Raw genomic sequence first — 57,671 nt, forward strand, 5'->3', positions numbered from 1 at the left:
TGCTGTAGTTTCAGCAGAATTAGAACAGTATGAAAAAGCATTAGAGTATTATGATAAGACTCTCGTTATTTGTGATAAAATGGAGGATTCTTATGAAAACAAATTGTTTTCTAATATAAATATAGCTGCCTTGTATAGAAGAAAAGGGGACTATGTTACAGCAGAAAGACTTTATGAAAAACTATATAAAGAAGAATCTGTTTTAGACTATGACCCATCTTCTTATTCTATAATTTTATCAGGATTGGCATATGCAAAACTTAAAAATAATACAGCAAATAAATTAGAAATAAAAAAGCTTTTTAATGACGCTTTTCAAATAAGTAAAAAAGAAGATGATGATGTCGGACAGTTATCTATTAGTATGGATTTGGCGGAGTTCTATTTGCAAATAGAAAATCTAGATAGTGCTAGATATTATGTAAATAACGCATATAAAATAGGTAAAGAATTAGTAGCAAATGAAACCATTCTAGAATCTCTTTTACTAAAAGCGAAGATTGATACGGGAGAAAAGGCGCAAAAAAGTTTAAAAACATATATAAAACTTAGTGATAGTTTGCAAAAAGCAGAACGTTCTATAAGAAATAAATTTGCTAGAATAGACTATGAAACCGACCAAATAAAAGCAGAAAAAGAACAAGTTTCAAAAGAAAGATTCTTACTTTTATTAATATCTATTGGTTTGTTAGTTACACTTACTTTACTATACGTTATCATTACCCAGCGCGCAAAAAATAAAGAATTAAAGTTTGTGCAACAACAACAAGAAACCAATGAAGAGATTTATAACCTCATGCTTTCTCAACAAGATAAAATTGATGAAGCAAGAAGTACCGAAAAAAGAAGAATTTCGGAAGAACTTCATGATGGTATTTTAGGAAGACTTTTTGGAACTAGGTTGAGTTTAGATAGTTTGAATATGAGTACTACGGAAGAAGCTATTAAATCTAGAGAAAACTATATTGATGAATTACAGGCCATTGAACAAGAAATTAGAAAAGTATCTCATGAGTTAAATACCGATTTTGTTTCTGGATCTGGATTTAAAGACATTATTGAAACACTTTTAGAAACACAAACAAAAGCATACAAATTAGATTATACACTAACTAATGATGATGCTATACACTGGGATAATGTAACAAATAAAACTAAAATTCATATATATAGAATTTTACAAGAATCTCTTCAAAATATATACAAGCATGCTAATGCTTCCAAAGTAGAAATTAGCTTTACTATAAAAAATAATGTAATTTGTATCACGATAAGAGATGATGGAACTGGTTTTGAAGTAAGTAAATCCAAAAAAGGAATTGGTATTAAAAATATTACATCTAGAGTAAAAGAAATTCAAGGAAAATTAGATATTAAGTCACAAAAAAATGTAGGAACTAGTATTACCATTGCTATTCCTACCAAGTAAAAACGCCCTAACATAATGCACGAAAAAATTAGAATTCTAATGACAGATGATCACCCTATAATTATAGAAGGTTATCAAAACACATTATTAGCTACAAAAAAAGAAACCCAAGAATTACAAATAGATATTGCAAATACTTGCGATCAATCTATTACTTTAATGCAAAAATCCAGAGAAGAAGAGAATCCTTATACTGTTTTATTTATGGATATTAGTTTGCCACCATCGGCAGATGGGTCTATAACTTCTGGAGAAGATCTCTCTAAATACGCTAGAACTATTCTTCCAAATGCTAAAATTGTTATTCTTACCATGTTTAATGAACCATATAGAATACATAATATCATTAAAGAAATAAAGCCAGAAGGTTTTGTTATTAAAAGCGATTTAACTTCAAGAGAACTAGCAAGTGCATTTCAAGCTGTTATTAATAATCCCCCATTTTATAGTACAACAGTTACTAAATATCTTCAAACTACGCTAGACTCTGAAATTGAAATAGACGATATAGATAGAAAAATTTTATACCTTTTATCACAAGGAATTAAAACAAAAAGTTTAACCAAGCATTTAGGTATTTCTACAAGCTCGGTTGAAAAAAGAAAAAAAAATTTAAAAGAAGTGTTTTATATTACAGATAGTCAAGATGAGACTTTACTAATTGAAGCTAGAAAGAAAGGTTTTTTATAAAATTTGTAAGATTTACCTTTTGAAATGTTAATTTATAAACTTTTTGTATTTTTTTTTAACGCTTAAAAGCGTCTAAAATACTGATTAGTATGGTTTTACCGTAATTGTTTTACGGAAAAACCGTAAGCGAGTTTTATAGATTATACCTATCTTTATATTATCAACAACGCATAATTAGTTAATCCCCTCAGATAAAATTATGTTGATTATAGCATGTATTAAGCCTTGTGGTTTCATTTATTTGAAATTATAAGGCTTTTTCGATTTTTTAGTCTTAAAAATTAAAAATAGCCGTTTTGTATTCCCAAAAAGTTAGAATAAAAAAACCGAGATAAACTACAGCTACAATAAACTTTAAAAAGGTACCAGTTAAAAACCCTAAAAAGGAACCAAAAGCTGCTTTTACAGCAGTTTTAGAATCTGCTTTATTAATTAATTCACCAGTCAATGCGCCAATAAAAGGCCAAATAATAATTCCTAACAAACCAAAAACTGGAAAAAATATGGAAATTAATAGACCAACAGTAGTGCCTATCATACCCATTTTACTGCCACCAAATTTTTTGGTGCCAAGTACAGGTATTATATAATCTAGCGCAAAAACAATTAGTGCTACAATTAATGTAATAGCCAAAAACCAAGTATCATTTGGCACTGCTTTAGTAAGGTACAATAAAAATAAACCAATCCAACTCATTGGAGGTCCTGGAAGCACAGGTAGAAAACTACCAATGACGCCAATAATTATAAATAAGAAGCCCAAAAAGGCTAAAAAAATGTCCATGTATTTTTTATTATAAGACGCAATTTACTTCATAATGTTACAATTTATAACTAAAAAATTAGTTCAAACTAAATTTTTAGTTATATTTGTCATGTTAAACTAAGTTTTTAGTTGCATTAAATCAAAGAATAATGAAACAACTCACAAAAGCAGAAGAAGATATTATGCAAGTACTTTGGCAGCTTGAAAAAGCAAATGTTAAAGCTATAATTGAACAATTACCAAACCCCAAACCTGCATATAATACTGTATCTACAATAGTTAGAATTTTAGAAAGTAAAGGTTTTGTTGATTATGAAAAAAAAGGAAAAGGTCATATATACTTTCCATTAGTGCAACAACAAGATTACAGTAATCAATCTATAAATAAATTGGTAGATAATTATTTTCAAGGTTCGTTTAAGAGTATGGTTTCTTTTTTTATGAAAAAAAATGATATCAGTTTAAACGAATTAGAATCTGTTTTAAAGGAAATAAATAAAAAAGAGTAATATGCTACATTATATTATACAAACTATAGCATTTCAGTGTTTCTTTTTAATCGCTTACGATCTGTTTTTAAAAAAAGAAACCTTTTTTAATTGGAATAGGGTTTACCTCTTGGCAACTACCATAGTGTCCTTTATTATTCCTTTTATAAAAATTGATAGTTTTAAAAATGTAATACCACAAGAATTTATAATTACACTTCCAGAAATAATTTTAGGGAATCCAGAAACAATAATGCTAAATGATGTTGTAATAGATAATGGTCCTGTTGTTACAAATACAATATTTACATGGCAAATATTCCTTTATTTAGGTGTTTTTATAGCTTCTATCTTATTTGTTTATAAAATAATAAATGTGCTATTACTTATTCATAACAACCCAAAGGAGGTCTTTGGAAAGATCATACTAGTAAAGTTAAAAAAGAGTAGTTCTGCATTTTCATTTTTCAATTATATATTTCTAGGGGAACTTATAAAACCAGAAGATAAAGATGCTATTTTAAAACATGAAATGGCACATGTAAAACAAAAGCACTCCATCGATTTGCTTCTTTTTGAAATCCTCCGTATTGTTTTTTGGTTCAACCCATTCATTTATATTTATCAAAACAGAATAGCAGATCTACATGAGTATCTGGCAGATATAGAAGCCATAAAGCATCAAGATAAAACAAGTTATTATCACAATTTATTAGCTAAAGTTTTTCAAACAAAGCGAATATCATTCATCAATCCATTTTATAAACAATCATTAATCAAAAAACGAATCGTTATGTTAAACAAATCAAAATCAAAAAAAGTACAATTATTCAAGTATGCATTATTAGTACCAATTATGGCTGTAATGCTAACCTATTCTTCATGTTCTAACGAAACACAAGTACAAGAACCCGATCAAGAATTAGAAGCTATTGTTAATAAGTTTAGAAACCAACTACTAACAGAAAACAGCAATTTTTCAAAGCAAGATCGAATAGAGTTAGCAGAATATATTATAGATGCGTTTAAAGCAAACCTAGAAGATAATGGACAAACAAGTTCTGGTAGCTTTACAGCATCAAGTTTTAGTAGTGAAGAAGTTTCTTTCACAGCAATCGAACAAGTTCCTGTTTTTCCAGGTTGTGAAGATGCGGTAAATAATGAGGAAAGAAAAAAATGTATGGCAACAAAAGTTGGTGAATTTGTTGGTAAAAAATTTAATGTAGACTTAGCAGAAAGTTTAGGTTTAGCACCAGGTAAACACAGAATAAGTGTGCAGTTTAAAGTAAATGAAAATGGAAATATTATTGATGTTAAATCAAGAGCTCCACATGCAGCATTAGAAAAAGAAGCGATACGTATAGTAAATCTATTACCTAAAATGAAACCAGGAATGCATCTTGGTAAAGCGGTTACAGTACCTTACGGATTTCCAATACAGTTTCAAATTAAAGGATAAAACACTTTTAAAAGATTTTTGTTTCTTAAATTTAAAACCGAAGATTAATCTTCGGTTTTAAATTTTTAGGAGGTATTTCTAATGCTTCGCAAACAATTAGATGGATTGAGCGGCATTTAAACCTGTTTTTTTGCATTTAATTAGCAAATCTTAATAATTTGGAGTTTTTTATTTATAAGAAAACTTTTTTTATTTACTTAGCAATATGAAAAACAGTTTACTATTCTTATTTGGATTCTTTTTTTGCGTAACACCAATATTTTCACAGTCAGAAAAAGATTGTAAAAAAACATGTACTATAGATAAAGTTGTTTACGAAAAGGCTTATTTAGGTGTGCAGTTTGGAGGCCCTTGTGGTAGAGAAACAGAAAAAGGTGTTATTATTTTAAATGTATTAGAAAATACTGCTGCAGATGTAAACAAATTATTAATTGAAGATGTTGTCTTATCTATTAATAACATAGAAGTAAATAAAATGGCAGAAGCAAAAAAAATAATTGCTTCCCACAAACCTTTTGATACTCTAGAGTTTAAAGTTTTAAGCGAAGGTAGAACACTTACAAAAAACATTAAATTAGGGTATCGAAATTCTAAAAAAGTACAAGAAGAAGTTTGTTGTGATTCTTTTAATTTAGAAGAGAATATTGTTGTTTACCCCAATCCGGCATCTGTTAATTTAAACATAGAGTTTAAAACAGCAATCGAAGGAAATTATGATTTTGAAATCTTTAACTTAAATGGCGTACGTTTTTATGATGATAAAAACTACCATATAAAAAATCAGCTTATTAAAACTATTAATGTAGAAAAGCTAGAAGATGGTGTTTATGTTTTAAAAATAAAACAAGGCTCTAAAACGCATTCTAGTATGTTTGTGGTTAAGAAATAACAACATTCAATAATAAATTGTATTTTTCGGTTTTCTTTAATATATGCAAAGAATCCTGCTTTTTTTATTATTCTTAGTAGTTACTTCCTGTAACTATTTTAATGTGAAGAAAACATCTTCCGAAGCTATTCTTGAAGAAGAATTACAAACGTTTAATTGGAGGGATGTTGATGTTTACCCAACTTTTAAAACTTGTTCTACTTCTTCCAATCAAGAAAGTAAGAAAGTCTGTTTTCAAAATACGCTAACAGCAGCTATTTACAAGAATTTAACTTCACAAAAAATAGTCGTTACTCAAGACATTCAAGATACCATTTTAGTGCATTTTCAAATTTCTGAAACTGGAGAACTGCATCTTATGGATGCAAAAATCGATTCTATAACTTTAGTTGAAATACCAAATATTGAAGATTTATTATATGAGAGCTTAGATTTTTTACCAGAAATATATCCAGCAATTAAACGTGGTCAACAAGTAAAAACACAGTTTACTTTGCCAATTCAAATTCAGGTAGATTAGTTTTTTTTAAATTCTACCTTCTTGTCTGTAGTTGCCGAGTACTAATACCGAATAGCTAATTTTTTCATTAGTCTCAAAATCTCGACATACAACCAGACTAAAGATACTAAAAGACCCCAAGTAGCAAGCCATTCTTTACTTTTAGGCGCTTTGTTTTTTTGTCGTTCAATATATTGAAAATCTAAAAGCAGCGTTAATGATGCAACAAAAGCAGCAATCACATTAAATGCAATTGCAATTAATGAAGTTCCCCAAATAAAAGATTGAATTCCAAAAAAGCTTAAAACCCACGAAATAATATACACTAAAAAGATACTTGATGCAGCAGTAATAATAATACTTTTTAGTTTTTGAGTAACTGTAATAATTCTAGTTTGATATAGAAAAAGTATCGTGAAAAAAGTTATAATAGTAACACCAATTGCTTGGTAAGGCATATTAGGAAATTTAGCATGTGCAAAACTACTTATTCCACCTAGAAAACAACCTTTAGCTATAGCGTATAAAGGCACAAGAAAAGGTGCCCAACCGTGTTTGTAAGAGATAGTGATACTTATAATTATAGATGCAATAATTCCGCCATAAAGAAACCATTCGATATCCCAGCCCGAACTATATAGTTTCCAAATAAATACCGTTATTGCAGCAATAATTGCAATACAAAAAAGCGATTTCATAAATATACCAGAAACTGTCATTTTTGCTGAGGAAGATTTTCTGTCGTTCCAAAAGAAATTTGTAAAAGCAGGATTCGATGTTTTATCTAAACGCATATGGTTTCATTTATCATGGTAAATCTACAAAATATATACGGTACAAATCTTATTTTTTAAAGGCTCTACCTTTCCATTTGTAATTAGAAAAAACCGAAACAAAAACGACGTAAACACTAAAAAAAGGATACAGAAAACAACTAAAAATAAAAGAAGGTAAAAAGGTTTTTTGTTTATAAAAACGAAGTGTTTTAAAGAGTAATAAAAAGTCGATACTGCATTTTATTAAAAATAAATACAATAATACTTTAACATTAAATATGCCTGTTATACATAAAGTTAATAGACAAATAAGGGAGGCATTCATTAGTAAAACCAAGAGACCAACAACTTTTGCAAAGTTATTTTTATAGCTAGCAGATTTAGAAGCCCAACGTACACGTTGAGATACCAAATCTTTAAAGTTTTTAACAGCTTCTGTGGTTACAATTACATGTTCCGATTTTAAATAATGCACTTTTTTTGCATCCTGTTTTAATGCTTTTTCAAGAAGGAAAATATCGTCGCCACTTGCAATATTGGTATTGCCATGAAATCCTTGAACCGTTTTAAAAAAATCTTTTCTATATCCTAAATTTGCGCCGTTACATAAAAAAGGTTTCTGTATTCCAAAACCACCAATAGTTGCACCTTGAAGGCTTAAAAAATCTAGTAATTGAAAGCGGTCTAGAAAAGTTTTTGCCTTGCTATACGTAACTGGAGCTACTATAAAATCGGCGTCCCTTTTTTGAATAAAAGCATCAAAGGTATCTAGCCAAAACTTTGGTAAAATACAATCGGCATCTGTAGTAATTATCCAATCGTATTTTGCAATTTGTATTGCAGATGTTATGGCGTCTTTTTTTGGCGAATCACTTTCCCGTAAATTATTAATAATTTTTATAGGATTTCTAGTGAATTTATCTTTACGTAAATTGGTGTCGAGTACCTTTTCAATAATAGTTACCGAATTATCTTCCGATGCATCATTAACCAAAATAATTTCATACAAATGTTTTGGGTATTGTAAAGCTTCCAACGATTTTAAAAGTGAAGGCAAATTTTCAGCTTCATTCCTAAACGGAATAACCACAGAAAAGCTAGTCTTAGCTTCCAAGTCTTCCATGGCAAAGCGCTTTACTTTGTCAAAACCAAAGGCCAAAATTCCTATTAAAAATATGTAAACGAGTGTGATGCCAATAAAAAGTAAAAGGATCATGTGGTTTTGTTTTTTGGAAGTTTAAAGGTAAGCACATAAAAGCTCCCAAGTATGCTTGGTAATACGAAATTTAAAATCCACATAAGCAGTACAATACTTAATATGGTAAATTCGTTTACGCCAACAGTTGTGAAAATATAAACAGCGACACTTCCTTTAATGAGGATGTCAAAAATAAATATTGACGGAATTACAGAAGCGATTAAATACATACTTGTTATAGCAACCATAGCATGAAAATAGGATGTTTCAACACCAAAAACACGAAGTAAAAAGTAAAATTGAAACGAAAAAACTAAGTATCTTAAAAGTGACAATATAAAACTATAGACTATTGTTTTTAATGCTAGGTTTTTAATGAAATTTATAACTTTTTCAATAGCGAACCCTTTTATTTTAAAGCGTTTTTGTTTTACTCCAATAATAGTAAAGCCAAAAGCTATAACAATAATAATGAGAAATCTAGATATTCTTAAAAGGTTAAGCTCTATTTGGTATTCTGTTACAAAAAAGTACAAGCCAAAAGCACCAAAAAGCACAGTGATGGTCATTTGTGTTAAGTTGCCAATAAGATTTAAAAGCACAATTCGTTTTCTATATAGAGAAGTAAAATATAAAGCTTTTGCTCCATAATCACCAATTCTATTTGGTGTAAAGATGGATGCTGTTAAAGCACCTAAGCTTTGTTTTAAGGCTTCATAAAAAGATGTTTTTTTTATAGAGTTCACTAAGATTTGCCATTTTACACTTTCTAAAATCCAATTTAAAATGCTTAAAAACAGTAAAATTAAGATGGTTTTTAATGAAAAAATGTTGTTTTTGTTTAAAAAAGAAACAAATTCACTAAAATCTAAATTGTTGTTTGTCGTTAGTTTGTTGTAAATAAAATAAAAAGCACCAATTACAATACTTAATTTAATAAGTACAAAAAAGAATTGTTTAGTTTTGTATGGTAGTGCCTTATACATTTTGTGCTAAAATGCACAAATTAACACAATATTGCTTTATGATAATACCAAATAAAACATTTAAGACCTTCATATTCGTATTGCTTTTAAGTTTCTTTTGCTTTTCGGGTTTTTCACAAAGTGAAACCAGCACTTGGAAAGCACAATTTGCAGTAGGAATTAATAGCCCTAGCCAAACCGCATTTGTTTCGACTTTCGAAGCAAAACCTATAAATTTTCCAACAGTACACATTGGTTTGCAACGTATGTTTAGTAGAAATTTGGGGGCTAAATTAGATTTTGGTTATAATCGATTATCTAATGCTAGTAACTCTCCCGATTTTAAAGTTAATTATTCTAGAATAAATGCACAAGTGGTTTACGACCTAGGAAGTTTAATTCGTTTGCCTCAAAATTATGCTATAATGGCGCATGCAGGACCAGGGTTTACTTTTGTAAAACCTTTAGCAGAGTATACCAATAACAAAGAATCTTTTCTTAATGCCATGGCTGGTTTAGAGTTTCATTATGGAATTTCACAAGGATTGTCTGTTTTCTTAGACACATCATACATTTATGCATTTAGTGGCGATTATGATAATGTCGTTGACGGATTTGGAACTTTTAACGGAAACCTCTTAACTGCAACAGTTGGTATTTCTATTTCATTAAGTGGTTGTTATTATTGTGAATAATGAGTGAAGATAGAATTATTTTAGGAATTGATCCAGGAACTACAATTATGGGTTTCGGCCTTATAAGAGTCAGAAATAAAAAAATGGAATTCTTGCAGTTAAATGAATTAGATTTAAAAAAATACAAAGACCATTATCTAAAACTGAAACTTATTTTTGAACGTACCATCGAGCTAATAGATACTCACCATCCAGACGAAATAGCTATCGAAGCACCTTTTTTTGGTAAGAATGTACAAAGTATGCTTAAGCTTGGTAGAGCACAAGGGGTTGCAATGGCAGCTGGACTTTCGCGAGAAATACCTATTACAGAGTACTTGCCAAAAAAGATAAAAATGGCAGTAACAGGAAATGGTAATGCGAGTAAAGAACAAGTAGCTAAAATGTTGCAAAGTATGTTGGGATTAAAAACTTTACCTAAAAACTTAGATGCAACAGATGGATTGGCAGCAGCGGTTTGCCATTTTTATAATTCAGGGAAAATTACTGTCGGTAAAAGTTATTCTGGCTGGGACAGTTTTGTAAAACAGAATGAAGATCGAATTAAGTAGCCAGTAATCGTTACAAGTATAGTATTGTAAATTAACCATAAACTGTTACAAGCGTTAGATTAATTTGTTTTTATTTCTAGAATGCTAATTAAATATAATAACTGCTACTAAATACTAAAATGAGCGGCATCTACATTCACATACCATTTTGCAAGCAAGCATGTCATTATTGCGACTTTCATTTTTCTACTTCTATGAAGAAGAAAGACGAACTCATTCAAACACTAATTACAGAGTTACAGCTTCGTAAAAATGAACTAGAAAATCAAGTAGTAGAAACTATTTATTTTGGAGGAGGAACACCGTCATTACTTACCAATGAGGAACTTCTTTTATTAATAACATCTATTTATAAAAATTTTAAGGTTTCCAAAGATCCAGAAATAACATTAGAAGCAAATCCAGACGATTTAACCAAAGAAAGAATTATCCAACTCTCTAAAACACCAATCAATAGATTGAGTATTGGTGTACAATCTTTTTTTCAAGATGACTTAATAAGCATGAATAGAGCACATAATGCAGAAGAAGCAGAAAAGTGTTTAAAATATGCAACGCAATATTACGATAATATTACAATTGACTTGATTTATGGAATTCCAAATATGTCAATAGATAAGTGGCAAAAAAACTTAAATAAAGCATTTCAGTTTGGAATAAATCACATTTCAAGCTACGCTTTAACGGTAGAACCTAAAACAGCATTAGCTACTTTTATTAAAAAAGGGAATTATCCACCAATGGATGAAGACTTAGCATTACAGCATTTTAATTGTTTGGTGGCAGAAACTCAAAAGCAAGGTTTTATACATTATGAAATTTCTAATTTTGGGAAACCTAACTATTTTTCAAAACACAATACAAGTTATTGGGAAGGAAAAAAATACTTAGGTATTGGTCCTTCGGCACATTCATTTCACCAAACACAACGTAGTTGGAATGTTTCAAATAATAGCAAATACATAGAAGCAATTCAAAATAATATGCTTCCAAATACCATAGAGGAATTAAGTGTTTCAGACCGATACAACGAATACGTTATGACCAGATTACGAACCATTTGGGGCGTTTCTTTACAAAAGGTAGAAAACGATTTTGGAACAGAATATAAAAAGCATTTGTTGCAAACTTCACAAAAATATATTGCCGAAGGATTAGTAAATATTACAAGCGATCCTTCCGAGCTTGTCGAAGAATCTTTCCTAAAAACAACTCAAAAAGGTAAATTTTTAGTCGATGGAATTGCTTCCGAACTCTTTATGATTTAGTATATTTGGGTATGATAGCAACTATAGAAACCAATTCAAAAAAATATAAGATAGATTTTTCGAAACCATTAGACATTTCTATTCCACTAATAGCATCTAAAAACAATGTAAATGCTTGGTATTTAGATGAACCAACTATAGAGCCAGTTCAAGATAATGGTTGGATAGCAAGTGTAAAAGAAGGTGCAAGTATTAATTTTAATAATATATGTTTTAATCCACATGCACATGGTACACATACCGAATGTGTTGGTCATATTGTAGAAAAAGTACACTCTGTAAATACGAATTTAAAAAAGTTTTTCTTTTTAGCCGAAGTAATAACCGTTGCTCCTGAAAAACTTGGAGAGGATTTTGTAATTTCAAAAAAACAAATCCAATTTGCCTTGGGAAACAAAAAAAGAAAAGCTGTAGTAATACGAACTTTATCTAATACTAAAGAGAAGTTGTCTGCACAATATTCGCATACTAATCCACCTTATTTGTTAGAAGATGCTGCAATATATTTAAGAGAAAAAGGAGTAGAACATTTACTTATAGATTTACCAAGTATAGATAAGGAAAAAGATGATGGTAAGCTTTTAGCACATAATGCTTTTTGGAATACAAAAGGAAAATTAAGATTAAAAGCAACCATAACAGAGCTTATTTTTGTGCCAAATAATGTAACCGATGGCACCTATTTTTTAAATTTACAAATAGCACCTTTTGAAAATGATGCTTCACCAAGTAAACCAATTTTGTATGCACTTTTAAACGAGTGATTTTTGGTACATAAATTGCTTGTTAAAGAATAAAACCAATTAAATTAATGGAAGCCTTTTTAGGAATTATTATAGGAATATTAGCAAGTTTAGGAGTTGTTACTTATTTTAAATCATTTAAAAATAAACAACTGGTAAACTCACAATCTCTACTGTTGTTAGATAAAGTAAAAACCGTATGTAAATTTATTACTGTTGAAGGTGATTTTGCAGAAATTTACCACTATGAAGATGTAAAAGAACGTTTCTTAAAGATGGTCAATAGTAGAAAAAAAGCATTAGTGGTTATTAATGCCAAAGCATATGTTGGTTACGATTTAAGTAAAATACAACTAGAAGCAGATAACGAAAATAAGAAAATTATTTTAGCGCATTTTCCGCAACCAGAAGTCCTGTCTGTAGAAACCAATTTAAATTATTACGATAAAAAAGATGGTTACTTTAATAAATTTGAAGCTTCCGATTTAACCGAATTAAACCAAGAAGCCAAACAACATATTTTAGATAAAGTCCCAGAAAGTGGTTTAATGCTAGCGGCAAAAAAAGAAGCATTACAAACCATTTCTTTAATGGAAAGTATTGTTGAAACCATTGGTTGGAAACTAGACTATTCTGCTTTAAAATTAGAAGAAAGTCCAGTAAAGAAAATTGAAGAATAAGCATGCATATAGAACAGCTTCGTGAATATTGTTTGCGTAAAAAAGGAGTTACAGAACATTTTCCTTTCGATGAAACAACATTAGTGTTTAAAGTACTAGATAAAATGTTTGTCTTAACTTCATTAAAAGGTTGGGAAGCAGGAACTCCATCTGTAAATTTAAAGTGTGATCCCGATTATGCGCAAGAACTTCGTGCAGAATACCAAAGTATAGAACCAGGTTACCACATGAGCAAAAAACACTGGAATACCATACAATTACACCAAAACGAACTGCAAACTCCATTTGTAATCCAACTCGTGGATCACTCCTATGATATGGTAGTTAAAGGGTTATCTAAAAAACTTCGCGATTCCTTAATATAATGCATGAATAAGATTACGATTTTTTGTGTTCAACAATTTATACCGCATTTCATCGAACATTTTAGGTGTAACTAATAATAAATTACATATTTACATCGATTAATAGCGCTTAACATTTTATAATTTAATTAAAAAAAGATGGCACTAGAAATCACAAATTCACTAAATACGTTTAAAGTTACAGGAGTACTTGATAAAAAAAGCGTAAAAAAATTTCAAATTTATTTCAAAAATATTTTTAATACTACTAATGAGTTAGTTATTAATATCAACGAACTTAAGAGTATTGATCGAGAAGGTGTTTCTGCCTTCGAGGATATCTACAAACAATCTTTAAAAGCTCATAAGCCTTTTTTTATTACAGGTGTAGGAAGCAAAGAAATATTCGATCATGTTACAACTATAGATGCAGCCTAATTAATAATGCATAGTCGATTATAGCACCAATTCTATTATTAAATAAAAAAGCCATGAAACTTATTATTACAAATACCAACAATATATATAAGGTAAAAGGAAACCTTATAAAAATGAATATCCCAATTTTTAAAAGTGAATTAAAAGACGTTTTTAACCATAAAGACGATGTTATATTAAACTTGCAAGGGGTAACTAATATTGATAATCAAGGCGTAGTTGCCATTGCGCAATTACACAACGAAGCACTTTCAAAAAACAAAAAACTATCTATTATTGGTTTTGGTAAGGATAAATTATCTAATACTTTAATCTCTAATAAAGTCGCATAAGCCTCTTCTATTATTCAACAAGAGATAGTATACATCTTCTTGTTGTACTGTTATAATAAATGTACATTTGTTTTTTAAAATATACTTATGAGTTTAGAAAGAGAATTGAGTAAAAGAGCAGATGGTAAGTGTGAATTATGTAAAAACGAAGAACATTTACAATTATATACTTTAGCGCCAAAAAAAGACCAAAGCATAAAAGACACATTAACTATTTGTAAAATTTGCGAAGGTCAAATAGAAAACCCAGACACAACAGATCCAAATCATTGGCGTTGTTTAAACGATAGTATGTGGAGCGAACACCAAGCAGTACAAGTTGCAGCATGGCGAATGTTATCGCGTTTACGAAAAGAAGGTTGGCCACAAGATTTGTTAGATATGATGTATCTTGAGGAAGATGTTTTAGAGTTTGCAAAAGCAACAGGAGAAGGTGAAGACGAAGAAGGAAAACTAATACACAGAGATGTAAACGGTGTAATTCTTGAAACAGGAGATTCTGTTGTTTTAATAAAAGATCTTAAAGTAAAAGGATCTAGTATGGTTGCAAAACAGGGTACAGCAGTTAGGAATATTCGTTTAGATCGCGAAAACGAAACTTATATTGAAGGTAAAGTTGGCCCAACTCAAATCGTTATTATTACAGAATATGTAAAGAAAATTTAGTATATATATAATGGCGTTACCTAAAGGTCAGGCTATCCACTTTATCTTTTTTACTTGTTCTCGATATATTTTGTTCATGCTTCACAAAACTCGATAACTAACGAAAAAAAGGATGTCGTTTCTATCCTTAACGCAACTTTATTCTAAAAAATACACATGTTAGAAATAAGACCAACTTGCGAACATTGTAACAAAGCATTACCTCATAATGCCGAAGATGCAATGATTTGTACTTTTGAGTGTACGTATTGTAAAGCATGTGCAGAAGAGGTTTTTAAAAAAATATGTCCTAATTGTGGTGGCAATTTTTCACCAAGACCAATTAGACCAGAAAGTCTATTAGACAAACACCCGATTTCTACAACTATAGTTTATAAACCCAAAGATGTGAAAGCGCATTATAAAAAACACAAGCTATAAAATCTTTGTTTGCTTTGTATAAAAAGCTTCTTGTTGTTTTTTCATTAGTTCGCGAGCCATTTTCTTTTTGTACGTGTATAATTCTTCCTCTTCTGTAATGTCCTTATATACTTTATCGTTTATAGCATTATCTGCTTGAAGCATCATTTTTTCTTGACTTACTTGTTGTGTTGTCCAGGTTCTAATCTTATGTTCTTGATTTTCAAATTTAAAATCGTATTCTCCTTTTGGAGAAAGTAGTTTAGCGATAATTGGAGAAGTTTCAATAGCTAAAAATAGTAGAAATATAAATAAACTTGGTAGCCAAGGCAATGTGTTTAAGGCATTTACTCTAGCCATTAAACCATCAAAACCATCAATAATTGGTTGTGTAGTCGCGACTTGTGTTTCGTAATCTGTTTTTAGCTGCGTTATTTGTGCTTCAGAAGTTGCAATTTTCTCTTTGTTTGTGGTTTTTAATTCTTGTAATTCTGCCAAAGCAGCATCGTGTTTGTCACGTTTTTCTTTATACACAGGACCTTTCCCCAAAAGTTTGGTTCCTGCAGTTCCTTCGGCTTCGTTAATAAAAACAGCATATAATGCATTTACTTCGATTTCTTTGGTGTCTATTTCGCTTTGTAAAGCTGTAATGTTATTTTCTAAAGTTGCTATTTCTGGAGTAAATTGTAAAGCAATTTGATCTTGGTTAGCTAGTGTTAATTCGTTTTTTTGTTCTAAAAGTACTTGGTTGATTTCCTTTTCAAAAATCTTTAATTCTAAAGGTTTAGAAATTACTATTGCTATAATAATTGCTAGTAGAATTCTTGGGGAAGCTTGAATAAATTCATCCATAAAACGGTCTCTTTTTTTTATGGTAGACACAATAAAACGATCTAAATTAAAAATAAGTAAACCCCAAATTAAACCAAAAAATAGCGCAGAATATATAGAGTCGAAAACTGTAAATAGCGCATAACTAGAAGCTATAAAAGCCATAACTGCAGTAAAAAAAACGGTTGCTCCAATTCCTGCATATTTGTTTTGCTCTCCATTCGAGCAATCTTTTATAATATTGGTATCTGCTCCAGAGCAGATAATAAAGAAATGTTTTAACATGATGTGATTGATTTTGATTGATGACTAGGTTATTAGAACGCTAAAAGGTGCTTTTTGTTACAGTTTGAGTTTAAAAAAAAGACCCTACATGTTTTTAAAACATATAAGGCCTAGTTATAAGAAATACGTTAAGAACGCTCTTAAGTATCTAAGTAAGCTAGAACCAAGCAATAAAAAAACACAGTGTTAGCAACTGTGTTTTTTATAGGGTATTATCTAAATTTTGTTTTCCAACAATTGTCATTATATCTACGGTATCTTCATTTATTTTATAGAAGATACTATCAGATCCACACATACACACAACGTCTATATCCTTTCTAGAAAATCAACCGATTCAAATGAAAAAGGTCTTTGAGCAATTATCCCAAAATACTCAAAAAAGAGTCAAAGTATTTATCCGCTTGAGTAATTCCAATTTTTTTAACTCCGTAATGATGAATTCTGATTAAGTCCTCTTTTGCAGTATTACTTATTCTAAACTCAGCCATTGATTAAGTCCTTGGATTGTTTAAGAATTTGGGCTTTACTATCCGAAGTAAATCCGCTATTTTCAGCTCTTACGAGTTTAGCCTTAATCCAATCAATTTGAACTTGTTGGCTTTTAGCTTGTCTATTTAAATCGTTGACTAATTCACTTTTACTTGAGTATTCTTTATTGTTAACTTGATTTTTAAGCCATTCATCATTTGGTTTTGTAAATGAGATACTTTGTCTAGCCATAATATTTTATTTTGATGAAAATTACACCAAACACGAATCGCACACAGATTTTAATGAATATTGTTGGCAACTAATTAATAAGTTCTCCTTTTTCGTTTACTTTTTTCCCATATCTATTAAAGTATGTTGTTTTCTCGTTTTTAACAGTATAGAAATAAGTGGTGCCATGTATATCGACATAGCCATTTCTGTCTTTTTTAGGATTTGATTTTACGTCTTGTAATGTTTCTATTTTAGTAATTACTTTTCCGTTAGCATCTGTAATAACAGGTTGTGTTGTAATGTTTACCATTGGTTTTTGTAAACCTTTTGTTTGTGTAGAGATGCTTAAGTCGGTGTCCTTTTTCAATATCGCAATAGCTTCGTCGGAAGTAATTTTTTTTCCTTCAAAATAAAAATTGGCATCTTTTTTTGCCATTTCTATAGCATGATCTAGAGGGGGTTTTGGAGGTGGAGGTGGTGGAATCATGCTTTCAGAAACGTGACCATTTTTAACCTCGTATTTCTGATTGTACTCTTCATGAATTCTCTCGTATTCTGCTCTTTCTTCTTCTGTTGCATTACCAGGAATTGGAGGTGGAGGTGGAGGTGGAGGAGAAACCATTCTTTCAGAAACGTGACCATTTTTAATCTCGTATTTCCGATTGTACTCTTCATAAATTTTCTCGTATTCCGCTCTTTCTTCTTCCGTTGCATCACCTGGAATTGGAGGTGGTGGAGGTGGAATGTTACTTACTTCTCCTTTTTTTACTTTAGGTACTGGAGGTGGAGAAGGAAAGTTTGGAAAAGGTTCAGCTTCTGTCTTTTGCTTTTCAGTCATTAAACTATATATATATTCTAATTTTTCAACGTCTTTACGTTCGATAAATCTTTTGCCTTCTGGTTGATTGTTGTATTTTTTTGCAAGTTTGTTGTATTCTGCAAGTTGTTTAGGTGTTGCTTTATCTTGCTTTTGGGTTGAAGGATGTCTAGGTGTGATATTTAGTTTTAAATACCCAGAAGCTCTTAACTGTTCTTTTACATCGGTAAAAAATCCCATTTCAATATTATCTTCTAATTTAATTTCAACGAGAACTAAATTTTGCTTTTCATTAAAAGTTAAATGATTATGGAACTCATTAAGCATGTTTTGTAAATTCTCAATAGATGTAACTCTGTCATTTACAGAAATTTTTAAGTCTTTAGTAATTCGTATTTCTAAGTTTTCTGAATTATTAATTGCCTCGTTGGATATTTGTGATTTTGTTTCCGCTTCTTTCTCTATCTGTTTTTTTGTGCTAAAGCTGAAAATTAAGATTGCTAATAATGGCAGTAGTAATAAACTACGAAGCCAAAAGGTTTGTTTGGATGTTTGTGTTTTCATAACTGTAAATCGTTTTTTGATGGATGAATAATTGATAGCGTGTTCTAAGGTTAATGTTTGCTGGTTTGATGAGAACGATAGCAATATTTTTTGATAATTAGTGCTTTCTATGCCTTTGTTAATAACTGCTTGGTCTGCTAAAAATTCATGGTTTAGTTTGATGTCTTTCTTTATTAAATAGACCAAAGGGTGAAACCAAAATAGTATTTGTAAGACCTCTATAAACAGTATGTCTAAACTGTGTTTTTGTTTGGCGTGTGTTTGCTCATGAAGTAAAACTTCTTTTGGTATTTCGTTATTTTCAAATTTGGTTTTATTAAAAAAAATGTAACTAAAAAAGGTATGTGGTATTATTAAATCTTTCAATAAAACACGTGTAAAATTGTTTGTTTTTTGCTTCGGATTTCTCCTTATTTTTAAGGCTATTTGCGATAAGTTGTACACAAATCGTATTAAAAATAATAAAACTCCTAATCCGTAAATGCTCCATAACACTATTGGTAAATAGTTTGTTGGCTCTTTTAGGATTGGGTTTTGGCTTTCAGAAAAACCTGTTACTTCTGAAATATTGGTTAATGCATTTTGAGGTTCTATATATTCTACAAAAGTTATAAAAGGAATGGTAATTGAAACCAATACAACACCTAATAGGTAAATACGCTTAAATTGATGGTTACTTGTTCTTTCTAAAAATACTTTATAGAAAGCAATAAAAGCAAGCAAACATATACTGGATTTTAATAGTACGATTTCCATGACTATTTGTTTTTTATTTCTTGATCTATAATGCTTCTTAAATCTTCTAATTCTTTTTTAGATAGATTGGTTTCTTTAGTGAAAAACGATGCGAATTGCGAACTGCTATCGTTAAAAAAGTTCTTTATTAATCCGTTTACATGTTTAGAGAAATAGTCTTTTTTCTTTACTAGCGGAAAATATTCTCGTGAATTTCCAAAAAGAGTATAATCAATAAACCCTTTATCTGTCATACGTTTTAATAGTGTTGCAACTGTGGTGTTTGCTGGTTTAGGATCTGGATAAGCTTCTAGCAAATCTTTCATAAAAGCTTTCTCAAGCTTCCAGAGGTAATTCATTAAATCCTCTTCTGTTTTTGATAATTGCATCTCTACATGTTTAGAATGTTCTCTACAAATGTAGAGAATATAATTTGATTCTACAAGTGTAGAGTCGAAATAATAATTATTGCATTACCTTTACACGTGAAATTATTGCAATTTATTCTATGAAAAAGGCATACTTTATTCTTGTTTGTTTATTGTGTTTTAGCTCTTTTGTATATGGTCAAACAATTACAGAGGTAATTAATCAAATGGATTTAGATTCTTTACAACTCACTTTAAGGGAGTTTTCTGGAGAACAAACCACCATAGTAAATGGTAATGAAGTTACTATATCTAGCAGAGTACAATCGAACAATGAACTTGCTGCAGATTATCTATTTCAAAAATTAGATAAGTTAGATCATTTAAATGTTGTTAATCAGTTTATAAATGGAGAAGCAGGAAGGAGAAATATTATAGCAACACAACTAGGAAAAACAAATCCAGATAACATTTATATTATTTGTGCACATTACGATTCGGTTGCTGCTTATTGTGCCGATGATAATGCATCTGGAACTGCAACAGTATTAGAAATTGCAAGAATATTATCGACACAATGTTTAGATAATACGATTGTTTATGCACTTTGGGATGAAGAAGAAATAGGTCTTGTAGGAGCAGGATATTACGCAAATCAAGCTGCCGCTAACAACGACAATATTCTAGGCGTTTTAAATATTGATATGATGGGATATGATGGAAATAATGACAATAATTTTGATATAGATGTTAGAGATGTTGCTAACTCTTTAGAAATGAAAGATGATCTTATTTCTATTTTAAATACTCCAGAATATGGTTTCTCTTTACAAGTTAATGTTGTAAATCCAGGAACTTCAGCAAGTGATCATTCTAGATTTTGGAACCAAGGTTATTCTGCTGTTTTAGTTGGTGAATCATGGGAAACCGATGATGAAACACCATATTATCATAGTTCAGGTGACACGTATAATACCTTAAATTTCCCGTATTATCATGCGTTGTCTAAGTTAATTATGGGGTACATGGTAACTAAAGCAGGATTAGTAAATGTAACTAATTCGGTAAGCCAAAGTGGAAATGTATTAACTGCTTTACAAAATGGCGCTTCTTATCAATGGATAAATATAGACACAGGTACTGCTATTTTAGGAGAAACAAACCAAAGTTTTACACCAGTAATGAATGGAAGTTATGCCGTAGAAATTACTTTGGGTTCTTGTATAGAAACAAGTAATTCTTTTGATTTTAATTCTTTAAGTTTAGAGACATTTAAGAATACGGAAATTGCATTTTATCCTAATCCCGTTAAGACGAATCTAGTTATTGAAAACATTGGTTCTTTTGAAGGATTAGAAATTGAATTATATGATATTAATGGAAAACTAATACTGCAAGAAAGTGCTATTAAAATTAAAACAACGCTAAACCTAAGTGCATTATCTAATGGTGTTTATTTCTTGAAAATAAAAACAAATAATAAGTTGCAGCTTTCTAAAATAATAAAAGATTAAACACGTTTTTTTTGTTTTGAACGAGCACTTTCTATAATAACAGTAGTAATAATTAAAGTGCCACCAATGTAGGTGTTAAGTGTAGGTGTTTCGTTTAAAAACAAGAAGGCTAGAAGTATTCCGAAAACAGGTTGTATACTACTAATTATACTTGCTGTACTTACGCTAAAATATTTTAAAGTTTTAATAAATAAGGTGTGTCCTATTGCTGTAGTTACTAGAGCTAGTAAAATAACATAAGGATATTCTGTTTTTATATTATCAGTGTCCATAAAAAATAAGATTGGCGACATAATAATTGTTAATATGAGTAATTGATACAACATTAAAACGGTGCCATTATATTTAGAAATATGTTGCTTTAATATTAGTATTCTAATTGCATAGCAAAAAGCAGAAAGTAGACCAAATAAAATACCTTTAACCTGCGTGTTTTGTAAATTAAAATTTGGTGCTAGAAAATAAATCCCTAATAACACGAGTATTCCTAAAGCGATATGTACTGGGTCGAATTTTACTTTAATAAATAAAGGTTCTAATAGAGCAATAAGTATAGGGAATGTGTAAAGGGAAAGCATTCCTAGAGCTACATTAGATAATTTGAGGGCATAAAAATAGGTGATCCAATGTGCACCCATAAAAAAAGCGCTTATAAAAAAAGGCAATGTGTCTTTTTTAGAGTTTATATGAAGGTTTAGCTTTTTGTATTTACAATAAGCAAAAAGGATAACTAGTGCTAATGCACTACGCCACCAAACTAGTATTTCGCTAGGCATATCGATGTATTTGCCTAAAACACCAGAAGTACTTATAAGAAAAGTTGCAAAGGTGAGCTCTAATAAATGATTTATGTGATTGTTTTTCATATAAATGTTTAATTGGCTCGTGTTAGCGATTGTAATGGCATCCTTTTTTTGCTACCATATATGGTAAAAAAAGATATAATGAAAAGCGCGACCACCTTTTACTTACTTAAAAGTAAAAGGTGGTAACACCCAAATATTACTTGTATAATTCTGTGAAATATTTGTAAAAAAGAGGAATTGTTTCAATGCCTTTAAAATAATTCCAAACACCAAAATGTTCGTTTGGCGAGTGAATTGCGTCGCTATCTAAACCAAATCCCATTAAAATAGTCTTGCTTTTTAATTCTTTTTCAAAAAGGGAAACAATAGGAATACTTCCTCCACTACGTTGTGGTATAGGCGTTTTTCCAAAAGTATCTGCATAGGCTTTACTTGCAGCTTTGTAGCCAATGCTGTCTATTGGTGTCACGTAGCCTTGACCACCATGATGTGGTGTTACTTTTACTTTAACGCCTTTAGGAGCAATGCTTTCAAAGTGATTTTTAAAGAGTTGGGTGATTTCTTCCCAATCTTGATTAGGTACTAAACGCATCGATATTTTAGCAAATGCCTGGCTTGCAATTACTGTTTTTGCGCCTTCGCCAGTGTAACCTCCCCAAATTCCGTTTACGTCTAGGGTTGGTCTTATGGAGTTTCTTTCGTTGGTAGTGTAGCCATCTTCGCCATATACAGCATCAATATCTAAAGCTTTTTTATAGTTTTCTAAAGAGAATGGTGCTTTTGCCATTTCTGCTCTTTCTTCTTTACTGAGTTCTTCAACCTTATCGTAAAAACCAGGAATAGTAATGTGATTGTTTTTATCGTGTAAGGAAGCAATCATTTTAGTTAATATGTTTATTGGGTTTGCAACTGCACCACCATATAAACCAGAGTGTAAGTCTCTATTAGGTCCTGTAACTTCAACTTCTACATAGCTTAACCCACGTAATCCGGTAGTTATAGAAGGAACCTCTTTTGCAATCATTCCTGTATCGGAAATTAAAATAACGTCGTTACTTAATTTTTCGTGGTTTTCTTTTACAAAATCGGCTAAACTTGCACTACCAACTTCTTCTTCTCCTTCAATCATGAATTTTACGTTGCAAGGTAATTGGTTGGTTTGCGTCATAAGCTCCATGGCTTTAACGTGCATATACATTTGTCCTTTGTCATCGCAAGCACCACGAGCAAAGATAGCACCTTCAGGATGTAGTTCTGTTTTTTTAATCACAGGTTCAAATGGAGGAGAATCCCATAGGTTAATTGGGTCTGGTGGTTGCACATCATAATGGCCATAAACTAGAACTGTAGGCAGGTTTTTGTCCATAATTTTTTCGCCAAATACGATAGGATATCCTTTGGTTTGACAAATTTCTACGTTTTCACAACCTGCTTTTTCAAGACTTGATTTAATTTCGTCGGCTGTTTTAAGTACGTCTTTTTTATAAGCGGAATCAGCACTAATAGACGGTATTTTAAGCAGTTCTATTAATTCGTTTAGAAATCTATCTTTATTTTGATCGATATATTTTTTAATATTTTGCATAATAAATTAACGGTTTTTGTAAAAGTACAAAAAGGGAGATAATTTTCTTTATTTAGATGTTATGAATATTCAAAGTATTGTTTATATTTGCAATCCGAAATTATCGGAAAAGTTGCAGGCGTGGTGGAATTGGTAGACACGCTAGACTTAGGATCTAGTGCCGCGAGGTGTGAGAGTTCGAGTCTCTCCGCCTGTACAAATAAAAAGCTTCTCTAAACAGAGAGGCTTTTTTTATATAATTTGCTGTTTGGTTTTTTCTTTTTGAAAAAGCTATACTGTTATAAAAAGAAATAAAAGAAGTATTTTTACTAACTAAAATTGGACAGTATTAGTTAAAAAGAATTTTTTAAGTATTAAAACCTAAGTAAAATGCAAACAAACAGAACAACATTAGCTTCTATTGCTCAAGCTTTAGAGATTTCGGTTTCTACAGTATCTAAAGCACTTTCCGATAGTCCAGAAATTGGTGTTCAAACAAAAAAGAGAGTTTTAGAATACGCAAAAGCAAATAATTATACTCCAAATAGTTTTGCATCTAGTTTTAGAAAAGGAACGACAAGTACGATAGGTTTAATTATACCAAATATTTTAAATCCGTTTTATGCAAAGGTTTTAGTTGGAGTAGAAACGTATTTAGATGATAATGGATATAAACTAATTACATCGATCTCTAATGATCTAATAGAAAAGGAAACCAAAAATATATCGGTTATGTCCAGTGGTTTTGTTGATGGATTAATTATTTGTATTTCTAAAGAAGCGGAACAAAAAAAGAAATACCAACATATTAAAACATTGTTAGATAATGGAACATCTATAGTTATGTTTGATAGGATATGTGATGAGTTGGAATGTGATAAAGTAATAACTGATGATTTTCAAGCTGCTTTTGATGCAACAGAATTTCTTATAAAAAATAGAGGTTGTAAGCATATAGTTATCACTTCAAAAATGAATAATCTACATCATTTAAATTTAAGACAAAAAGGATTTGAAGCTGCAATAGAAAAACATAAGTCCATTGTAAAATGTACGGTTATTACCGATGAAAGATCTAAAGGGTTGAAGCAGAAGCTAAAAGAATTATTAAAAAAAGATACTAGTGTTGATGGGGTTTTTGGTTTAAATGAAAAAAGTGTTTTACATGCTATTCTGTTAACTAATAAGTTGCAAAAAGAGGACAGTAATATATCTATAGCTGGGTTTTGTAATGAAATGCAATTAAAATATGATGCATCTCTTATTGTAATAAATCAAAACGCTAAAGAGATTGGTAAAGAGGCTGCCAAGTTATTATTGGAAAGAATTAAAAGTAAAGATAAAACAAGTTTTCGTACAAAAACAATTGCAGTAAACCTATAGACTTTAGTTCTTTAATAAAAAAAGCGCAATCCAGAAAACTGGTTGCGCTTTTATGTTAGAATATAAAATTAAATTTTATTTAGGGATTAAAATTTAATTAGTTTAGTGGTGCTTATTTGTTCTAACATGTTTTTAACTTTAACTAGATACATGCCTTTTGATATTTCGGATATATTAAAAGATGCGTTTTTAGAAAAATCGCCTTTGTATTCTTTTACTAGTTTTCCTGAAATATCAAATATTTGAACATCTGTAACCTCTTTATTTAATTTAAATGAATTTTTTGTTGGGTTTGGGTGTAGCTTTAAATCGGAAACATTTTCCAAGTCATCAATACTTAAAGTAGAAGCATGGTTACCAAAAATTCTAAATTGTCCTGCTGGTATATTAATGGTTGCAACAGTTGATTCAATTGTAGTGTTACCAGTTTCATCCATTAAATCGTACCAAGTTCCACTAGAAGGGAAGCTAGTATTAACAGTTTGGGCAACTACATCAAAGTTTGCTAAAACAATAACGTTTCTTAATTGTGTAGTTGGAATAGAAGTATCAAAAATATCAATACGTGGCGTTAAATTTCCTGAAGTAATTGTATAATCACCTTCAAAAACCGGCTCATTTATTTTTAATGCATTTATTCTAGACCAATCGTTGTACACTTGACTTCTAATAGGATCCGTATCCCAGTTGTTTACCCATTGTGGTTGAGGTTTTGTGTCTAATTTACAATCTGGATCATTCACGGTTCCATTATTACAAGTGAATATGGAGTTTTCCATAGCTAACTCCCCAAAATGCCAAATCATTTTAGGGCCAGGAATGGTTAAACTTACAGCACCTAAAGCAGACATTCTTGAGATTGCAGTATTTAAATCTGTTACATCGTGCGAAGTATTAGAAGCATTACCATATTGTACGTTTTTGTACATTAAGCGTTCTTCGTCATGACTCTCTGCATAACCAACTAATCTAGGAGCATTAAAGCCTCTACTAACATGGCCCATTCCGTCAAAGTTATTATCAGAGTTATAACCCATTGTTAATTGGTTATAAGGATTTGTTAATTTCCCCCAAAGCATAATACCTTTTGATACGCTTTCATTAAGTCTGTAGTTCGCCCACTCTGTTTCTTCTTGTGCGCTTCCTCCAAAACCTAAATGTTCAAAAATAACATAATGTGTTTCATCTAAAGACCAAGAGTAATCTGCATACTCTTTTAAAATAGCAACACGATCTGCTTGATAAGCATTGGTATTCGTTTCACTTCCTTCGGCATTTTGAGTAAATCCTTTAGTTAAATCCCAACGGAAACCATCAATTTTAAATTCTTCGATCCAATGTTTAACCACTCGTTCTACATAATATTGTGTTAGAGTAGATTGGTGATTAAAATCGGAACCAACACTATAACTATGTTGTGCTACTTGATTAAAATATGGGTTTTCGCTACTTGGTTCTCCCCAACCATCGCCATCTGCATCCTCCATCCACATTCTATTCATTGGGTTTCTACCAAATGCATGATTTAGTGCTACATCCAAAATTACAGCGATACCATTTTGGTGACATAAGTCTATAAACTCTTTAAGTTTATTTTCTGTACCATAAAATTTATCTAACGCCATGTGAAAAGAAGTGTTGTATCCCCAGCTTTCATTTCCTTCGTACTCCATGATAGGCATCAACTCAATTGCGTTTACATTTAAGTTTTTAAAATAATCTATTTTGTCAATTAGGTCTTGATAATTCATGTCTTCATCAAAATCTCTAATTAATACTTCGTAGATTACTAAATCTTCTTTTTTAGGTTTTTCAAAATCTGTAACTACCCAAGGATAATCTACTTGCCCAGTCTGTAAAACTGTTACTTCCCGTTCTTGTCCAGATGGATAAACAGGTAAATTTGGATACGTTGTTGAAGAAATCCAAGGATCATCAAAAGGGGATAATACTAAGGTTGAAAACGGGTCTGCGGTTTTTACCATTGCAGGGGAATTAGTAATAGGAGTTTGGTCTACTACCCAATATTGATACGTTTCAATCTGGTTACTTGTTAAACCTGTAATTTCTAACCAGAATTTATCGGAAGCAGTATCTTTTTTCATGGCATAATTAGCATCAGGATTCCAGTTATTAAAGCTTCCTGCTACGTATACAAAATCTTTGTTAGGAGCTTCTAAAACAAGTGTTGCTGAAGTATTACTTGTGTAATTTATTCCATTTTCTAAACCACTTGGTAGTGTTTGACTTTGGGTGTTATTTACTAATATGTTAAAATATTTAGATACGGAAGCACTGCCTTGTGTTACAATTAGTTCACAATTAAGGTTCTCCGTAATACCAGATATAAAATAACTGTAAAATGAAGTAGTTGTTGTATTTATGGTAGCTCCATTTGCTTTTAATTCGTATGACGCATTCCCATTAGTGTTTTGTGCTAGAATTTGTGTGCCAGCTCCTGAATTTACAGCTATAGTGCTATTGCTATCACTAGGGTTTATCATAGTAACTTGAAAAGAACCGACAGCTATTTGTAAATCTGTAGTTTGTTGTGTGCCATCCGCACTTCTAAGTACAATATTAATAGCAGTTACTGTTCCAGCACCAGTATAGTTATAGAAATTTCTAATTGTTGAAGTTAAGTCTAGTTTATATATGTTTCCAGAAACTAGAGTTAAAGCAGGTTGTGTTGTATTATTTCCCCAACTACCAATAACGTTTTGCCAATCTGAACTATCGTCTATAGTTACTCCTGTGTGTGCATAGATGGTTCCAGAATAAGATTCTAAACCTGTTCCTGTTTTATCAAAAAGTATAGTGGCGGCATCTGTTTCTTCGGGATTGTTCCCTCCTTGCCAGGATATTTGTGCATAAGTGTTAAATACACCTAGCAGCATTATTAAATAAATTATTTTTTTCATTTTTTCAAAAAATTAAAAGTTGCAATAAAATGACGTTGTTTTTTATTAAGAAAAAAGCCTATTTATATTTTACATTAAATAGGCTTTTGTTTTCTTAATATTGACTAATTCTACAAAAGAATTTAATGGTATTAATTTAACTCTATTGTGTAGGTTTGATTAAACAAGTCCATGGTAATTTTATAGCTTCCTGCAGTTACCACTATATTATCTCCTCCAGAATCTAGAGTACCATCGACTCCAGTATCTCCATAATTTACACCCCAATCATTATTAAGTCTAAATTTTAGTTCTCCATCTAGTAATGTTACGTACGTTATATAAATATCATTTCCAGCAGGATAAAGTGGCCAATCTGTACCATCCCAGCCATTTGGTGTTGAGCTACCTACTAACCCCCAAATGTCTTCGCTTGAAGCATCGGTCATGGTATAAGTAAGTGTGTTTAAATTCATGGTTATATAATAGGTTCCAGCAGTTACTGCAATATTATCTCCTCCACCTTCTAAGGTACCATCGACTCCTGTATCTCCATAATTAACAGCCCAATCATTGTTCTCTCTAAATTTGATTTCACCGTCTAATAAATATACATATGCAGCAAAAACATTATCATTTTCTGTTTTGTAAAAAGGCACATCTGGACCATCCCAAGAATTAGGAGTTGCACTTCCAACAATTCCCCAAGGAGAACTAATGTCTGATAAAGCAGGGTATGGTGTTACTGTTAAATTAACTGCTTCAGAGAAAATACTATTTATAGAACTTAGAACAACTTCCACTTTTATCTGAACTTGAGATTCTTCGTTAGGAGGTAATTCTAGAGCTGTTAAAAGGGTATTTAATTGTTGCGCAGTAAATGTTTTTAAAGACATACTTGCCGTTGCACTTTGTGGAGAAGTAAAATCACCATCTACTGTGTCGATTAATATTTTGTAAGCTTCTGGTGCAGCATCAAAACCATAATCTGGTTCTGTCCAAGTTATAGTAAGTGCATCTTGGTCTGCATTAGCTTCGGTTAAAATGACAGTATTATCAGAAAGTGATATTTCAGGGATTCCGTTACTGTTTAATTCTGTTAATTCATTATCATCACAACTTACAAATAGTGTAGTAATAAATAAGGAAAGAATTGATTTATATATTATGTTTTTCATTTTAATAGTTATTAATACCCTTCATTTTGAGAAAGGTTTGGGTTAACTGTTATAATACTTGTAGGTAAAGGAAATAAGTTTCTATAGCTAGAAACAGAAGTTCCTGAAGGGTCGTTTCCTTTAAATGGCCATACATAAGTGTCTGTTGTAAAGTAATCGTAACGAATTAAATCGGTACGTCTTTGTCCTTCCCAGTATAACTCTTTAGATCTTTCATCTAATAAATAATCTAATGTAATATCGCTACTCGAAATGTTTGCGTTTGTTCCGCCTGTAGCTCTTTCTAATAATTCATTTATTTTATTTGAGGCTAAGTTTAAATCACCACCACCACCTCTAAGCGAAGCTTCGGCATAGTTAAAATAAATTTCAGCTAGACGAATTAAAGGTAAATCGGTGTCTACAAAATCGCCTGCAGAATCTGCACCTTGATTTCCATTACTATCTATGTTTTTAAATTTTGTTACTGCATATCCTTCTGTAAATTCTGAAATATCTGTTATTTCTAAATTTTGACCATCTGCATAAAACATAGCGCGTTGATCACTAGTAGGAGTAAATGAAGTAATAGAGTATGTTAAAGCATCTAAGTCTAAAGTGATTAAATAAGTTCCTGCAGTAACTGCAATATTTTCGCCACCAGATTCTAAAGAACCATCTGCTCCATTATCCCCATAATTATTTCCCCAATCTTCGTTAAATCTAAATTTTAAGAAACCATCTGTTAACTCTGCATATAGAGCAAATTGATTCGTGCCAGTTTGGTACATTTCTGTATCTGGGCCACCCCAACCATTAGGTGTTCCATCTCCAACAATTCCCCAGTCGGATTGCGTACCTAAAGCGGTATTTAAGTCTGCAAGACTTAATACTGGAAACTTTTCTACTAAATTTTTAGTAGTTCTAAGACCTCCCCAGCCTCCATTAACACCAAATTCTGTTGCATCCATAGATCCTCCTATTGCTGCATGTACTAAAAAAGTAGATCCACCATATGTTTGTGATCTTAAACCATCAAAGTTTAATGTAAAAATAAATTCGTTTTGTGCTCCGTTAGTATCATTATCAGCAAGGAATAATTCATCATAAGCTGTTCCGTTTCCATTAGCATCATTGGTGTTTATTCTATACGAAGAATTAATCACGTTGTTAGAATAAGTAACACAATCTGTGTAACGTGCAGTTCCTGTCCAAACTTCAGCATTTAAATAAAGTTTAGATAATAATGCCCAAGCAGCAACTTGGTCTACTCTACCGTATTCATTAGAACCACTAGTTTTTAAGTTGTCTTGTATTTCTAATAATTCGGTTTCTACAAAATCAAATAATTCTGCTCTTGATGCTTGTAAAGGTAAATCTGTAGTTACTTCTGTTACTAAAGGTACATTTCCATATAAATCTATTAAGTTGTAGTAAGCGAATGCTCTTAAAAAGCGTGCTTCTGCAATAAAAGAAGTTACTTCTTCATCAGATAATACACTAGCATTGGCAATAAATGAATTACAAAAAGAAACTTCTTGTGCTAGTCTATAATACATCGCTTCTGTAAAGTCATTACTTCCAGACCAATATTGTCCATGTAGATCTTGTAATCCTGCATCTCCCCAACCAACAACAGCATGATCTGTAGTTAATTCATTAAGGTTAAAAAGCATTCTTGAGTATTGAGAAAATCCTTCATCAATATCTGAAATATCTGCTTGACCAGCAGGTCCATCTTGACCTGTAAGCGCTAAACTAGCGTAAAGTTTAGCTAATGCTCCTTTAGCTTCAGTAGCATTTGCAAATACATCCTCTTCTGTAAAACTGTCTGGATCCGTCGGTGACTGATCTAATTCGTCGTGACACCCTACAAATAATGTAGATAGTATGGTTACGAAGAATATTTGTTTAATTAAATTTTTCATTTTTCTTTTTTATTAAAAATCAATGTTTACACCCATTACAAAAGATCTTGGTCTTGGGTAAAAATTATTATCTATACCTAAATTTATTTCAGGATCTAAACCGTCGTAATCTGTTATTGTAAAAACGTTTTGCACAGATCCATATAATCTTAAAGTGGTATTTTTTATTTTGTTTAAAGTATAACCAAGTGTTATATTATCTAATTTAAAGAAAGACGCTTCTTCTACAAAATGATCACTTAAAGCAGTGTCTCCATCTATTATAGTAAAACCAGTATTATAATAATCGGAGTGTATGTTAGATAATATGTTGTTATTTGTAGCATTCGCTAAAACCCCTCTGTTAGCAGCTACATCATTGTACATGTAGTTTCCAAGACTAGCTCTAGATTGTATAGATAAATCCCAGTTTTTGTAGCTTACATTGGTGTTTAATCCCATTAAAATATCTCCAAAAGGATCTTCTTTAATATACCTATCTTCATCATTAATCACGTCATCTCCATTTCTATCAACAAATACACCTTCTAATGGCGTTCCATTTTCGTCATATACTTGTTCATATACGTAAAAACTGTTAGCAGTTTCACCTACTCTTTGCACCTGAACTTTATTTCCTACTCCTGTAGTGATGTCTCCAGTTAGTTGGTCTACAGAAAGTTTCGTGATTTCATTATCATTTAAAGATATGTTGTAGTTAATAGACCACTCAAAATCATCTGTTCTAAAAGGTATTACATTTAAATTAAATTCTAAACCTTTATTTACCATATTACCAATGTTGGCATCTATTCGGTTACCAAAATTGGTAAAAGGATCTACTAAAGAACTAGCAATTAGATCTTCTGTTTCTTTTCTATATGCATTAATAGAACCAGAAATACGTCTATTAACAAAAGCATAATCTAAACCTAAGTTAAAGGTTTTACCTACTTCCCAACGTAAGTCTTTATTGATAGGTTCTGGTCTGTAGGTTTGGTAGAAAGTACTTCCAAATTGATAATTAGCAGTATCTGTACTTCCTAAATATCTCGTTAAGAAACCGTAATCTCCTAAACCATTTATATTTCCAATCTCACCATAACCAACACGAAGTTTTAATTCGTTAAAAAATGAATTTTCCATGAAATCTTCTTTATGAATACTCCAAGCTACAGCTGCAGAAGGAAAGTACCCCCACTGATCATCTGGGTTTAATTTAGAAGAAGCATCTGCTCTTAACGAAGCAGTTACATAGTATTTTCCATCATAATCGTAATTTAATCTTCCAAAGTACGATAATAATACATTTTTAGATGGGTCTTCAAATTCGAATTGTACACCATCTTCTTCGTTTTCGCTATCGTAACTGTAATTGTCATATTCAAAAGATTGGAAAACATGTCCTGCAGCAACAGTTAAATTATGTATTTCTTTAAAAGATTTATTGTACGTTAAGTAAGCATCTAAAAGTTTATTAAATGAATTTTGAATATAACTTGTTCTAGCTCCATTAAAAGTTGCGTCGGAAGTTGGAATAAACTCTGAAGTTATTTTTCTACCATGACTATTAGAAGTATCATATCCTAAATTAACAGTAGCTGTTAAGTCTTCGAAACCATGAATCTTATAGTCAAATTTTGCATTTCCAACAAAACGTCTAACTTCAGATGTATCGTCTACTAAGTTTAATAATGCAACAGGATTTGTTGGAGCTAAGTTATTTTGATTACCAGTACCATTATCTAACCATGCAAAGTAACCTGCATATTGAGAACTTGAATCATAAATAGATTGAGTAGGGTCGAAACCAATAGCACTTCCAATAGCATCTCTATTAGCAAAAGTGTTTTCGGTATAAACTGCCCTAGCATTTAACTGTACTTTTAAATGGTCATCTAATAAAGAAGGAGTTAAACTAATCGATCCAGTTGTACGTTGGATGTTATCTCCTTTTAGTATACCATCATGATCCGAATGCCCAATTGAAGCTCTCATTGGAATTCCAAAAGCGCTTCCTAATGCATTAAAGTTATAGTCTTGACCGAATGCGGTTGTGTAAATTTCATCTTGCCAATCCGTATTCGCGTTTCCTAGTAACCCAATTTGAGTTGGACTTCCTATCTCATTAATTAACCCGTTAAATTCTGAAGCAGAAAGAACATCAATGTCATCAACAGGATTATATACCGTTGTTTGGGCACTAAAATTATATTTAAAGTCTCTGTCTTTTCCTTTTTTTGTGGTAATAAGTATCACACCATTAGCTGCTCTAGAACCATAAATAGCTGCAGATGATGCATCCTTTAAAACTACAAAAGTTTCAATATCATTTGGGTTAATAAAGTTTAATGGGTTTCTAGATCCACCAACACCAGAGTTGTCTATTGGCACACCATCTATAACATATAAAGGTTCTGAAGTTAAAGATAAAGATCCTATTCCACGAATAGTAATGTTTTGTCCATCACCAGGAGCTCCACTTCCAGAAGTTACATTTACACCTGCTACTTTACCACTAATAAGGGATTGCGCAGATACAATAGGGCCTTTGTTAAAGTCATCACTTGTTACTAAATCTGTAGTACCAGTTAAGTCTTCTTTTTTTACAGTACCATAACCAATAACTACAACTTCATCTAAACTTGAAGTATCTTCAATTAAGTTAATATTTATGGTTTGTTGTCCGTTATAAACAATCTCTTGCGAAATAAACCCAATGTAAGAAAATACTAAAACGTCTCCGTTATTAACATTAACTTCATATAATCCATCAAAATCTGTTGCAGTTCCTTTAGATGTGTTTTTTATAATCACATTCACACTAGGAAGTGGTAAAGAGGAAGATTGTTCAGTTACTGTTCCTTTTACTGTGTTTTGTGCTACCATGCACAAAGGGAAAATTAGTAGAAAAAACAATAAACTATTTAGTTTTGTTTTCATAAAATATTTTAATTAGTTATTAATTTAATTGTTATATTTTCACTTCTCGATGTTAAAACTATGTAAATTTTATGTAAAGATTTAACATCGAAAAAAGAAAAGACTAGCGCAAACGTTTTCGTGTTGAAAACTTTTTAAAATATGAGGGTTTTGTATAAAAAACAAGTAAAAATTATTACATTGGTAATTAAATATTCCCTTTTTTGAGCAATTAATAAATTCTATGAAACGAAAAGTCACCTTAAAACAGATAGCAAGAGAATTAGATGTATCTATTTCGACAGTATCTAAAGCATTAAGAAATAGCATTGAAATTAGTGAAGATACACGTCAAAAAGTGCAAGCATTTGCAAAATTATATAATTACAGACCTAATAATATAGCACTTAGTTTAAAGAATAGAAAAACTAAAACTATTGGTATAATTATTCCAGAAATTGTGCATCATTTTTTCTCCAAGGTGATTAGTGGTATTGAAGCAGTAGCTAATAAAAGAGGTTATAATGTAATTGTAGGTTTGTCTAACGAGTCTTTTGCTAAAGAGGTTATTAATATGGAAATGTTAGCCAATGGTAGTATTGATGGCTTTATATTATCTATAGCCAAAGAAACGCAACAACAGCAAGATTATCATCATTTTACAGAAACCATTAATCAAGGTATGCCAATTGTAATGTTTGATCGTGTGGTTAACGATATAAAATGTGATAAAGTGATAGTAGATGATGCCGAAGGTGCAAAGCTTGCAGTAAATAAGCTAATTCAATGTGGTTGTAAAAACATAGCGATTGTTACTACTAAGGATTATGTAAGTGTAGGAAAATTAAGAACACAAGGCTATTTAGAAGCACTAGAAGACCATAAAATGAGTCCAGAATCTAGTTTAATATTAAAAGTACATGATCAATTATTATCCGAAGACCACCTAGATTCTTTAGAAATAGAAATAGAAAATTTATTTAAAAACAATAAAAATATCGATGGTGTTTTTGCTGTAAATGAGTTGTATGCCATTACTGCAATGAAAGTAGCAAGAAAGTTAGGTTTTAAAATACCAGAGGATATACAAATTGTAGGTTTTACAGATGGAGTATTGTCTAAACACGCTGTGCCAGCTTTAACAACCGTAAGTCAGCATGGTAAAAAAATAGGCGAAAAAGCCGCCGAATTATTGATTAATAATTTAGAAAGAGAAGATGAAGAAGATGTCTATGAAACGGTAGTAATTGAAACAGAATTAATAGAAAGAAAATCTACCAAATAAAAAAAGAATACAAAATATTTAAAAACTTTTATATCTTTACACCCAAATCAAAACTTATATTTTCATTTCTCACCAATAAGTTTTGATAAGTAAATAGCTTATCAGAATAGTATTCATTTTAAAATATACTATTAATGAAAAAGCGCGCATTAGGTTTTTGGGAAATCTGGAACATGAGTTTCGGTTTTTTAGGAATTCAATTCGGATTTGCACTACAAGGAGGCTTTATGTCTCGAATTTTTCAAACATTAGGAGCAGAAAAAGATGCCATTCCATTATTATGGATTGCAGCACCTCTAACCGGTTTATTAGTACAACCAATTATTGGGTATCTAAGTGATAGAACTTGGAGTGCCAAATGGGGAAGACGAAGACCTTATTTTTTAATAGGAGCTATTTTAAGTTCTATTGCATTGTTTTTCGTACCACATTCTCCAGCACTATGGGTAGCAGCAGGGTTTTTATGGATTCTCGATGCATCCATAAATATTTCTATGGAGCCATTTCGAGCCTTAGTTGCTGATAAACTTCCAGAATCACAACGTTCTTACGGATTTGTTATGCAAACCCTTATTATAGGAATTGGTACTTGGGTTGCTAGTAACTTGCCTTGGCTTGTTTCTCAATTAGGAGTTAGTAATGAAGCTGCTTCAGGTGTGGTCCCAATGTCTGTAAAAGTAGCCTTTGCTATAGGAGCTTTTGTGTTTTTAGTAAGTATTTTATATACCGTTTTTACTACTACCGAGTATCCTCCAGAAGACATGGAAGAATTCGAAAAAGAAAAAGCGAAGAAAAATCAATTCATTCCAGATATTTTAAATAATATTGGAAACATGCCACTAACCATGAAAAAGTTAGGTGTGATTCAATTCTTTTCTTGGTTTGCATTTTTTACGATGTGGAGTATGGCAAATCCAGCACTTACCGAGCATGTATTTAATACGCCAGCTCCAGTTGAAAGTGCATATAACATGGCAAATGCTGTTCAAGCTGAAGCTTTTAAAGTCGCAAATACAGCATTTCAAGAATCTTCAAACGCTGTAGGTTCTGCTATGGGAGTCTATGGATTGTCTTCCATGGCCTTCGCACTTTTATTAACCTTTTATACTTCCAAAAAACGCATAAACCGAAAGCTAGTACATTTAGGCTCTTTAATATTAGGAGGTTTAGGTTTCTTATTAATGAGCTACACTTCACCAGAAAATTTAAAATGGTGTTTTGTATTAATTGGCTTTGCTTGGGGAAGTATTCTTTCTATGCCTTATGCTATGTTATCTAGTTCGGTAGATCCAAAGAAAATGGGTGTTATTATGGGAATCTTTAACATGTTTATTGTTATCCCACAAATTATTGCAGCCTTAGGCGGAATTAATTTTGTTTCCGGATTATTAGGAGAAGAGGCAATTAATGCCATGACGGTTGCAGGAATAAGTCTAATAATTGCAGGGCTTTGCAACTTGTTAATCACAAATAAAAATGCAATTACATATCAAGCAGAAGAAATTTAAAAATGAATAAAAAAGGATTTATATTCGATTTAGACGGTGTTATTGTAGATACCGCAAAATATCACTTTTTAGCATGGAAAGAGCTAGCTAAAAGTATAGATATAGATTTTACACACGAACAAAATGAACAACTTAAAGGAGTTAGTCGTGTAAAATCATTAGAAAAAATATTAGCATGGGGAAATAAAACTATTTCTGAAACCCAATTCAAAGCTTTAATGTTGAAGAAAAATGAAGAATATTTAAGCTATATCGCTAAAATGGACGACAAAGAAATTCTACCAGATGTTCCAAAAATTTTAAATTATTTAATACAAAAAGAACAACCAATTTCGTTAGGCTCTGCCAGTAAAAATGCAAGGCCAATTTTAGAAAAAGTGAATTTACTTTCAAAGTTTAATGCTATTGTAGATGGAAATGATGTTAGCAACGCAAAACCAGACCCTGAAGTGTTTTTAATTGCTGCAAAACATTTAAATATAAAACCAGAAAACTGTATCGTATTCGAAGATTCTGTAGCAGGTGTACAAGCTGCAAATACAGCAAATATGATATCCATTGGTATTGGGAAAAAAGAAGTATTGCATGAAGCAGATTATATTTTTTCAGATTTCACCGAAATTGAAAATAGCTTCATCCAAGAATTAATAAATAGATAAAATAATAGAAAGGAGAATTGCAATTTCTGTTTTCATCCTTTCCATAAAAAATAAATAATCAAGAAGTAAAGAAGTAGTCAAAAAGTAAGTGGTCTATATTCTTGATTCTTGATTCTCAAACAAAATAAAATGAATCAAGATTATATACAACCAGACAATTGGTCTATAATTGAAGAAGGTTTTGATGCAGATCGCGTTAAATCATCTGAAAGTTTATTCAGCATAGGTAATGGAGCTATGGGACAACGTGCTAATTTTGAAGAGCATTATTCAGGTCCAACCTTTCAAGGAAGCTACATTGCAGGTGTTTATTATCCGGACAAAACCAGAGTTGGTTGGTGGAAAAATGGCTATCCAGAGTATTTTGCAAAAGTTTTAAATGCACCAAATTGGATTGGTATTCATGTCGAAATTAATGGCGAACAACTAGATTTAAATACTTGTGTTTCAGTTTCTAATTTTAAAAGAGAGCTTAACATGAAAGAAGGTTGGTTATCTAGATCGTTTACTGCAATCCTTCAAAATAAATTAGAAGTAGAAGTAAAAGTGCTTCGTTTTTTAAGTTTAGATTTAGACGAAATTGGAGCGATTAATTACCAAGTAACACCTTTAAACGGAGAAGCTACCATTAGATTTCAACCGTATTTAGATGCCGGAATTACTAATGAAGATACCAATTGGGACGACCAATTTTGGGATACTTTAAACGTAAGTACAGAAAACGAGCAAGCGTTTATTGAAGCAAAAACTATGAAAACGGCTTTCCATACCTGTACATTTATGCAGTCTTCGGTTTTTGTAAATAATACAAAACAAGAGCAGGTTCCAGAAATAGATAAACAAGAAAATTCTATAGCACTCACATATGTCGTTTCTGTAAATACAGACCAAACTGCTAGCATTCAAAAATTTGGTGGTTATACAGTAGATAGAAATCACAATAAAAATCAATTAGTGATAGCTGCTAAAAAAGCTCTAGATACTGCTTCCAATTTAGGATTCAGTGCCCTTTTAAATAATCAAAAAGAAGCTTGGTCTAAAATCTGGGAAATGTCAGATATTACCATCGATGGTGATGTAAAAGCACAACAAGGTATTCGTTTTAATATTTTTCAATTAAACCAAACCTATTTAGGAAAAGACTCGACTTTAAATATTGGTCCAAAAGGATTTACTGGAGAAAAATATGGAGGAAGTACCTATTGGGATACCGAAGCATATTGCATCCCTTTTTATATGGCAACTAAAGACCAGAAAGTTGCAAGAAGTTTGTTAGAATACCGTTATAACCATTTAGAAAAAGCGATAGAAAATGCTCAAAAATTAGGCTTCAAAAATGGAGCGGCATTATATCCAATGGTAACCATGAATGGGGAAGAATGCCATAACGAATGGGAAATTACTTTCGAAGAAATTCATAGAAATGGAGCCATAGCTTTCGCTATTTTTAACTACTATCGCTACACAGGAGATTACAGTTATATTCCAGAAATGGGGTTAGAAGTCCTTATCGGAATTGCTAGATTTTGGCAACAACGTGCCACTTTTTCTACAGATAAAAACAAGTATGTTATTTTAGGTGTTACTGGTCCTAACGAATATGAAAACAACATCAATAATAATTTTTACACCAACTATTTAGCTAAATGGTGCATTGATTACGCATTAGAAAATATCGAGAAAGTAAAAGAAGGTCATCACGACGATTATTTACGTATTTCTGGTAAAACAAAAATTACAGATCAGGAGCTTCATGCTTGGAAAAAAGTAGCAGATAATATGTTTTTTCCATATTCGGAAAAACATCAAGTGTACTTACAACAAGATGGTTTTTTAGATAAAGAATTAATTACTGTAGCAGATTTACCAAAAGCCGATAGACCAATAAACCAAAAGTGGAGTTGGGATCGTATTTTGCGTTCGCCTTACATCAAACAAGCAGATACCTTACAAGGATTGTACTTTTTTGAAGATCAATTTTCTACCGAAGAATTAAAACGTCATTTCGATTTTTACGAACCATTTACTGTGCATGAAAGTTCACTTTCACCTTGTGTGCATAGTATTCAAGCAGCTAAATTAGATCAAATGGACCAAGCGTATACATTTTATTTGCGTACTTCTCGTTTGGATTTAGATGACTATAATAAAGAAGTTGAAGAAGGTCTACATATTACAAGTATGGCTGGAACCTGGATGAGTATTGTGGAAGGTTTTGGTGGTATGCGTGTTAAAAAGGATATGCTACATTTTGAACCTCGTATTCCTAAAGAATGGGAAGCGTATTCATTTAAAGTAAACTTTAGAGATCAAATTTTAAAAGTAAATGTATCGCAAGCAGAAACTACTTTCGAGTTAGAAGGAAATACAGATTTAAACATTCTTGTAAATGATAATCCAATAACTGTTTCACCAAATAATTTGGTAAAAATTTAAATTAAGCACACTAATTAGAATGAAAAAATTAATACACATATCATTAATCGTTTTAATTAGTGTTAGTTTTTCTTGTAAAAAGGAAACCAAAAAAGCAATACCTTCTGAAGTTGTAACCGAAGTTATAAACGATATCGAACGCATCGAACCACCACATTGGTGGACAGGTTTTAATAATACACAAGTACAATTATTGGTGAAGCATGCTAATATTTCGGAAGCAACACCTAGTATAAATTATGCAGGAGTTTCTATTGAAAAAGTGCATAAAGCAGATAGTCCTAATTATCTGTTTTTAGATCTACATATTTCAGAAAGTGCTAAAGCAGGACAATTCAATATTCATTTTAAATTTAATGAAGAAAAAGACCTTGTTCAAACCTACGAAGTAAAAGCGCGTGTAAAAGAGGCTTCCGATTATCAAGGTTTTGATAGTACAGATGCTATTTATCTAATCACTCCAGATCGTTTTGCAAATGGTGATACTTCTAATGATATAAACGAAAGTTTAAAGGAAAAAACCATCAACAGAGAAGATGATTATGCGCGTCATGGTGGTGATTTACAAGGTGTTATTCAGCATTTAGATTATATAGAAGATATGGGGTTTACTCAAATTTGGTCGTGTCCTTTATTGACTAACGACATGTCAAGGTCGTCGTATCATGGTTACGCCATGACCGATTTTTACCAAGTAGATCCACGTTACGGAAGCTTAGAAGAATACCAAGAATTAGCTGCAAAAGCGAAAGAAAAAGGTATCGGTTTAATTATGGATCAAGTGGCTAATCATTGCGGAAGTGCACACTGGTGGATGCAAGATTTACCATTTAAAGATTGGGTGAACCAACAAGATAGTTTTGAGAATAACAAACCATTAAATAATTCTAATCACAGACGTACGAGTAACCAAGATTCGTATGCTTCTAAACGCGATAAAAAAGAAATGGCAGAAGGTTGGTTTGTACCAACAATGCCAGATTTAAATCAGCGTAATCCGTTTATGGCTAATTATATTATACAAAATAGTATTTGGTGGGTGGAAACATTAAACCTTAGCGGAATTCGTCAAGATACCTATCCGTATCCTGATAAAACATTTATGTCTAATTGGGCAGGAGCCATCATGAATGAGTATCCTAACTTCAGTATTGTTGGTGAAGAATGGAGTACCAATCCGTTGTTAATTGCCTATTGGCAAGAAGGACATGACAATAAAGATGGTTACGATTCTAATTTAAGATCGACCATGGATTTTGCCATGCAAAAAAATACGGTGGATGCTTTAAATGAAGACGAACAATGGGATACAGGATTGGTGAAAATATACGAAGGTTTAGCTAACGATTTTGCCTATGCATCACCAAAAGACATTATGATTTTTCCAGACAATCATGATATGAGTCGCATTTTTACACAATTAAAAGGTGATGTACCTAATACCAAAATGGCCCTAAGTTATCTATTAACCTTACCTAGAATTCCGCAATTGTATTACGGAACAGAAATCTTAATGAACGATTTTGAAAAACCTGGTGACCATGGTTTAATCCGTACCGATTTCCCAGGAGGTTGGCAAGGAGATACTGTTAATGCATTTTCAGGTGAAGGTTTAACAGATGCACAAAAAGACATGCAGCTATTCCTTAAAAATGTATTGAATTACAGAAAATCAAGTGATGCCATCCATAATGGAAAAACCATTCATTTTGCACCTTTTATGGGAACGTATTTCTTATTTAGAGTTATTGAAGGCGAAACTGTTGTACATATTATTAATAAAAATAATGAACCAATTAGTTTAGATTTAAAACGTTTTGAAGAAGTTGGTTTACAAGGTAAAACATTAAAAAATATAGTAACGAATGAAACTTTTGTTTGGGAAGATGAAATTATCTTAAACGAAAGAGGAAGTTTGTTGCTAACCACAAAAATATAATTATTTGTCATTCCGCACTGGATACGTAATATACTTTTAAAGATTAAACATGAGAAATTTATTATACATACTATTCTTTTTATTATTTCAAGTCACCTATTCTCAGGTAACCATCATTGTTGAAGCACTTCCAAAAGACACTCCACAAGATGCTTCTATATTTGTTTCAGGAGATTTTGAAGGTTGGTCTGGCGGACACAAAGACTACCAATTACAATTTGTAAATGGTCAGCACCAAATAACACTTCCTAAAACAGAACAACGCATTTTATTCAAGTTTACCTTAGGGAATTGGGAGACTTCAGAAAGTACCAATACAGGTGAAACTATAGATAATCGTATTCATAAATTTGAAAAACCAAACGATACAATACATGTGAAAATAGCTGGTTGGAGCCATATGTTTGATAATAAAGATGTCTCTACTGCTTCAAAAAATGTTTCCATTATTTCTGAAACATTTCATATACCACAACTTAACAGAAAACGTCGTGTTTGGGTGTATTTACCACCAGATTATCAGACTTCAAAGCAAGATTATCCTGTGGTTTATATGCATGATGGTCAAAATATTTTTGATGCTAGTACTTCGGGTTATGGCGAATGGAATGTAGACGAAACCCTAGACAAACTATTTAAAGAGAACTTAAAACTTATCGTTGTTGGTGTCGATAATGGCGAATCTAAACGTTTAGATGAATATTCTCCATGGACCAATGCTAAATATGGAGGTGGCGAAGGTGACGCATACGTCAATTTTATTGTCAATACATTAAAACCCTACATAGATACTAATTATAACACCAAAAAAGATAGAAACAATACAGCCATTTTTGGTAGTTCTATGGGAGGTTTGATTTCGCATTATGCAGCTTTAAAACATCCAACAGTTTTTGGTAAAGTTGGTGTGTATTCTCCTGCATTTTGGTTTGCTCCAGAAGTGCATCCTTTTACAAAATCTCATGCTAATATCAAGGATACTAAAATGTACTTTTTAGCTGGAGGAAAAGAAGGTGAAAACGCAGGTTATAACGAGATTAGCCAAACCGTTACAGATATGAATAGTATCATTTCTATACTAGAAAACAACGGGTTTCCTAAAAAAAACATACAGTCTAAAGTCGTCCCTGAAGGTAAACATAACGAAGCACTTTGGAGTACTAATTTTGCTGAAGCCATTACGTGGTTGTTTGCAGATGCTATTCAGAAAAGAGAATTTAAATCCGTTACATTTAAAGACAATCAGCTAAATGTTCAGGTTTCAGATGGAAGCTATTCCATGCATTTTTACCATCCTGAAATTATCGAAACTACATTTTTACCAACGGGTGAAACAGCGCTTCATAAAAAGTCGCATGCAGTTATTTTAAACAATACTTTTTCTAAAGTTTCTTTTAATGAAACAGAAAATGAAATTACTTTTCAATCTGAAAAATTAACAGTAAAAATCACCAAGTCTCCTTTTCATATTTCGTATTGGAAAGATGGAAAAGAAGTGACTTCTGTAAAAAATAGTTTTCAAAAAACAGACAATTTTGAAACCATCAGTTTTAATCTAAAACCTGAGGAAGTATTGTATGGTGCAGGAGCAAGAGCTTTAGGTATGAACCGAAGAGGCAATCGTTTAGAATTGTACAATAAAGCACATTATGGTTATGAAGACCGAAGTGAGTTAATGAACTATACCATGCCTATTGTGGTGTCTTCCAAAAAGTATTTAATTCATTTTGACAATGCACCAATTGGCTTTTTAGATTTAGATAGTAAAGCAGATAACACACTAACATACGAAACCATTTCTGGAAGAAAAACCTATCAAATTGTAGTTGGTGATTCTTGGTTAGATGTAACGAAGAACTACACCAAACTAACTGGTACACAACCCATGCCACCACGTTGGGCTTTAGGTAATTTTTCTAGCCGATTTGGTTATCATTCGCAAGAAGAAGTAACTGCTACAGTAGAAAAATTTAGAGAAGAGAATATTCCATTAGATGCTATTATTATCGATATTTTTTGGTTCGGACAAACCATTCAAGGTACTATGGGAAACCTTGCTTTTGATCGTGATTCTTTTCCAAACCCAAAACAAATGCTAAAAGGTTTAAAAGATAATAATGTTAAAACCGTTTTAGTAACAGAACCGTTTGTATTAACCACATCAAACCGTTGGGACGAAGCGGTAAAAGCAGATGTTTTGGCTAAAGATTCATTAGGGAATCCGTTTACTTACGATTTCTATTTTGGTAACACAGGATTGATAGATATTTTCAATCCAAAAGGAAAACAATGGTTTCAAAATATTTATAAAGACTTAGCCGATTTAGGGGTTTCAGGAGTTTGGGGAGATTTAGGAGAACCAGAAGTACATCCTAAAAATCTAATACACGCCACAGGAACAGCAGATGAGGTACATAATATTTATGGTCACCATTGGGCGGAATTAGTACAAGATATGTACATCCAAAATTTTCCAAATACAAGACCATTTATTTTAATGCGTGCAGGAAGTTCTGGATCGCAAAGATTTGGTATGATACCTTGGTCTGGGGATGTCAACAGAACTTGGGGAGGATTACAATCTCAACCAGAAATTGCATTACAAATGGGAATGCAAGGATTAGCTTATATGCATAGTGATTTAGGTGGTTTTGCTGGTAATAATTTAGATGATGAGTTGTATGCTCGATGGTTACAGTATGGTGTGTTTCAACCTATTTACAGACCACATGCACAAGAAGAAGTGCCTGCAGAACCTGTTTTTAGAAGCGATAAAGCAAAAGCCTTAGCTAAAGAGTCTATCGAATTACGTTACCAATTACTCCCTTATAATTACAATTTGGTATTTGAAAATAACCAAACTGGTGCGCCTTTAATGCGAGCCTTGTTTTTTGAAGAAGAAGACAATGTGAAGTTGCAAACTATGGCTTCAACATACCTTTGGGGAAATGACTTTTTAATCACGCCTATTGTGAATGCTAAGCAAACAGAAGCTGAGGTGTACTTTCCTGAAAACAGTAATTGGTTTGATTTTTATACCAATAAAAAAGTAGAAGGCGGACAATCACTTCCTGTAAAAACGCAAGAAAATTACATTCCAACCTATGTTCGTGGTGGCGCATTTATTCCAACGGCTAAAGCCATGCAAAGCACTGCAGAATATAATGGAAACACCTTCGAATTGCATTATTATTACGATGCTTCTATAGCTAAAAGTGAACGTAAAATGTATAATGACGATGGTAAAACAAAAAACGCTTTTGAAAACGGTCAATATGAGATTTTAGAGTTTGAAGCAGAAACCACTTCAAAGCTTTTAGAATTGCAGTTTGAAGCAGAAACAGGTGCTAAATACGTTACAACTACTAAAAATATAGATGTAGTAATTCACCATTTTCCTAAAGCACCAAAACGTATAAAATGCAATGGTAAGAAATTAGATTTCCATTACGATGCAAACTCAAAAACGTTGCGTTTTAATCTAAAGTGGAACACTTCAAGTAGCCATAAAACACAAATAACATACTAAGTATAACATGAAAAATAACATACTTTTAATTGCATTAACTTTGCTCGCTTTTAGTTGTAAAACCGAAAAAAAAGTAAATCAAGATATCGCTGAAGATCAGAAAAAAGAAGCGGCTAGAACCCCTTTTGTTTGGGATGCTGCAAACATCTATTTTTTATTGACAGATCGTTTTAATAATGGAGACAAAACCAATGATGTAAACTATGGAAGAACCCAAGAAACTGCTGTTTTACGAGGTTTTGAAGGTGGCGATTTAAAAGGGATTATCCAAAAAATTGAAGAAGGTTATTTTACAAACTTAGGAATCAATGCCATTTGGATGTCGCCAATCGTGGAGCAAATTCATGGTGGAACAGACGAAGGAACTGGTGTAACCTATGGTTTTCATGGGTATTGGACAAAAGATTGGACCAACATTGATGCTAATTTAGGAACCAAAGCGGATTTAAAAAAATTGGTTGATGCAGCACATAAAAAAGGTATTCGCATCTTGTTAGATGCTGTAATAAATCACACTGGTCCAGTTACAGAGCAAGATCCTGTTTGGCCAAGCGATTGGGTAAGAACAGGCCCACAATGTAGTTACGATAATTACGAAAACACCGTAACGTGTACTTTGGTAAAAAACCTTCCAGACATTAAAACCGAAAGTAACGAAGCTGTAGAATTACCACCACAATTGGTGGAAAAATGGAAAGCAGAAGGTCGTTATGACGAAGAGGTTGCAGAATTAGATGCCTTTTTTAAAGCTACAGGTTATCCGCGTGCTCCTCGTTTTTATATCATGAAATGGTTAAGCGATTACATTACAGATTTTGGTATTGATGGTTACCGAGTAGATACCGTAAAACATACCGAAGCTTTTGTTTGGCAAGAGTTTAAAGCTGTTAGTGATAACGCTTTCGCGGAATTTAAGCAGCAAAACCCAAACAAAGTTCTAGACGATAATGCGTTTTACTTGGTTGGAGAAGTATATAATTACGGAATTTCAGCAGGAACAGCTTTCGATTTTGGAGATAAAAAAGTCAACTATTTTGATGCTGCTTTTAATAGTCTAATCAATTTTGAATTTAAATGGAATGCTGCACAGCAAACCTATGAAGAACAATTCAAAAAATACGATAGTCTTTTGCATACCAACCTTAAAGATTATGGTGTATTAAACTATTTAACGTCTCATGACGACGGACAGCCTTTCGATAAAAATAGAGAGAAAACCTACGAAACTGCTACGCGATTATTGTTATCTCCTGGAGCTTCACAAGTATATTATGGAGATGAATCTGCAAGAGATTTAACCATAGATGGAACCGTTGGGGACGCTACTTTAAGAAGTTTCATGAATTGGGAAGAACTTTCTCAAAAACAAGATGTACTAAGCCATTGGCAAAAATTGGGTCAGTTTAGACGCAATCATCCTTCTATTGGAGCAGGAAAGCATACTAGGATTAGCAATGCACCTTACTTTTTTAGTAGAAGCTATACTAAAGGGTATTTTAAAGATGACGTCATTGTTGGTATCGATATTCCTAAAGGAAAACACACCATTAACGTGTCTTCTGTTTTTAACGATGGAGATACAGTGAAAGATTTTTATTCCGGAAAAACAGTAGAAGTAGTAAACGGAAACATCAAAATAGAAGTAGAGTCAAATATTTTATTATTAGAAGAATTAAACTAAATATACGCATGAAAAAAATAATCTTATCCTTAGTGTTTCTTAGCATTTTAGCATGTAAAGAAGAGAAGAAACAAGTAGAAGTTGCAACAGCTTCAGAAGAAAAAATAAGCATAGAACCTATTTCGGCTTCCGACTTAGAAACGGCTGTCATTTATGAAGCGAATATTAGACAATATTCCCCAGAAGGAACTTTTGAGCAATTTACAAAAGACATTCCGCAGTTAAAACAATTAGGTGTAAAAGTGATTTGGTTAATGCCAGTGTTTCCTATTTCAGAAACCAAAAGAAAAGCAACAGGAGGAGAGGACAGTAAGTTTGCAACCGATTTTCCAGAAGCAGAACAAGATAAATATTTAGGAAGTTACTATGCGGTTTCCGATTTTACTAAAATTAATCCAGAATTTGGGACTATTGAAAATTTTAGAGATTTAGTAAATACTGCTCATGACAATGGGATTTATGTCATTTTAGACTGGGTGCCAAATCATACAGGTTGGGATCATACCTGGTTAAAAAGCAATCCGGAGTATTATACACAAAACGAGAAAGGAGCGGTTGTACATCCTGAAGATACCGATTGGACAGATGTTGCCGATTTAAATTACGATAATCAAGAAATGCGTAAAGAAATGATTGCAGATATGAGCTATTGGTTAACAGATGAAGGTGTTGATGGTTTTAGATGTGACGTAGCAGGATCGGTACCAACTAATTTTTGGGAACAAGCTATTCCAGAATTACGTGCTAAAAAAGATATTTTTATGCTAGCAGAAGCTTGGGAACCAGAATTATTGAAAGACGGTTTGTTTGATATGGCGTATGGTTGGGATGGACACCATGTTATGAATCATATCGCTAAAGGGGAAGAAAATGCAACCGCTTTTTCAGATTATATGAAGAAGAGAAATGAAACCTACCTAGCAGATGATATATTAATGAATTTTGTAACCAATCACGATGAAAACTCTTGGAATGGCACCATTAAGGAACGTATGGGAAATGCTTCTGAAACAATGACTGCTTTAAGTTATGTAATGCCTGGAATGCCATTAATTTATTCTGGTCAAGAATATGATTTAGACCACAGGTTATTGTTTTTTGAAAAAGATAGTTTCCCGCATACGAAAGGAAATACATGGAAGTTGTTAGAAAAACTGGGGAAACTTAAAAGTACAAGTACTGCACTAAATGGAGGTAAAAATGCTGCTTCTTATGAAAAAATAGCTGTTCCGAATAAAAATATTTTAGCATTTAAAAGAAGTAAAAACGGAAGTACCGTTATTTATTTAGCAAACCTTTCTAATCAAGAATTAAAAGTAAGTCTACCTATAAAAGGAAAGTATTTAGATTATATGACAAATTCAGCCATTGAAATCGATGAAGAAGTTATGCCATTAGGAGCTTGGGAGTATAAAATATTAATAAATTAAAATGTAAAATGATGAAGAATATTTTGTTTTTATATTGTTTTTTCTTTTTAAATATTACTGTTTTTGCTCAAGTAGGAGTTGGTACTATAGATCCTAAAAGCACTTTAGATATTAATGGAAACCTTTCTGTAAAACACCTTACTTTAACGGGTAGCGGGACAGCTACAGATATTAATGATGGTGTTTATTTGTCTGTAGATCCGCAAGCTACAGATCAGGAATTTAGGCTTCCAAATCCCATTAGTTTTCCAGGGAGAGTTTATGTTATTAGAAATATTAATAATGTAAATACTGCACAGTTAACAACTACTTCAGGTTTATTATTTCCTAAAGGATCCACAATTGGAAGTTCGCAAGTTTATATGTACGAAAATAATTTAAGAACTATAATAGTAATTAGTGATGGTTTTAATTGGACGTATATCGATTAATTATTTAAATATAAAACCCAGAAAAGTCTCTTTTGAATACTAATTCGAAGAGACTTTTTTTTTTGTTTAAAAACTTGATTTTGTTGGGCTAGGACATACAACTAAAATGTAGAGAAAAAATAATTGAACTGTTAAGGATATTAGATTTAAAACGACTAAAATATATATTTGTATTTTTATACTATAAATTTAATAATCATGGAAGTGTTTAACCAGTCCGAATCACCAATGTGTTTGCAGATTAGCTTTAATAAGTTATTAGAGCATTATGAGGAGTTAGTTACTAATTCTGATGCGTTTATTTCTAGAAAAGCACAACGAGTTTTAAAAACAGCGGCTCCTTACCCTATACTTCGTGAAGGATTTACTGATATTAAATTACTAGAAAAATACAAAAATGAAATTCAAATCATATTACAAGATTCTTTTAGTGCAGTTTTAACAAAAAATGAAATTAAAACGGCTTCTATACCTTTTGAAGATGTAGTTTTTAATTCCTCGGAACGCTTTAAATCTATTATTAAAACAGCAGGAGAAAATTTTGATTTGAAAATACAAAATATGCCTGAAGATGATAGGTATATTATTTATTGTACAATTATTTTAAACTTTTATTATGGATATTCGTTAGACTTTAAAAGACCTTTTTATTACGAAATACCAGACGAAAAAGGAATTATCCGATATTATAAAATATTATATAATGCCGATTTTGTAGAGATTATTCCTAATGAAAATGCACCAAAAATAACACAGGAAGATTATAATGAGTTATTAGATAATTTTGAAAATATAGATTTATGGAAAGCAAAGTTTCCTCCAAATAGTTATTCTTTTAAAGGTTTTGTGATTTCTAATATGTTTGATGTTACCAATGATCAATCTATTTCCAATATTAAATCTAAATTAATAGGAGAGAACAAGCGAAAAGATGAAACTTTTATGGAAGGATTTCATGAAATTTTTCGCTCGTTATTAGGTTTAAAAGATATACGGGTAGGTTTTTCAATTTATAATAAAGAGGACCAAACTTTTGAACGTGTGTACGGAGCAGGAATGAGTAGTTTTTTATTACATGATTTAGATACTTCTATATGCTCTGATGCTTTATGTAATTGGACATATAATAGACTTTTAAATGAAAAAAAGTTTTTTTCCGTTTCCGATGTAAACCTAATGTTTGAAAAAACAGAAGGGAAGATTCCACATATAAATATTCTTCATAAACAAGGAATACAGAGTGCTATTTTTGCACCTATTGCTACAGATGATGAGGTTATGGGGATTCTTGAAATCGTTTCAGAAAAACCAAAAGTACTTAACAGCATTAATGCAAATAAGCTTACAGATATTATGCCTTTTATCGTCTCTGCTGTCGAACGTTCTAAAAATGAAGAAGAGAATTTAATTGAAGCTGTTATACAACAAGAATGTACTTCTATTCATTCCAGTGTAAATTGGCGATTTATAAAAGAAGCTAGAAATTTTATTAATGCCCAATTAAAAGGGGAAGAACCAAACTTTAATAAAATAGTTTTTGATAATGTGTATCCGCTTTATGGGCAAATTGATATTAAAGGATCTTCGGAAGCTAGAAATTGGGCAACACAACAAGATTTAATATTACAATTAAAAAATGTAGAAGCTATTTTAAAAAGTGCTTCCGAGATAGAGAAACTTCCTATTTATGATCAGTTTATATTTCAAATAAGAGAATATTTAACCGATTTAAAAGAACATTTTCAAGTAGATAGTGAACAACATATTGCTTCTTTTTTTAGTCAAGATATAGAGCCTGTTTTAGAGCATTTGGTTTCTGTAAAAGCATTAAAATCTAAAGTCGAGAACTATTATAAAACGATTGATAGTACTGTGAAAGTAGTTTATAAGCACAGAAAACAGTATGACGATACCGTGTCTAAAATAAATAAAAGCATGGCCTCGCTTTTAGATAAAAAGCAGGTGAAAGCACAAAAAATGTACCCACATTATTTTGAGCGTTTTAAAACAGATGGTGTAGAACATAACATGTATATTGGCGAGTCTATAACTAAAGAGGATAGCTTTAATCCTATTTATTTATATAATTTAAGATTATGGCAAGTACAGGTTATGTGCGAAATGGAAAATGCATATTACCAAATGCGAAATAAATTTCCTGTACAATTAGATGTGGCTTCCATGATACTTGTTTTTAACCAGCCTTTATCTATAAGTTTTAGAATGGACGAAAAGCAATTTGACGTAGATGGTACTTATAATGCCAGATATGAAATTGTAAAAAAACGTGTAGATAAAGCCTATATTAAAGGAACAGAAGAACGTATTACCCAAAAAGGAAAAATAACGATTGTGTATTCGCAAAAACAAGATGAAGTAGAGTACTTGCGTTATATTAAATTTTTACAAGCCAAGCATTATTTAGATACTGATGTAGAGATTTTGGAGTTGCAAGATTTACAAGCTGTAACAGGTTTAAAAGCTATACGAGTGAGTGTGTTATATCATAAAAATAAAACCGATAAGGCTTTTTTTACCTATGATGATTTAATGAAAGAAATTAAAGCTTAAATGCCAGAATATTGAAAAGCTATTGCAAAAGCAATAACACTACAAATGATGCCAACCATGAAGACCGTATAGGTGACACGAAGTATTTTGTATTTCCTATTTAATACTAAGCCTAAAAAGTATAAATCTTTTTTCATTGCAGAATATAAATAGTCTTTGTCTTTCATCATTTCTCCCATTGCCCATTCAAACTCGTCTAATTTCATTTTATGAAAATTACCAAAAAATAAAAGATTTACTTTTTTGTTCGCTACATCTTCTTTAGTAAATTCTCCTCGCGTTACATTTGGTCTTGTAGCTATAACAGACAATATCATCGATGTTACAGTGAACAATACAAAAACTACAGTAGGGTAAATAAGGTAGGTGTTAGATGGGTTGTCTAATTTAGGTAAAAGATTAGCCATTACTAAAGATACAATAATAGCATTCACCGATAATAAAATATTCGCTTTGGTATCTGCAATATCACTTAGTGTAATATGGTTTTTAAGTGTTACTCTAAACATGGTTTCTATACCGCGTTCTGGAATTTCAATTTTATTTTTCTTGAATTTTAATTCTTCTTTTTTCTGCTTTAATTTGGCTTTGTTTAATTGTAGCTTGCTTTGATCTTTAAGTAGTTTCGCGAGATTTTTACTTTTTCCTTTTTCCCATAGAGAAACTGCTAAGTCACTATTAAATTTGTGGTCTTTGGTGAGAAACGTAATGTTTTCATTCAGCCATTCTGTATTTGTTAGTTTCTTTTGGTTGGTTAATTCTAATTCTTTTTTTAAAAGTTGTGTAACATTACTAAAATTCTTGTTTCCAATATGTGCACAATCTGCATCACGAATCAATTTTTCTAACTCATTTTTTGGTGTATATCCCATTTTTGTAGCTAGAATTAAGTCATTTACCGTTTTAATTTCATCTACAGTACAATTGTGTTTTTGTAAAAAGGCTTTTGCAAGAGCTGCACTATGTGTTTCGTGATCGTTAATGCTTTTTATAAAACCAACATCATGAAACCATGCGCTAATAATTAAAAGCTTTTTACTTTGTGGATCTAAACGGCCTATATCTGCAAGTTCTGTTGCTTTTTTCACCACATTTTGTGTGTGCGTCAAATTATGGTAAACAAAGCTATTATCTAAATTTGTATTTAAAAGATGAACAACATGTTTTTCGGTTTCGGCAATAATATGATCCATAAAATAATATGATTTTAAGTAAAAATACTAAACTTTAATTAATGTATAACAAACAACTTTTTTAGTCGGAAAGAATAGAAATACTTTCTGTTTATTTTAAACGAAATTCATACAAGTTTCCTCCAGCGCCATGTGCTTTTTCGTCTGTTATATAAACCGTTTGATTGTCTTTAAAACAAATGCCTTCTTTTTGCGATTCATAATTAAAAGGAAACTCTCTTATTGTACCATTTAAAAAATCATCTTCTTTAAAGTCTGTGAAAAGTAAAACAGATTTTTGATTTAGTAAAACTACCTGCTTGCCATCCGGACTAATATCTGCAGAAGTTATCCAACAATGTAGGTCGTCGCAGTTAGAATAGGTTCCTAGAAATTGTGCTTCATGCGTTCCTGAATTCGCAGGAATTTTATACAGATTTGTTTTTCCAAAATCTCCTTTTACGCGACTTTTGGTAAATAAGTATAAGTTGTTATTATGATAAAAAAATGCTTCGCAATCAAAGTAAAGTTTTTTCTTTTTAGGTGGAAATTTTTTTTGATCCGGATAGGTAAAGGAAATACGTTCAATCGAAACTTTTTCTTTACTTTTTAAGCTAGAAGCACTAACTTTTAAAATAGCCAAATTTTTACGCTTACTTATATTGTTTCCAAAATCACCAATATAAATGTTTCCTTCAGTATCACTAGTTAGATCCTCCCAATCGTGGTTTTTGGCATCTATTTTTAATTCTTCTTTTATTTTGCCATTTGCATTTAATCCAAAGAGCCTTGGTTTGTTTCCGCTGTCGTTTACCATCCAAATCAAGTTGGAATTTGTAGTGGTTTCTGTTCCAGAAACTTCGTTTAAATTGGAAGATAAATCGACTGCCGATTTAAATTCGGAGGTATTACAGCCTGTGTATAAAAATATTATTAGGATAAGGAGTTTATTCAAAGCAGTTATTATTTATTAATGCTAAATTTACGTGGTTTTTAAAAATAAGGAAACATCCATAACTAAAACCAGAGAATCAAAGATAATAATTAAATGGATGCTACATGTTACCTATAAAAAACAATAGATAAAAAACATGAAACAAAAAGACGTATTAATTATTGGAGGTGGAGCAGCCGGCTTTTTTGCAGCTATTAATATCGCTGTTCAAAACCCAAAATTAAAAATAACGATATTAGAAAAAGCTAAGGAAGGTTTGCAGAAAGTGAAAATTTCTGGAGGCGGAAGGTGTAATGTTACTCATGCAGAATTTATACCACAGGATTTGGTGTTAAATTATCCCAGAGGAGAGAAAGAATTACTTGGTCCTTTTCATCAATTTATGACAGGAGATACTATTGCTTGGTTTGAAGAACGTGGAGTCGCTTTAAAGATAGAAGAAGATGGTAGAATGTTTCCTGAGTCGAATACATCGCAAACGATTATAGATTGTTTTTTAAACGAAACGAAAAAGCATCAAATAGAAGTGTTATATAGTCAAACCGTAAAATCTATTCTTAAAGAAGAAGGTTTGTGGAATATTAAAACACAAGACGAAGTATTTATAGCGCCTAAAATATTGGTTGCCACTGGAAGTAGTCCTAAAATGTGGAAGGTGTTAGAAACGTTAAATCATTCCGTGATTCCACCTGTACCTTCGTTGTTTACTTTTAATATAAAAGATGATCGCATAAAAGATATTCCGGGAGTAGTTGCTCAAAATGTAGAAATTCAGGTAGTTGGTACCGAGTTGTTTTCCGAAGGGCCTTTGTTAATAACACATGTTGGTATGAGTGCTCCTTCTATTTTAAAACTATCTGCTTTTGGAGCTTTACAACTGGCCAAATTAGATTATAAATTTACTATTGCAGTGAATTTTATCAAAATGGATTATCAAGATTGTTTAGCTACTTTAAAAGATTTGAAATTAACTTTGGCTAAAAAAACTGTTTTAAAGGCTCCTCAGTTCGATTTGCCAAAACGTTTATGGAAACAATTAGTTTTAGCTTCCGTAATACAGGATGACAATCGATGGGCAGATTTAAATAAAAACCAATTGGAAGCACTTGCTGCACAATTAACAAAAGCGCATTTTAAGGTAGATGGAAAAAGTACGTTTAAAGATGAATTTGTAACCGCAGGAGGAATTGATTTAAAAGAAATTAATTTTAAGACTTTTGAAAGTAAGCTACATGCAAATCTTTATTTTGCAGGAGAAGTTATTAATGTAGATGCTATAACTGGTGGTTTTAATTTTCAGAATGCATGGACAGGAGCGTTTATAGCTTCACAATATATTTCTAAATAAAATGGAAACGTACATTGCTTTATTAAGAGGAATTAATGTTGGAGGTCATAAAAAAGTGCCAATGGCAACCTTACGAGAACTGCTAACAAATTCCGGTTTCGAAAATGTAAAAACATATATACAAAGTGGAAATATTGTTTTGCAGTCTTCAGAAAATAACACAAAAATTATTGAAAATATTATTAGTGAAATAATACGATCACATTTTAAATTCGAGGTTCCAGTTTTAGTAAAAACAAAAGAAGAGTTAGCACACATTTTTTATAATTGCCCTTTTAAGAAAATAGAAAAACAAAAAAGTTATTTTATTTTACTTCAAGAAATACCTAATAAAGATTTGGTTACGCTTGCTTTAAAAAAAGAATACAAAGCAGAGACATTTAAAATAATAAATAACTGTATTTACTTTTATAGTGAAGCAGGTTACGGGAAATCTAAATTCAATGCGAATTATTTCGAGCGAATACTTAAAACTGCAGCTACAGCAAGAAATTATAATACCATGATTAAGCTATTGTCTTTAGTGAAATAATGTGTTTTTTGAATGTTTTATAGCATACCATGAAGCATTTGCAGCTTCATTATTTTGTGCATCAGTCATTGGTAAAACACCATTTAAATTTAAACGAACAGCTGCAACTACATTGCTGTAAGGAACTTGAGATATAAGTGTTGCATAAAAACCTTTTCTAACAGCAAGCGCTAACATAGGTAATCGTATACGCTGTATTATCCATTGGTTACTTTTCAATATGCCTAACAGCATCCCATGAAGCATTTGCAGCTTCATTAATTTGTGCATCAGTCATTGGTAAAACACCATTTAACTTTAAATCAACAGCTGCAACCACATTACTGTAAGCAAGTTGCACTAATAAAGTTACATGTATATTTTTTAAAATACCGCTTTTTACACCATTCCAAAAAAAAGCAGCATGTTTTCTATAGTAGGTTTTAGTTTCTTCAACTAAATCTAATGGTATGATTGGAGGTTTGGCTACATGTTCGTAAAAATGAAAAGCTACAGGGTTGCTAATGTAGTAATGGTATAAGTCTTTCCAGTATTTTTTAAAAATTAGTTCAGGATTTGTATTTTCAGACTTTATTATAAGTATAGAACCAAAGTCTTTTCTTATCATTTTATAAATGTGGCAAAGTATATCTTCTTTATCTTTAAAATAATAATATATAGTACCAATAGCAACATTAGATTCTCTAGCTACTTGAGACATAGGTGTTGCATGTACCCCTTGTTTTACTACAAGTTCTAGCATTGTTAAAAGTATACGCTGTTTTTTATCCACTTATTAATATAGAATAACCATTTGGTTACAATCTACAAAAAATAAATATTTCTTTAGTTTTTTTAAAAATGTTTACGATGAAATACACTTAGTATTACACTTTTTAAAATATATTCTATACATACATGCTATCTAAAAAACTATATTTGCATAATAATTTGCATATAATGGAAGCCAATTCGTTTATACTTTTAAGAAATAATACAACACCTCATAATGGAAAGTTTACTTGGTCTTCACCTAGTAATATTGCATTAGTGAAATATTGGGGAAAAAAAGAAAACCAAATACCAAAAAACCCATCTGTAAGTTTTACGTTAGATGCTTGTAAAACAACTACAAGTTTAAGTTTTACTAAAAAAGAAAAAGATAATTCTTTTTCTTTTGATGTGGTATTTGAAGGAAAAAAGAATGAAGATTTTAAACCAAAAATAGAAACTTTTTTCAAACGTATTCAAACATATTTACCTTTTTTAAAAGACTATCATTTTACTATTGAAACAGAAAATACTTTTCCGCATAGCTCTGGTATTGCATCTTCTGCTTCCGGAATGAGTGCTTTGGCATTATGTCTTATGAGTATTGAAAAAGAAATAAACCCAAAAATTACTCAAGAATACTTTAACCAAAAAGCATCCTTTTTAGCACGTTTAGGTTCCGGTAGTGCTTGCCGAAGTATAGAAGGGGATTTAATAGTTTGGGGAAAACATGAAAATATTGAAGGAAGCTCCAATCTTTTTGCTATAAAATACCCATATACTGTTCACGATAATTTTAAAAATTACCAGGACACTATCCTATTGGTAGATAAAGGAGAAAAACAAGTTAGCAGTACTGTTGGTCACAACTTAATGCATAACCACCCTTTTGCAAAACAGCGTTTTAAACAAGCCAGTGAAAATATGACTAAACTTATGGATGTTTTTAAGACTGGTAACTTAAATGCATTTATAGATATAGTAGAAAGCGAAGCGCTTACGCTACATGCAATGATGCTGACAAGTATGCCGTATTTTATTTTAATGAAACCAAATACCCTTGAGATTATTAATGCTATTTGGGCATTTAGAAAACAATCCGGATTACATATTAGTTTTACTTTAGATGCAGGAGCTAATGTGCATGTGCTTTATCCCGAAAATGAAGCAGCAAAATGTATCGAGTTTATTAAAAATGAATTAGTTGCGTATTGCCAAAATGGTCACTATATTTGTGATACAATTGGTTTTGGTGCAAAACTAAAATCATAAAATTTGCGTATATTGGATAGAAGTTATTGCCAAATACTGCATATTAACAAAAAATATTTATGAAAGGACCTCTTTTTTACTCAAAAATTTTACTCTTTGGTGAATACGGAATCATTAAAGATTCTAAAGGATTATCTATTCCTTATAGTTTTTATAATGGTGCTTTAAAAATGGATGAAAACCCTTCAGCAGAAGCAGTAAAATCTAATGCTAGTTTAATAGATTTTGTTTCGCATTTAAAGCAAATCAATTCAGAGGTAGTCGTTTTTAATTTTAGCACATTAGAAGCAGATGTTCATGCAGGAATGTATTTCGATTCTTCCATACCACAAGGATATGGAGTTGGTAGCTCAGGCGCATTAGTAGCAGCTATTTACGATAAATATGCACAAGACAAGATTACAGTTTTAGAAAATCTAACACGAGAAAAGCTATTAAAA

The 57,671-nt window shown here is 31.5% G+C and carries 50 protein-coding genes and 1 tRNA gene (2 of these 51 only partly in view); 33 read left to right on the forward strand and 18 right to left on the reverse strand.

Annotated features, from left to right (window positions below; all coding sequences use genetic code 11):
- Together ACVC3Y_RS16075 and ACVC3Y_RS16080 are read left to right on the forward strand one after the other, a co-directional pair.
- Positions 1–1,429: the 3' portion of an ATP-binding protein gene (locus ACVC3Y_RS16075; RefSeq protein WP_303420658.1), read on the forward strand. The gene continues 566 nt to the left of window position 1, outside the view; only the last 1,429 of its 1,995 coding nucleotides appear in the window; the start codon falls outside the window, past its left edge; it ends in the stop codon at positions 1,427–1,429.
- A gap of 15 nt (positions 1,430–1,444) precedes the next feature.
- Positions 1,445–2,119: a helix-turn-helix domain-containing protein gene (locus ACVC3Y_RS16080; protein WP_303420656.1), complete on the forward strand. Its 675-nt coding sequence runs from the start codon at positions 1,445–1,447 to the stop codon at positions 2,117–2,119.
- Positions 2,120–2,393: 274 nt separating this feature from the next.
- Here ACVC3Y_RS16080 and ACVC3Y_RS16085 read toward each other — a convergent pair whose 3' ends face one another.
- A complete protein-coding gene (locus tag ACVC3Y_RS16085; RefSeq protein ID WP_303420654.1) occupies positions 2,394–2,903 on the reverse strand; it encodes a DUF456 domain-containing protein in 510 nt (169 codons plus the stop codon).
- A gap of 131 nt (positions 2,904–3,034) precedes the next feature.
- On the opposite strand from ACVC3Y_RS16085, the gene ACVC3Y_RS16090 reads away from it, so the two are divergent.
- The 4 genes from ACVC3Y_RS16090 to ACVC3Y_RS16105 all read left to right on the forward strand — a co-directional run bounded on the left by ACVC3Y_RS16090 (position 3,035) and on the right by ACVC3Y_RS16105 (position 6,241).
- Complete coding sequence (locus ACVC3Y_RS16090; protein WP_303420652.1) at positions 3,035–3,394, forward strand: BlaI/MecI/CopY family transcriptional regulator; 360 nt, start codon at positions 3,035–3,037, stop codon at positions 3,392–3,394.
- A 1-nt stretch (position 3,395) separates the two neighbouring features.
- Positions 3,396–4,832 (forward strand): M56 family metallopeptidase, encoded by a 1,437-nt coding sequence (locus ACVC3Y_RS16095; RefSeq protein ID WP_452227433.1) that lies wholly within the window; start codon positions 3,396–3,398, stop codon positions 4,830–4,832.
- 205 nt (positions 4,833–5,037) lie between these two features.
- Positions 5,038–5,721 (forward strand): T9SS type A sorting domain-containing protein, encoded by a 684-nt coding sequence (locus tag ACVC3Y_RS16100; RefSeq protein WP_452227434.1) that lies wholly within the window; start codon positions 5,038–5,040, stop codon positions 5,719–5,721.
- Positions 5,722–5,764: 43 nt separating this feature from the next.
- Positions 5,765–6,241 carry a hypothetical protein gene (locus tag ACVC3Y_RS16105; protein ID WP_452227435.1) on the forward strand — a complete coding sequence of 159 codons (477 nt, stop codon included), beginning with the start codon at positions 5,765–5,767 and terminating at the stop codon, positions 6,239–6,241.
- A gap of 41 nt (positions 6,242–6,282) precedes the next feature.
- Here ACVC3Y_RS16105 and ACVC3Y_RS16110 read toward each other — a convergent pair whose 3' ends face one another.
- Genes ACVC3Y_RS16110 through ACVC3Y_RS16120 form a run of 3 tightly spaced genes read right to left on the reverse strand, consistent with a single transcriptional unit; the run spans position 6,283 to position 9,180 of the window.
- Positions 6,283–7,014 (reverse strand): Bax inhibitor-1/YccA family protein, encoded by a 732-nt coding sequence (locus ACVC3Y_RS16110; protein WP_452227436.1) that lies wholly within the window; start codon positions 7,012–7,014, stop codon positions 6,283–6,285.
- 49 nt (positions 7,015–7,063) lie between these two features.
- On the reverse strand, positions 7,064–8,212 hold the full coding sequence (locus tag ACVC3Y_RS16115; protein ID WP_452227437.1) for a glycosyltransferase family 2 protein: 1,149 nt from the start codon (positions 8,210–8,212) through the stop codon (positions 7,064–7,066).
- Positions 8,209–9,180 carry a lysylphosphatidylglycerol synthase domain-containing protein gene (locus tag ACVC3Y_RS16120; RefSeq protein ID WP_303420640.1) on the reverse strand — a complete coding sequence of 324 codons (972 nt, stop codon included), beginning with the start codon at positions 9,178–9,180 and terminating at the stop codon, positions 8,209–8,211. Before ACVC3Y_RS16120 ends, ACVC3Y_RS16115 begins: the two co-directional genes overlap by 4 nt.
- Positions 9,181–9,218: 38 nt before the next feature.
- Here ACVC3Y_RS16120 and ACVC3Y_RS16125 point away from each other — a divergent pair, with 38 nt between their 5' ends.
- The 10 genes from ACVC3Y_RS16125 (at position 9,219) to ACVC3Y_RS16170 (ending at position 15,296) form a co-directional block, all read left to right on the forward strand.
- Positions 9,219–9,854: an outer membrane beta-barrel protein gene (locus ACVC3Y_RS16125; RefSeq protein WP_452227438.1), complete on the forward strand. Its 636-nt coding sequence runs from the start codon at positions 9,219–9,221 to the stop codon at positions 9,852–9,854.
- A complete protein-coding gene (gene ruvC, locus ACVC3Y_RS16130) occupies positions 9,854–10,405 on the forward strand; it encodes a crossover junction endodeoxyribonuclease RuvC (RefSeq protein WP_303420636.1) in 552 nt (183 codons plus the stop codon). The genes ACVC3Y_RS16125 and ruvC overlap by 1 nt, the downstream gene beginning before the upstream one ends.
- A gap of 119 nt (positions 10,406–10,524) precedes the next feature.
- Positions 10,525–11,673, forward strand: a complete 1,149-nt coding sequence (gene hemW / locus ACVC3Y_RS16135; protein WP_452227439.1) for a radical SAM family heme chaperone HemW — start codon at positions 10,525–10,527, stop codon at positions 11,671–11,673.
- A gap of 11 nt (positions 11,674–11,684) precedes the next feature.
- Entirely contained in the window at positions 11,685–12,437 is a 753-nt protein-coding gene (locus ACVC3Y_RS16140) for a cyclase family protein (protein WP_303420632.1), read from the forward strand.
- Between the two features lie 47 nt (positions 12,438–12,484).
- Positions 12,485–13,096, forward strand: coding sequence for a DUF4230 domain-containing protein (locus tag ACVC3Y_RS16145; RefSeq protein WP_303420630.1), 612 nt, complete (start codon positions 12,485–12,487; stop codon positions 13,094–13,096).
- Between the two features lie 2 nt (positions 13,097–13,098).
- Positions 13,099–13,461 (forward strand): MmcQ/YjbR family DNA-binding protein, encoded by a 363-nt coding sequence (locus tag ACVC3Y_RS16150; protein ID WP_452227440.1) that lies wholly within the window; start codon positions 13,099–13,101, stop codon positions 13,459–13,461.
- A gap of 138 nt (positions 13,462–13,599) precedes the next feature.
- Positions 13,600–13,878 carry an STAS domain-containing protein gene (locus tag ACVC3Y_RS16155; RefSeq protein ID WP_303420626.1) on the forward strand — a complete coding sequence of 93 codons (279 nt, stop codon included), beginning with the start codon at positions 13,600–13,602 and terminating at the stop codon, positions 13,876–13,878.
- Between the two features lie 53 nt (positions 13,879–13,931).
- On the forward strand, positions 13,932–14,210 hold the full coding sequence (locus ACVC3Y_RS16160) for an STAS domain-containing protein (RefSeq protein ID WP_303420624.1): 279 nt from the start codon (positions 13,932–13,934) through the stop codon (positions 14,208–14,210).
- A gap of 87 nt (positions 14,211–14,297) precedes the next feature.
- Positions 14,298–14,876 carry a PhnA domain-containing protein gene (locus tag ACVC3Y_RS16165; protein WP_303420623.1) on the forward strand — a complete coding sequence of 193 codons (579 nt, stop codon included), beginning with the start codon at positions 14,298–14,300 and terminating at the stop codon, positions 14,874–14,876.
- Between the two features lie 156 nt (positions 14,877–15,032).
- The gene (locus ACVC3Y_RS16170) at positions 15,033–15,296 is read left to right on the forward strand and encodes a DUF1272 domain-containing protein (protein ID WP_452227441.1); all 264 of its coding nucleotides are present in this window, start codon (positions 15,033–15,035) and stop codon (positions 15,294–15,296) included.
- On the opposite strand, the gene ACVC3Y_RS16175 is transcribed toward ACVC3Y_RS16170, so the two are convergent.
- The 4 genes from ACVC3Y_RS16175 to ACVC3Y_RS16190 form a co-directional block, all read right to left on the reverse strand.
- Positions 15,291–16,391, reverse strand: coding sequence for a DUF4407 domain-containing protein (locus tag ACVC3Y_RS16175; protein ID WP_303420619.1), 1,101 nt, complete (start codon positions 16,389–16,391; stop codon positions 15,291–15,293). The two genes, ACVC3Y_RS16170 and ACVC3Y_RS16175, sit on opposite strands and share 6 nt — an antisense overlap.
- Before the next feature lie 483 nt (positions 16,392–16,874).
- A complete protein-coding gene (locus ACVC3Y_RS16180) occupies positions 16,875–17,114 on the reverse strand; it encodes a ribbon-helix-helix domain-containing protein (protein ID WP_452227442.1) in 240 nt (79 codons plus the stop codon).
- 70 nt (positions 17,115–17,184) lie between these two features.
- The gene (locus ACVC3Y_RS16185; RefSeq protein ID WP_452227443.1) at positions 17,185–19,233 is read right to left on the reverse strand and encodes a M56 family metallopeptidase; all 2,049 of its coding nucleotides are present in this window, start codon (positions 19,231–19,233) and stop codon (positions 17,185–17,187) included.
- Positions 19,234–19,235: 2 nt separating this feature from the next.
- Positions 19,236–19,601, reverse strand: coding sequence for a BlaI/MecI/CopY family transcriptional regulator (locus tag ACVC3Y_RS16190; protein ID WP_303420613.1), 366 nt, complete (start codon positions 19,599–19,601; stop codon positions 19,236–19,238).
- Between the two features lie 119 nt (positions 19,602–19,720).
- Here ACVC3Y_RS16190 and ACVC3Y_RS16195 point away from each other — a divergent pair, with 119 nt between their 5' ends.
- On the forward strand, positions 19,721–21,094 hold the full coding sequence (locus ACVC3Y_RS16195; RefSeq protein ID WP_452227444.1) for a M28 family peptidase: 1,374 nt from the start codon (positions 19,721–19,723) through the stop codon (positions 21,092–21,094).
- On the opposite strand, the gene ACVC3Y_RS16200 is transcribed toward ACVC3Y_RS16195, so the two are convergent.
- Positions 21,091–21,960, reverse strand: a complete 870-nt coding sequence (locus ACVC3Y_RS16200; RefSeq protein WP_452227445.1) for a DMT family transporter — start codon at positions 21,958–21,960, stop codon at positions 21,091–21,093. The genes ACVC3Y_RS16195 and ACVC3Y_RS16200 overlap by 4 nt on opposite strands.
- Before the next feature lie 136 nt (positions 21,961–22,096).
- The gene (locus ACVC3Y_RS16205) at positions 22,097–23,485 is read right to left on the reverse strand and encodes a dipeptidase (protein WP_452227446.1); all 1,389 of its coding nucleotides are present in this window, start codon (positions 23,483–23,485) and stop codon (positions 22,097–22,099) included.
- Positions 23,486–23,599: 114 nt separating this feature from the next.
- Between ACVC3Y_RS16205 and ACVC3Y_RS16210 the strand changes: the two genes are divergently transcribed.
- Together ACVC3Y_RS16210 and ACVC3Y_RS16215 are read left to right on the forward strand one after the other, a co-directional pair.
- Positions 23,600–23,681: transfer RNA gene (locus ACVC3Y_RS16210), tRNA-Leu, on the forward strand.
- 173 nt (positions 23,682–23,854) lie between these two features.
- Positions 23,855–24,847, forward strand: coding sequence for a LacI family DNA-binding transcriptional regulator (locus ACVC3Y_RS16215; protein WP_303420604.1), 993 nt, complete (start codon positions 23,855–23,857; stop codon positions 24,845–24,847).
- Positions 24,848–24,933: 86 nt separating this feature from the next.
- On the opposite strand, the gene ACVC3Y_RS16220 is transcribed toward ACVC3Y_RS16215, so the two are convergent.
- The 4 genes from ACVC3Y_RS16220 to ACVC3Y_RS16235 all read right to left on the reverse strand — a co-directional run bounded on the left by ACVC3Y_RS16220 (position 24,934) and on the right by ACVC3Y_RS16235 (position 33,700).
- A complete protein-coding gene (locus ACVC3Y_RS16220) occupies positions 24,934–27,768 on the reverse strand; it encodes an alpha-amylase family glycosyl hydrolase (RefSeq protein WP_452227447.1) in 2,835 nt (944 codons plus the stop codon).
- 131 nt (positions 27,769–27,899) lie between these two features.
- Positions 27,900–28,925: a SusE domain-containing protein gene (locus ACVC3Y_RS16225; protein ID WP_452227448.1), complete on the reverse strand. Its 1,026-nt coding sequence runs from the start codon at positions 28,923–28,925 to the stop codon at positions 27,900–27,902.
- An 11-nt stretch (positions 28,926–28,936) separates the two neighbouring features.
- Positions 28,937–30,832, reverse strand: coding sequence for a RagB/SusD family nutrient uptake outer membrane protein (locus ACVC3Y_RS16230; RefSeq protein WP_452227449.1), 1,896 nt, complete (start codon positions 30,830–30,832; stop codon positions 28,937–28,939).
- Between the two features lie 12 nt (positions 30,833–30,844).
- The gene (locus tag ACVC3Y_RS16235; RefSeq protein WP_452227450.1) at positions 30,845–33,700 is read right to left on the reverse strand and encodes a SusC/RagA family TonB-linked outer membrane protein; all 2,856 of its coding nucleotides are present in this window, start codon (positions 33,698–33,700) and stop codon (positions 30,845–30,847) included.
- 277 nt (positions 33,701–33,977) lie between these two features.
- On the opposite strand from ACVC3Y_RS16235, the gene ACVC3Y_RS16240 reads away from it, so the two are divergent.
- The 10 genes from ACVC3Y_RS16240 (at position 33,978) to ACVC3Y_RS16285 (ending at position 51,202) form a co-directional block, all read left to right on the forward strand.
- Positions 33,978–35,018 (forward strand): LacI family DNA-binding transcriptional regulator, encoded by a 1,041-nt coding sequence (locus ACVC3Y_RS16240; protein ID WP_303420596.1) that lies wholly within the window; start codon positions 33,978–33,980, stop codon positions 35,016–35,018.
- Between the two features lie 134 nt (positions 35,019–35,152).
- Entirely contained in the window at positions 35,153–36,526 is a 1,374-nt protein-coding gene (locus ACVC3Y_RS16245; protein ID WP_303420594.1) for an MFS transporter, read from the forward strand.
- A gap of 2 nt (positions 36,527–36,528) precedes the next feature.
- The gene (gene pgmB, locus ACVC3Y_RS16250; RefSeq protein ID WP_452227451.1) at positions 36,529–37,185 is read left to right on the forward strand and encodes a beta-phosphoglucomutase; all 657 of its coding nucleotides are present in this window, start codon (positions 36,529–36,531) and stop codon (positions 37,183–37,185) included.
- Positions 37,186–37,314: 129 nt separating this feature from the next.
- Positions 37,315–39,621, forward strand: a complete 2,307-nt coding sequence (locus ACVC3Y_RS16255; protein WP_452227452.1) for a glycoside hydrolase family 65 protein — start codon at positions 37,315–37,317, stop codon at positions 39,619–39,621.
- A gap of 19 nt (positions 39,622–39,640) precedes the next feature.
- On the forward strand, positions 39,641–41,560 hold the full coding sequence (locus tag ACVC3Y_RS16260; RefSeq protein ID WP_452227453.1) for a glycoside hydrolase family 13 protein: 1,920 nt from the start codon (positions 39,641–39,643) through the stop codon (positions 41,558–41,560).
- A 49-nt stretch (positions 41,561–41,609) separates the two neighbouring features.
- Entirely contained in the window at positions 41,610–45,089 is a 3,480-nt protein-coding gene (locus ACVC3Y_RS16265; RefSeq protein ID WP_452227454.1) for a TIM-barrel domain-containing protein, read from the forward strand.
- Positions 45,090–45,096: 7 nt separating this feature from the next.
- Complete coding sequence (locus ACVC3Y_RS16270) at positions 45,097–46,770, forward strand: alpha-amylase family glycosyl hydrolase (protein WP_452227455.1); 1,674 nt, start codon at positions 45,097–45,099, stop codon at positions 46,768–46,770.
- An 8-nt stretch (positions 46,771–46,778) separates the two neighbouring features.
- The gene (locus ACVC3Y_RS16275) at positions 46,779–48,200 is read left to right on the forward strand and encodes an alpha-amylase family glycosyl hydrolase (protein ID WP_452227456.1); all 1,422 of its coding nucleotides are present in this window, start codon (positions 46,779–46,781) and stop codon (positions 48,198–48,200) included.
- 8 nt (positions 48,201–48,208) lie between these two features.
- The gene (locus tag ACVC3Y_RS16280; protein ID WP_452227457.1) at positions 48,209–48,631 is read left to right on the forward strand and encodes a hypothetical protein; all 423 of its coding nucleotides are present in this window, start codon (positions 48,209–48,211) and stop codon (positions 48,629–48,631) included.
- Positions 48,632–48,829: 198 nt separating this feature from the next.
- Complete coding sequence (locus ACVC3Y_RS16285) at positions 48,830–51,202, forward strand: GAF domain-containing protein (RefSeq protein WP_452227458.1); 2,373 nt, start codon at positions 48,830–48,832, stop codon at positions 51,200–51,202.
- On the opposite strand, the gene ACVC3Y_RS16290 is transcribed toward ACVC3Y_RS16285, so the two are convergent.
- Both ACVC3Y_RS16290 and ACVC3Y_RS16295 read right to left on the reverse strand, forming a co-directional pair.
- Positions 51,199–52,395 carry a Pycsar system effector family protein gene (locus ACVC3Y_RS16290; protein WP_452227459.1) on the reverse strand — a complete coding sequence of 399 codons (1,197 nt, stop codon included), beginning with the start codon at positions 52,393–52,395 and terminating at the stop codon, positions 51,199–51,201. The two genes, ACVC3Y_RS16285 and ACVC3Y_RS16290, sit on opposite strands and share 4 nt — an antisense overlap.
- A gap of 91 nt (positions 52,396–52,486) precedes the next feature.
- The gene (locus tag ACVC3Y_RS16295) at positions 52,487–53,329 is read right to left on the reverse strand and encodes a hypothetical protein (RefSeq protein WP_303420572.1); all 843 of its coding nucleotides are present in this window, start codon (positions 53,327–53,329) and stop codon (positions 52,487–52,489) included.
- Between the two features lie 136 nt (positions 53,330–53,465).
- On the opposite strand from ACVC3Y_RS16295, the gene ACVC3Y_RS16300 reads away from it, so the two are divergent.
- Together ACVC3Y_RS16300 and ACVC3Y_RS16305 are read left to right on the forward strand one after the other, a co-directional pair.
- A complete protein-coding gene (locus ACVC3Y_RS16300) occupies positions 53,466–54,677 on the forward strand; it encodes an NAD(P)/FAD-dependent oxidoreductase (RefSeq protein ID WP_452227460.1) in 1,212 nt (403 codons plus the stop codon).
- 1 nt (position 54,678) lies between these two features.
- Positions 54,679–55,209 (forward strand): DUF1697 domain-containing protein, encoded by a 531-nt coding sequence (locus ACVC3Y_RS16305; protein ID WP_452227461.1) that lies wholly within the window; start codon positions 54,679–54,681, stop codon positions 55,207–55,209.
- On the opposite strand, the gene ACVC3Y_RS16310 is transcribed toward ACVC3Y_RS16305, so the two are convergent.
- Both ACVC3Y_RS16310 and ACVC3Y_RS16315 read right to left on the reverse strand, forming a co-directional pair.
- Positions 55,198–55,428, reverse strand: a complete 231-nt coding sequence (locus ACVC3Y_RS16310; protein ID WP_452227462.1) for a hypothetical protein — start codon at positions 55,426–55,428, stop codon at positions 55,198–55,200. The genes ACVC3Y_RS16305 and ACVC3Y_RS16310 overlap by 12 nt on opposite strands.
- The gene (locus tag ACVC3Y_RS16315) at positions 55,418–55,951 is read right to left on the reverse strand and encodes a TetR/AcrR family transcriptional regulator (protein WP_452227463.1); all 534 of its coding nucleotides are present in this window, start codon (positions 55,949–55,951) and stop codon (positions 55,418–55,420) included. The genes ACVC3Y_RS16310 and ACVC3Y_RS16315 overlap by 11 nt, the downstream gene beginning before the upstream one ends.
- 197 nt (positions 55,952–56,148) lie before the next feature.
- On the opposite strand from ACVC3Y_RS16315, the gene mvaD reads away from it, so the two are divergent.
- Both mvaD and ACVC3Y_RS16325 read left to right on the forward strand, forming a co-directional pair.
- On the forward strand, positions 56,149–57,231 hold the full coding sequence (gene mvaD, locus ACVC3Y_RS16320; RefSeq protein WP_452227556.1) for a diphosphomevalonate decarboxylase: 1,083 nt from the start codon (positions 56,149–56,151) through the stop codon (positions 57,229–57,231).
- A 59-nt stretch (positions 57,232–57,290) separates the two neighbouring features.
- Positions 57,291–57,671 carry the start of a mevalonate kinase family protein gene (locus tag ACVC3Y_RS16325; RefSeq protein ID WP_452227464.1) on the forward strand. 549 nt of this gene lie beyond the right edge of the window, so only the first 381 of its 930 coding nucleotides appear in the window; it begins with the start codon at positions 57,291–57,293; its stop codon lies beyond the right edge, outside the window.

The sequence above is a fragment of the Lacinutrix cladophorae genome, assembly GCF_053604645.1.

Excerpts from the sequence above, each read along its gene's own strand:
- ACVC3Y_RS16230 (WP_452227449.1), bottom strand. The coding sequence starts at position 30,832 with ATGAAAAATTTAATTAAACAAATATTCTTCGTAACCATACTATCTACA.
- ACVC3Y_RS16280 (WP_452227457.1), top strand. The coding sequence starts at position 48,209 with ATGATGAAGAATATTTTGTTTTTATATTGTTTTTTCTTTTTAAATATT.
- ACVC3Y_RS16190 (WP_303420613.1), bottom strand. The coding sequence starts at position 19,601 with ATGCAATTATCAAAAACAGAAGAGGATTTAATGAATTACCTCTGGAAG.
- ACVC3Y_RS16120 (WP_303420640.1), bottom strand. The coding sequence starts at position 9,180 with ATGTATAAGGCACTACCATACAAAACTAAACAATTCTTTTTTGTACTT.
- mvaD (WP_452227556.1), top strand. The coding sequence starts at position 56,149 with ATGGAAGCCAATTCGTTTATACTTTTAAGAAATAATACAACACCTCAT.
- ACVC3Y_RS16140 (WP_303420632.1), top strand. The coding sequence starts at position 11,685 with ATGATAGCAACTATAGAAACCAATTCAAAAAAATATAAGATAGATTTT.
- ACVC3Y_RS16175 (WP_303420619.1), bottom strand. The coding sequence starts at position 16,391 with ATGTTAAAACATTTCTTTATTATCTGCTCTGGAGCAGATACCAATATT.
- ACVC3Y_RS16270 (WP_452227455.1), top strand. The coding sequence starts at position 45,097 with ATGAAAAATAACATACTTTTAATTGCATTAACTTTGCTCGCTTTTAGT.
- ACVC3Y_RS16170 (WP_452227441.1), top strand. The coding sequence starts at position 15,033 with ATGTTAGAAATAAGACCAACTTGCGAACATTGTAACAAAGCATTACCT.
- ACVC3Y_RS16235 (WP_452227450.1), bottom strand. The coding sequence starts at position 33,700 with ATGGTAGCACAAAACACAGTAAAAGGAACAGTAACTGAACAATCTTCC.
- ACVC3Y_RS16095 (WP_452227433.1), top strand. The coding sequence starts at position 3,396 with ATGCTACATTATATTATACAAACTATAGCATTTCAGTGTTTCTTTTTA.
- ACVC3Y_RS16255 (WP_452227452.1), top strand. The coding sequence starts at position 37,315 with ATGAATCAAGATTATATACAACCAGACAATTGGTCTATAATTGAAGAA.
- ACVC3Y_RS16300 (WP_452227460.1), top strand. The coding sequence starts at position 53,466 with ATGAAACAAAAAGACGTATTAATTATTGGAGGTGGAGCAGCCGGCTTT.
- ACVC3Y_RS16225 (WP_452227448.1), bottom strand. The coding sequence starts at position 28,925 with ATGAAAAACATAATATATAAATCAATTCTTTCCTTATTTATTACTACA.
- ACVC3Y_RS16195 (WP_452227444.1), top strand. The coding sequence starts at position 19,721 with ATGAAAAAGGCATACTTTATTCTTGTTTGTTTATTGTGTTTTAGCTCT.
- ACVC3Y_RS16180 (WP_452227442.1), bottom strand. The coding sequence starts at position 17,114 with ATGGCTAGACAAAGTATCTCATTTACAAAACCAAATGATGAATGGCTT.
- ACVC3Y_RS16165 (WP_303420623.1), top strand. The coding sequence starts at position 14,298 with ATGAGTTTAGAAAGAGAATTGAGTAAAAGAGCAGATGGTAAGTGTGAA.
- ACVC3Y_RS16080 (WP_303420656.1), top strand. The coding sequence starts at position 1,445 with ATGCACGAAAAAATTAGAATTCTAATGACAGATGATCACCCTATAATT.
- pgmB (WP_452227451.1), top strand. The coding sequence starts at position 36,529 with ATGAATAAAAAAGGATTTATATTCGATTTAGACGGTGTTATTGTAGAT.
- ACVC3Y_RS16265 (WP_452227454.1), top strand. The coding sequence starts at position 41,610 with ATGAGAAATTTATTATACATACTATTCTTTTTATTATTTCAAGTCACC.
- ACVC3Y_RS16100 (WP_452227434.1), top strand. The coding sequence starts at position 5,038 with ATGAAAAACAGTTTACTATTCTTATTTGGATTCTTTTTTTGCGTAACA.
- ACVC3Y_RS16215 (WP_303420604.1), top strand. The coding sequence starts at position 23,855 with ATGCAAACAAACAGAACAACATTAGCTTCTATTGCTCAAGCTTTAGAG.
- ACVC3Y_RS16150 (WP_452227440.1), top strand. The coding sequence starts at position 13,099 with ATGCATATAGAACAGCTTCGTGAATATTGTTTGCGTAAAAAAGGAGTT.
- ACVC3Y_RS16155 (WP_303420626.1), top strand. The coding sequence starts at position 13,600 with ATGGCACTAGAAATCACAAATTCACTAAATACGTTTAAAGTTACAGGA.
- ACVC3Y_RS16125 (WP_452227438.1), top strand. The coding sequence starts at position 9,219 with ATGATAATACCAAATAAAACATTTAAGACCTTCATATTCGTATTGCTT.
- ACVC3Y_RS16090 (WP_303420652.1), top strand. The coding sequence starts at position 3,035 with ATGAAACAACTCACAAAAGCAGAAGAAGATATTATGCAAGTACTTTGG.
- ACVC3Y_RS16105 (WP_452227435.1), top strand. The coding sequence starts at position 5,765 with ATGCAAAGAATCCTGCTTTTTTTATTATTCTTAGTAGTTACTTCCTGT.
- ACVC3Y_RS16245 (WP_303420594.1), top strand. The coding sequence starts at position 35,153 with ATGAAAAAGCGCGCATTAGGTTTTTGGGAAATCTGGAACATGAGTTTC.
- ACVC3Y_RS16290 (WP_452227459.1), bottom strand. The coding sequence starts at position 52,395 with ATGGATCATATTATTGCCGAAACCGAAAAACATGTTGTTCATCTTTTA.
- ACVC3Y_RS16260 (WP_452227453.1), top strand. The coding sequence starts at position 39,641 with ATGAAAAAATTAATACACATATCATTAATCGTTTTAATTAGTGTTAGT.
- ACVC3Y_RS16285 (WP_452227458.1), top strand. The coding sequence starts at position 48,830 with ATGGAAGTGTTTAACCAGTCCGAATCACCAATGTGTTTGCAGATTAGC.
- ACVC3Y_RS16220 (WP_452227447.1), bottom strand. The coding sequence starts at position 27,768 with ATGAAAAAAATAATTTATTTAATAATGCTGCTAGGTGTATTTAACACT.
- hemW (WP_452227439.1), top strand. The coding sequence starts at position 10,525 with ATGAGCGGCATCTACATTCACATACCATTTTGCAAGCAAGCATGTCAT.
- ACVC3Y_RS16110 (WP_452227436.1), bottom strand. The coding sequence starts at position 7,014 with ATGCGTTTAGATAAAACATCGAATCCTGCTTTTACAAATTTCTTTTGG.
- ACVC3Y_RS16145 (WP_303420630.1), top strand. The coding sequence starts at position 12,485 with ATGGAAGCCTTTTTAGGAATTATTATAGGAATATTAGCAAGTTTAGGA.
- ACVC3Y_RS16305 (WP_452227461.1), top strand. The coding sequence starts at position 54,679 with ATGGAAACGTACATTGCTTTATTAAGAGGAATTAATGTTGGAGGTCAT.
- ACVC3Y_RS16240 (WP_303420596.1), top strand. The coding sequence starts at position 33,978 with ATGAAACGAAAAGTCACCTTAAAACAGATAGCAAGAGAATTAGATGTA.
- ruvC (WP_303420636.1), top strand. The coding sequence starts at position 9,854 with ATGAGTGAAGATAGAATTATTTTAGGAATTGATCCAGGAACTACAATT.
- ACVC3Y_RS16160 (WP_303420624.1), top strand. The coding sequence starts at position 13,932 with ATGAAACTTATTATTACAAATACCAACAATATATATAAGGTAAAAGGA.
- ACVC3Y_RS16185 (WP_452227443.1), bottom strand. The coding sequence starts at position 19,233 with ATGGAAATCGTACTATTAAAATCCAGTATATGTTTGCTTGCTTTTATT.
- ACVC3Y_RS16200 (WP_452227445.1), bottom strand. The coding sequence starts at position 21,960 with ATGAAAAACAATCACATAAATCATTTATTAGAGCTCACCTTTGCAACT.
- ACVC3Y_RS16115 (WP_452227437.1), bottom strand. The coding sequence starts at position 8,212 with ATGATCCTTTTACTTTTTATTGGCATCACACTCGTTTACATATTTTTA.
- ACVC3Y_RS16315 (WP_452227463.1), bottom strand. The coding sequence starts at position 55,951 with ATGCTAGAACTTGTAGTAAAACAAGGGGTACATGCAACACCTATGTCT.
- ACVC3Y_RS16205 (WP_452227446.1), bottom strand. The coding sequence starts at position 23,485 with ATGCAAAATATTAAAAAATATATCGATCAAAATAAAGATAGATTTCTA.
- ACVC3Y_RS16085 (WP_303420654.1), bottom strand. The coding sequence starts at position 2,903 with ATGGACATTTTTTTAGCCTTTTTGGGCTTCTTATTTATAATTATTGGC.
- ACVC3Y_RS16275 (WP_452227456.1), top strand. The coding sequence starts at position 46,779 with ATGAAAAAAATAATCTTATCCTTAGTGTTTCTTAGCATTTTAGCATGT.